The 57,671-nt window shown below is 38.4% G+C and carries 47 protein-coding genes (2 of these 47 running past the window's edge); 31 read left to right on the top strand and 16 right to left on the bottom strand.

Annotation, left to right across the window (positions count from 1 at the left end):
- Positions 1 to 6, bottom strand: the 5' end (the start) of a protein-coding gene (locus tag RMA95_RS04255; protein WP_311069676.1) for an RDD family protein. The gene continues 750 nt to the left of window position 1, outside the view; only the first 6 of its 756 coding nucleotides appear in the window; the start codon lies at positions 4 to 6; its stop codon lies beyond the left edge, outside the window.
- Positions 7 to 70: 64 nt separating this feature from the next.
- Complete coding sequence (gene ppsA / locus RMA95_RS04260; RefSeq protein WP_263614048.1) at positions 71 to 2,458, bottom strand: phosphoenolpyruvate synthase; 2,388 nt, start codon at positions 2,456 to 2,458, stop codon at positions 71 to 73.
- Positions 2,459 to 2,605: 147 nt separating this feature from the next.
- Here ppsA and RMA95_RS04265 point away from each other — a divergent pair, with 147 nt between their 5' ends.
- From RMA95_RS04265 to pgaD, 5 genes are all read left to right on the top strand, one after another.
- Entirely contained in the window at positions 2,606 to 3,442 is an 837-nt protein-coding gene (locus RMA95_RS04265; RefSeq protein ID WP_263614047.1) for a pyruvate, water dikinase regulatory protein, read from the top strand.
- A 387-nt stretch (positions 3,443 to 3,829) separates the two neighbouring features.
- Positions 3,830 to 6,268 carry a poly-beta-1,6 N-acetyl-D-glucosamine export porin PgaA gene (pgaA, locus tag RMA95_RS04270; protein WP_311069677.1) on the top strand — a complete coding sequence of 813 codons (2,439 nt, stop codon included), beginning with the start codon at positions 3,830 to 3,832 and terminating at the stop codon, positions 6,266 to 6,268.
- Positions 6,268 to 8,097 carry a poly-beta-1,6-N-acetyl-D-glucosamine N-deacetylase PgaB gene (gene pgaB, locus RMA95_RS04275; RefSeq protein ID WP_311069678.1) on the top strand — a complete coding sequence of 610 codons (1,830 nt, stop codon included), beginning with the start codon at positions 6,268 to 6,270 and terminating at the stop codon, positions 8,095 to 8,097. Before pgaA ends, pgaB begins: the two co-directional genes overlap by 1 nt.
- The gene (pgaC, locus tag RMA95_RS04280) at positions 8,097 to 9,344 is read left to right on the top strand and encodes a poly-beta-1,6-N-acetyl-D-glucosamine synthase (RefSeq protein ID WP_311069679.1); all 1,248 of its coding nucleotides are present in this window, start codon (positions 8,097 to 8,099) and stop codon (positions 9,342 to 9,344) included. Before pgaB ends, pgaC begins: the two co-directional genes overlap by 1 nt.
- Positions 9,341 to 9,805 (top strand): poly-beta-1,6-N-acetyl-D-glucosamine biosynthesis protein PgaD, encoded by a 465-nt coding sequence (gene pgaD, locus RMA95_RS04285; protein ID WP_311069680.1) that lies wholly within the window; start codon positions 9,341 to 9,343, stop codon positions 9,803 to 9,805. Before pgaC ends, pgaD begins: the two co-directional genes overlap by 4 nt.
- Positions 9,806 to 9,843: 38 nt before the next feature.
- Here the strand turns inward: pgaD and RMA95_RS04290 are convergent, their stop codons facing one another.
- From RMA95_RS04290 to RMA95_RS04305, 4 genes are all read right to left on the bottom strand, one after another.
- The gene (locus RMA95_RS04290; protein WP_311069681.1) at positions 9,844 to 10,407 is read right to left on the bottom strand and encodes a flavoprotein; all 564 of its coding nucleotides are present in this window, start codon (positions 10,405 to 10,407) and stop codon (positions 9,844 to 9,846) included.
- A 147-nt stretch (positions 10,408 to 10,554) separates the two neighbouring features.
- A complete protein-coding gene (locus RMA95_RS04295) occupies positions 10,555 to 11,559 on the bottom strand; it encodes an LLM class flavin-dependent oxidoreductase (protein WP_311069682.1) in 1,005 nt (334 codons plus the stop codon).
- 135 nt (positions 11,560 to 11,694) lie between these two features.
- A complete protein-coding gene (locus RMA95_RS04300; protein ID WP_209046132.1) occupies positions 11,695 to 12,213 on the bottom strand; it encodes a hypothetical protein in 519 nt (172 codons plus the stop codon).
- Positions 12,214 to 12,448: 235 nt separating this feature from the next.
- Positions 12,449 to 12,868: a glycine zipper domain-containing protein gene (locus RMA95_RS04305; RefSeq protein WP_002049123.1), complete on the bottom strand. Its 420-nt coding sequence runs from the start codon at positions 12,866 to 12,868 to the stop codon at positions 12,449 to 12,451.
- A 398-nt stretch (positions 12,869 to 13,266) separates the two neighbouring features.
- Between RMA95_RS04305 and prfA the strand changes: the two genes are divergently transcribed.
- Positions 13,267 to 14,355 (top strand): peptide chain release factor 1, encoded by a 1,089-nt coding sequence (gene prfA, locus RMA95_RS04310; protein WP_002049300.1) that lies wholly within the window; start codon positions 13,267 to 13,269, stop codon positions 14,353 to 14,355.
- On the top strand, positions 14,355 to 15,170 hold the full coding sequence (prmC, locus tag RMA95_RS04315; RefSeq protein WP_311069683.1) for a peptide chain release factor N(5)-glutamine methyltransferase: 816 nt from the start codon (positions 14,355 to 14,357) through the stop codon (positions 15,168 to 15,170). The genes prfA and prmC overlap by 1 nt, the downstream gene beginning before the upstream one ends.
- Positions 15,171 to 15,172: 2 nt before the next feature.
- Here prmC and RMA95_RS04320 read toward each other — a convergent pair whose 3' ends face one another.
- From RMA95_RS04320 to RMA95_RS04330, 3 genes are all read right to left on the bottom strand, one after another.
- Positions 15,173 to 16,012 carry an ABC transporter permease gene (locus RMA95_RS04320; RefSeq protein ID WP_311069684.1) on the bottom strand — a complete coding sequence of 280 codons (840 nt, stop codon included), beginning with the start codon at positions 16,010 to 16,012 and terminating at the stop codon, positions 15,173 to 15,175.
- 3 nt (positions 16,013 to 16,015) lie between these two features.
- A complete protein-coding gene (locus RMA95_RS04325) occupies positions 16,016 to 16,990 on the bottom strand; it encodes an aliphatic sulfonate ABC transporter substrate-binding protein (protein ID WP_311069685.1) in 975 nt (324 codons plus the stop codon).
- Between the two features lie 233 nt (positions 16,991 to 17,223).
- A complete protein-coding gene (locus RMA95_RS04330) occupies positions 17,224 to 18,252 on the bottom strand; it encodes an AraC family transcriptional regulator (protein WP_311069686.1) in 1,029 nt (342 codons plus the stop codon).
- A 165-nt stretch (positions 18,253 to 18,417) separates the two neighbouring features.
- Between RMA95_RS04330 and RMA95_RS04335 the strand changes: the two genes are divergently transcribed.
- The 3 genes from RMA95_RS04335 to RMA95_RS04345 all read left to right on the top strand — a co-directional run bounded on the left by RMA95_RS04335 (position 18,418) and on the right by RMA95_RS04345 (position 22,207).
- Positions 18,418 to 19,188 (top strand): 3-hydroxyacyl-CoA dehydrogenase, encoded by a 771-nt coding sequence (locus tag RMA95_RS04335; protein WP_311069687.1) that lies wholly within the window; start codon positions 18,418 to 18,420, stop codon positions 19,186 to 19,188.
- A gap of 18 nt (positions 19,189 to 19,206) precedes the next feature.
- Positions 19,207 to 20,343: an acyl-CoA dehydrogenase family protein gene (locus RMA95_RS04340; RefSeq protein WP_311069688.1), complete on the top strand. Its 1,137-nt coding sequence runs from the start codon at positions 19,207 to 19,209 to the stop codon at positions 20,341 to 20,343.
- 220 nt (positions 20,344 to 20,563) lie between these two features.
- Positions 20,564 to 22,207: an AMP-binding protein gene (locus tag RMA95_RS04345; protein WP_311069690.1), complete on the top strand. Its 1,644-nt coding sequence runs from the start codon at positions 20,564 to 20,566 to the stop codon at positions 22,205 to 22,207.
- Positions 22,208 to 22,254: 47 nt separating this feature from the next.
- Here the strand turns inward: RMA95_RS04345 and RMA95_RS04350 are convergent, their stop codons facing one another.
- On the bottom strand, positions 22,255 to 22,833 hold the full coding sequence (locus tag RMA95_RS04350; protein ID WP_311069691.1) for a flavin reductase family protein: 579 nt from the start codon (positions 22,831 to 22,833) through the stop codon (positions 22,255 to 22,257).
- Between the two features lie 172 nt (positions 22,834 to 23,005).
- Between RMA95_RS04350 and RMA95_RS04355 the strand changes: the two genes are divergently transcribed.
- The 9 genes from RMA95_RS04355 to RMA95_RS04395 all read left to right on the top strand — a co-directional run bounded on the left by RMA95_RS04355 (position 23,006) and on the right by RMA95_RS04395 (position 33,985).
- Positions 23,006 to 23,782 (top strand): HesA/MoeB/ThiF family protein, encoded by a 777-nt coding sequence (locus RMA95_RS04355; protein ID WP_311069692.1) that lies wholly within the window; start codon positions 23,006 to 23,008, stop codon positions 23,780 to 23,782.
- Positions 23,783 to 23,840: 58 nt separating this feature from the next.
- Positions 23,841 to 25,139 carry an AarF/UbiB family protein gene (locus RMA95_RS04360; protein WP_311069693.1) on the top strand — a complete coding sequence of 433 codons (1,299 nt, stop codon included), beginning with the start codon at positions 23,841 to 23,843 and terminating at the stop codon, positions 25,137 to 25,139.
- Positions 25,140 to 25,154: 15 nt separating this feature from the next.
- Positions 25,155 to 25,535 carry a dihydroneopterin aldolase gene (gene folB, locus RMA95_RS04365; RefSeq protein WP_004700874.1) on the top strand — a complete coding sequence of 127 codons (381 nt, stop codon included), beginning with the start codon at positions 25,155 to 25,157 and terminating at the stop codon, positions 25,533 to 25,535.
- A complete protein-coding gene (locus RMA95_RS04370; RefSeq protein WP_311069694.1) occupies positions 25,492 to 25,938 on the top strand; it encodes a 2-amino-4-hydroxy-6-hydroxymethyldihydropteridine diphosphokinase in 447 nt (148 codons plus the stop codon). The genes folB and RMA95_RS04370 overlap by 44 nt, the downstream gene beginning before the upstream one ends.
- Before the next feature lie 249 nt (positions 25,939 to 26,187).
- Positions 26,188 to 27,897 carry a potassium-transporting ATPase subunit KdpA gene (gene kdpA / locus RMA95_RS04375; protein ID WP_311069695.1) on the top strand — a complete coding sequence of 570 codons (1,710 nt, stop codon included), beginning with the start codon at positions 26,188 to 26,190 and terminating at the stop codon, positions 27,895 to 27,897.
- An 8-nt stretch (positions 27,898 to 27,905) separates the two neighbouring features.
- Positions 27,906 to 29,945, top strand: coding sequence for a potassium-transporting ATPase subunit KdpB (kdpB, locus tag RMA95_RS04380; RefSeq protein WP_311069696.1), 2,040 nt, complete (start codon positions 27,906 to 27,908; stop codon positions 29,943 to 29,945).
- A gap of 13 nt (positions 29,946 to 29,958) precedes the next feature.
- Positions 29,959 to 30,564, top strand: coding sequence for a potassium-transporting ATPase subunit KdpC (kdpC, locus tag RMA95_RS04385; protein WP_311069697.1), 606 nt, complete (start codon positions 29,959 to 29,961; stop codon positions 30,562 to 30,564).
- A gap of 38 nt (positions 30,565 to 30,602) precedes the next feature.
- The gene (locus RMA95_RS04390; protein ID WP_311069698.1) at positions 30,603 to 33,257 is read left to right on the top strand and encodes a sensor histidine kinase KdpD; all 2,655 of its coding nucleotides are present in this window, start codon (positions 30,603 to 30,605) and stop codon (positions 33,255 to 33,257) included.
- 11 nt (positions 33,258 to 33,268) lie between these two features.
- Positions 33,269 to 33,985, top strand: coding sequence for a response regulator (locus RMA95_RS04395; protein ID WP_100290153.1), 717 nt, complete (start codon positions 33,269 to 33,271; stop codon positions 33,983 to 33,985).
- A 76-nt stretch (positions 33,986 to 34,061) separates the two neighbouring features.
- Here the strand turns inward: RMA95_RS04395 and RMA95_RS04400 are convergent, their stop codons facing one another.
- The gene (locus tag RMA95_RS04400; RefSeq protein ID WP_311069699.1) at positions 34,062 to 35,486 is read right to left on the bottom strand and encodes a glutamine synthetase family protein; all 1,425 of its coding nucleotides are present in this window, start codon (positions 35,484 to 35,486) and stop codon (positions 34,062 to 34,064) included.
- 397 nt (positions 35,487 to 35,883) lie between these two features.
- Between RMA95_RS04400 and RMA95_RS04405 the strand changes: the two genes are divergently transcribed.
- Positions 35,884 to 36,432 (top strand): DUF2799 domain-containing protein, encoded by a 549-nt coding sequence (locus RMA95_RS04405; RefSeq protein WP_005073618.1) that lies wholly within the window; start codon positions 35,884 to 35,886, stop codon positions 36,430 to 36,432.
- A gap of 45 nt (positions 36,433 to 36,477) precedes the next feature.
- On the opposite strand, the gene coq7 is transcribed toward RMA95_RS04405, so the two are convergent.
- Both coq7 and RMA95_RS04415 read right to left on the bottom strand, forming a co-directional pair.
- Positions 36,478 to 37,113, bottom strand: coding sequence for a 2-polyprenyl-3-methyl-6-methoxy-1,4-benzoquinone monooxygenase (gene coq7, locus RMA95_RS04410; RefSeq protein WP_311069701.1), 636 nt, complete (start codon positions 37,111 to 37,113; stop codon positions 36,478 to 36,480).
- Between the two features lie 3 nt (positions 37,114 to 37,116).
- The gene (locus RMA95_RS04415) at positions 37,117 to 38,439 is read right to left on the bottom strand and encodes an MFS transporter (RefSeq protein ID WP_087486620.1); all 1,323 of its coding nucleotides are present in this window, start codon (positions 38,437 to 38,439) and stop codon (positions 37,117 to 37,119) included.
- Positions 38,440 to 38,604: 165 nt separating this feature from the next.
- Here RMA95_RS04415 and RMA95_RS04420 point away from each other — a divergent pair, with 165 nt between their 5' ends.
- The 7 genes from RMA95_RS04420 (at position 38,605) to RMA95_RS04450 (ending at position 52,532) form a co-directional block, all read left to right on the top strand.
- The gene (locus RMA95_RS04420; RefSeq protein ID WP_311069702.1) at positions 38,605 to 41,331 is read left to right on the top strand and encodes an autotransporter assembly complex family protein; all 2,727 of its coding nucleotides are present in this window, start codon (positions 38,605 to 38,607) and stop codon (positions 41,329 to 41,331) included.
- A gap of 25 nt (positions 41,332 to 41,356) precedes the next feature.
- Positions 41,357 to 45,862, top strand: a complete 4,506-nt coding sequence (locus RMA95_RS04425; RefSeq protein WP_263614022.1) for a translocation/assembly module TamB domain-containing protein — start codon at positions 41,357 to 41,359, stop codon at positions 45,860 to 45,862.
- Positions 45,863 to 46,119: 257 nt separating this feature from the next.
- The gene (locus RMA95_RS04430; RefSeq protein WP_311069703.1) at positions 46,120 to 47,355 is read left to right on the top strand and encodes a lactonase family protein; all 1,236 of its coding nucleotides are present in this window, start codon (positions 46,120 to 46,122) and stop codon (positions 47,353 to 47,355) included.
- Between the two features lie 132 nt (positions 47,356 to 47,487).
- The gene (locus RMA95_RS04435; protein WP_263614020.1) at positions 47,488 to 47,850 is read left to right on the top strand and encodes a hypothetical protein; all 363 of its coding nucleotides are present in this window, start codon (positions 47,488 to 47,490) and stop codon (positions 47,848 to 47,850) included.
- A 257-nt stretch (positions 47,851 to 48,107) separates the two neighbouring features.
- Entirely contained in the window at positions 48,108 to 50,747 is a 2,640-nt protein-coding gene (locus RMA95_RS04440) for a bifunctional aconitate hydratase 2/2-methylisocitrate dehydratase (protein ID WP_311069704.1), read from the top strand.
- 228 nt (positions 50,748 to 50,975) lie between these two features.
- Entirely contained in the window at positions 50,976 to 51,410 is a 435-nt protein-coding gene (locus RMA95_RS04445) for a hypothetical protein (protein ID WP_000920876.1), read from the top strand.
- Positions 51,411 to 51,548: 138 nt separating this feature from the next.
- On the top strand, positions 51,549 to 52,532 hold the full coding sequence (locus tag RMA95_RS04450; protein ID WP_311069724.1) for an ion transporter: 984 nt from the start codon (positions 51,549 to 51,551) through the stop codon (positions 52,530 to 52,532).
- A 27-nt stretch (positions 52,533 to 52,559) separates the two neighbouring features.
- On the opposite strand, the gene RMA95_RS04455 is transcribed toward RMA95_RS04450, so the two are convergent.
- On the bottom strand, positions 52,560 to 53,759 hold the full coding sequence (locus RMA95_RS04455; RefSeq protein WP_311069705.1) for an MFS transporter: 1,200 nt from the start codon (positions 53,757 to 53,759) through the stop codon (positions 52,560 to 52,562).
- A gap of 226 nt (positions 53,760 to 53,985) precedes the next feature.
- On the opposite strand from RMA95_RS04455, the gene RMA95_RS04460 reads away from it, so the two are divergent.
- Positions 53,986 to 54,414 carry a hypothetical protein gene (locus RMA95_RS04460; RefSeq protein ID WP_263614016.1) on the top strand — a complete coding sequence of 143 codons (429 nt, stop codon included), beginning with the start codon at positions 53,986 to 53,988 and terminating at the stop codon, positions 54,412 to 54,414.
- Between the two features lie 271 nt (positions 54,415 to 54,685).
- Positions 54,686 to 55,606, top strand: coding sequence for a LysR family transcriptional regulator (locus tag RMA95_RS04465; protein ID WP_311069706.1), 921 nt, complete (start codon positions 54,686 to 54,688; stop codon positions 55,604 to 55,606).
- Positions 55,607 to 55,669: 63 nt separating this feature from the next.
- Here RMA95_RS04465 and RMA95_RS04470 read toward each other — a convergent pair whose 3' ends face one another.
- Positions 55,670 to 56,122: a DUF441 domain-containing protein gene (locus RMA95_RS04470; RefSeq protein WP_002049035.1), complete on the bottom strand. Its 453-nt coding sequence runs from the start codon at positions 56,120 to 56,122 to the stop codon at positions 55,670 to 55,672.
- Between the two features lie 254 nt (positions 56,123 to 56,376).
- Here RMA95_RS04470 and RMA95_RS04475 point away from each other — a divergent pair, with 254 nt between their 5' ends.
- Positions 56,377 to 56,595: a hypothetical protein gene (locus RMA95_RS04475; RefSeq protein ID WP_311069707.1), complete on the top strand. Its 219-nt coding sequence runs from the start codon at positions 56,377 to 56,379 to the stop codon at positions 56,593 to 56,595.
- Between the two features lie 101 nt (positions 56,596 to 56,696).
- Complete coding sequence (locus RMA95_RS04480) at positions 56,697 to 57,401, top strand: pseudouridine synthase (protein WP_311069708.1); 705 nt, start codon at positions 56,697 to 56,699, stop codon at positions 57,399 to 57,401.
- Here the strand turns inward: RMA95_RS04480 and RMA95_RS04485 are convergent.
- Positions 57,394 to 57,671: the 3' portion of a GNAT family N-acetyltransferase gene (locus RMA95_RS04485; RefSeq protein ID WP_002049009.1), read on the bottom strand. The gene runs 166 nt beyond the window's last position; the window shows 278 of its 444 coding nt (coding positions 167–444); its start codon lies beyond the right edge, outside the window — the gene reads right to left on this strand; the stop codon is at positions 57,394 to 57,396. The genes RMA95_RS04480 and RMA95_RS04485 overlap by 8 nt on opposite strands.

A 57,671-nucleotide genomic window follows, 5' to 3' on the forward strand; every position in this document is an offset into this window, starting at 1 on the left:
TTGCATAAGTAAAAATTCTCTATTCTAAAGATGAAAAAAGACCCACGGATGGGTCTTTTTCTATAACAAATTAGATTTGCTTGATTTTTTCTTCAGCAAGGAAGAACCATGTATCTAAAACTGAGTCAGGATTTAGAGACACTGATTCAATACCTTGTTCCATTAACCATTTCGCAAGGTCAGGGTGGTCAGATGGTCCTTGACCACAGATACCCACATATTTACCAGCTTTACGACAAGCATGAATTGCCATAGAAAGAAGAGCTTTTACGGCTGCATCACGTTCGTCAAACAAGTGAGAAACAATACCTGAGTCACGGTCAAGACCAAGTGTTAATTGAGTTAAGTCGTTAGAACCGATAGAGAAACCATCGAAATGTTCAAGGAATTGTTCAGCTAACAATGCGTTAGTTGGTAATTCACACATCATGATAACTTTTAAGCCATTCTCACCACGTTTCAAGCCATTCTGAGCAAGTAACTCAATTACGCGTTTTGCTTCAGATACGGTGCGTACGAAAGGAATCATGATTTGGATGTTAGTGAGACCCATTTCATCACGAACTTTCTTAAGTGCACGGCATTCAAGTTCGAAGCAGTCACGGAAGTTGTCCGAAACATAACGGCTTGCACCACGGAAACCAAGCATTGGGTTTTCTTCTTCTGGCTCGTATAACTTACCGCCAATAAGGTTTGCATATTCGTTTGACTTAAAGTCAGACATACGAACAATGACTGGTTTGTCAGCAAAAGCAGCTGCAAGTGTTGCAATACCTTCAACTAGCTTTTCAACATAGAATTCTACAGGTGATGCATAGCCAGCTGTACGTGTCATTACAGCAGCACGAGTTTCACGAGGTAAGCTTTCAATGTTAAGAAGGGCTTTAGGGTGAACACCGATCATGCGGTTAATAATGAACTCTAAACGAGCAAGACCAATACCTTCGTTTGGAATTTGAGCAAAGTCAAAAGCTCGGTCAGGGTTACCTACGTTCATCATAATTTTGAATGAAAGTTTCGGCATAGACTCAACAGAGTTACGTTGAACTTCAAAGTCTAACGCACCTTCGTAGATGAAACCGGTATCACCTTCAGCACAAGAAACAGTAACTTCTTGACCATCAGTCAATACTTCTGTTGCGTTACCACAACCTACAATTGCCGGTACACCAAGTTCACGTGCAATAATTGCAGCGTGACAAGTACGGCCACCACGGTTAGTAATAATAGCAGCAGCGCGTTTCATTACTGGTTCCCAATCTGGGTCAGTCATGTCTGATACAAGTACATCACCATCTTGTACTTTGTCCATTTCTTTAATTGAGTTAACAATACGGACTTTACCAGAACCGATACGTTGACCAATTGAACGACCTTCACAAAGTACTGTACCTTTTTGTTTGAGAAGGTAACGTTCCATTGTGCCAACATTTTGACGGCTTTTTACAGTTTCTGGACGAGCTTGAACAATATAGATTTGACCATCGTCACCATCTTTTGCCCACTCGATATCCATTGGAGCGCCATAGTGCTGCTCAATAATAAGCGCTTGTTTAGCTAACTCTTGTAATTCGTGGTCATTTAATGCGAACTGTTGACGTTCTTGTTTTTCAACGTCGACAACAACAACAGATTTACCTGCTGAACCTTCTTCACCATAAATCATTTTCTGGTGCTTAGAGCCTAGGTTACGGCGTAATACCGCATGTTTGCCCGCATTTAATAATGGTTTAGATAGGTAGAATTCGTCAGGGTTAACTGCACCTTGTACAACCATTTCACCTAAACCGTAAGATGCAGTAATAAATACGACATCACGGAAACCAGACTCGGTATCAAGGGTAAACATTACACCCGCAGCGCCAGTTTCAGAGCGCACCATACGCTGAACACCTGCAGACAATGCGACAACATCATGATCGAAGCCTTGGTGTACACGATAAGAAATAGCACGGTCATTATATAAAGACGCAAATACTTCTTTAATGGCGATAAGTACGTTATCAATACCGCGAATATTCAAGAAAGTTTCTTGTTGACCCGCGAAAGATGCATCTGGTAAATCTTCAGCAGTTGCAGATGAACGAACGGCAACCGCGATATCAGGGTTGCCGTTAGAAAGTTCTGTAAAAGCGGCGCGAATTTCTTGTTCTAAGGTTGCAGTGAGTGGAGTCTCTACAATCCATTGACGAATTTTAGCGCCTGTTTCTGCAAGTGCATTTACGTCATCAACGTTAAGCTGTGCAAGTTCTGCTTGAATTCGAGCGTTAAGACCGCTTTGGTCTAAGAACTCACGATAGGCCTGAGCAGTAGTTGCAAAACCACCAGGTACCGATACACCAGCATTTGATAAATGGCTGATCATTTCACCCAAAGATGAGTTTTTCCCACCTACGAGTTCGACATCGTGTTTCCCTAATTTTTCTAGACCGATTACGCGCGCTTCCAAAGTTTTCACTCCACTTTTGCAGTATTAATGTCTATCTTGGCATGAAATTATAAAAATAAAGTGCTTAGTTGAGAATTATACTAAGCGACAGTCATGTAAGATCAGTTTACTATAAAGATTATATAGCACTAAGACAAATGTTTAAGGAGAATTTTAATGTCAGAAAGTAAACAGTTTAGACGGAGCGTTTTTTTTATTTCTGATGGAACTGCAATTACTGCCGAGACTCTTGGACATTCGTTATTAGCCCAATTTCCTAATGTGGATTTTGATATTCACATCATGCCTTATATCACAACTGAAGAAGCAGCGATGGCGGTTGTGGTTGAGATTAATAAATGCCAAACCCGAGATGGATGCCTACCATTAGTATTTGATACTTTAGTTGATCCGCATGTGCGAGAAATTATTAATACGGCTAAAGCGGTTAATTTGGATGTGTTTGAAGGATTAATTAGTAAGCTAGAGCAGGAACTTGGCACACCACCAACAACACTGGTTGGGCAAACACATGCGGTAACCGATTCAGAATATTATAAGGCTCGTATTGATGCGGTTCATTTCGCGCTTGATAACGATGATGGTGCACGCACCCGCCACTATGACAAAGCCGATTTAATTTTAATTGGCGTGTCTCGTTCTGGAAAAACACCAACTTCTATTTATCTGTCTTTACAGTTCGGTATTCGTGTTGCTAACTATCCTTTAACCGAAGAAGATTTAGATGATAACCGCCTACCAGCGGTATTAAGAGAACACCGTAGCAAGCTTTTTGGTTTAATGATTGATGCGGAACGTTTAGTTGCTATTCGAAGCGAGCGCAAAGCAAATAGTCGATATGCAAGTTTTAGTCAGTGTCAAATGGAATTAAGAGCGATTGAAGGTATTTATATTTCAGAAGGTATTAAATATTTAAATGTCACTGAAATGTCAATTGAAGAAATCTCTACTCGTATTTTACAAATGACTGGTTTAAAACGACGTATCGGTTAATTAAATCAACTGTTTATTTTGGCCATTCAATTTAAATAATTTAAAGTTAATTAGATTGAATGGTTTTAAATTTATATACATATTAAAAATAAAAGTTTTAAATATAAAACGCCAAGTTAATGAATCGTTTCTGATTAGTTATCAGCGAGTAAACTCTTACACTACAGTTTGTGAGTTAAAATAAGCTTTTTGAAAAGAAATGTATATAAACTAATAATCTATGTTTTTATAAATATTTGTTTTTAGTTATTTTTTAAAAATACAAATACTTTTTTTATTCATATTTTACATTTGTTGTAAATATCATGCGCATTTTGATTATTGTGATGAAGTTCACATTTTTAACTATAATTTCCCATCTCGATATGGGACTATCCGATTATCAAAATGCTAAAAAAATGTGTTTTTTCATTGGTATATCTCTTGCCAATTCAATTGTACGCCGCTCAAGTGGATGTCTTGCGTGAGCAGGCTATTCAAGATTATAGAGCAGGGCAAACTCAACACGCTGTTTATCAGCTAGATCAATTGTTAAAACAGTACCCACATGATCAAAAATTGTTGGCTGATTATTTAATTGTTATGTCTAATGAAAAAAAGGATCTAACTAAATTTACAGATTTATTGGTAAATATTAATTATGTGAATTTTCCGGAATATGCAAAGCTACCTTTAATTCAAAATTTTCGAGATTTTAAATATTTTAAAATAGCGCTTGAATGGGCAAATAAGCTTAATATTCAAAAAACGATTGATGGGCGCATTTTATTATCTGTTTTATATGCTGAATCGCAAGACACAGTGAATGCTAAGACTCTGTTATCTAAAATCAATATTAAAAATTTAAATGCTGATCAATTGGTACGTATTGCATATGCTTACCGTCTAATTAATTTGCCTGTAGATGCTTTAGCTACAATTGAGCATGCTTATCAGCAACAACCTAAGTCTTCATCCGTTTTACAAGAGTATGTCTATGACTTGATTGCTATTGGTGCATATAAAAAAGCTCAGCAATTACTCCAAACAAGCGAAAAAAATCAGCAAACTGCGCAATTACAGCAAACTTTACAAGTCAGTGAATTTTCTCAGCAGGTCAATAATTCAATTACCCGTTATAAATATTTAAATCGCCAAGGCTTATCAGATACAGAAAGTTTTGCTGAATTAGATAGCGTGTTAGAAAAGGGGCAAAAGTTACAACAGCAAATAAAGCCAGAAGATCCTAACTATTTAAGGTTTCACTACGATTATTTATATGCATTAGATTTTAGAGGGCGAGCAAAAGCGGTTTTAGATAATTTTACTCAATTAAATATTCCGCTTGAGAAATTACCTGCATATGTACGTCATGCAATTGCTGATAGTTATTTAGCTGAGCAAAAGCCGAAGCAAGCTGAACTTGTTTATAAGACACTTTTAACCGAAAAAAATTATCCGGATATGATCGTCTATAGTGGGTTGTATTATTCTTATATTGAACAAGAAAAATATAAGGAAGCTGAACAGCTTTTGGCAAAAGTTGATCACCTTATTCCGACTTATAAATATAGTCAGGCAAAAGGTGTAGATAAAACGAGCCATCCTGACCGAGACGATTATATTGCTTTAAAAGGGATGCATTTAGCTTATGCAAATCATTTAGATCAAGCTGAAAAACACTTTGAAAAAACAGTAGAGCAGGCACCTGCAAATGAGAGTTTGATTAATAACCTTGCCCGCGTAGAGCGCTGGAGAGAAAAGCCTTTAGAAGCAAAAAAAACAATTTCTCGTTTAAATGGTATAGATCCGATTGCTAAAGATACTCGCATTAATGAAATGCAAAATGCTCAGGCTTTAGGTGATATCCAGACATGGCGTAAAACAACGCAAAACTTAGTGCAGTTTTATCCCGAAGATAGTGGCGTTATTAAAAGTCGCAAAGAGTTGGATGATCGTAATAGAGCTACGATTTCACATTCAACGACTTGGGGCCAAAGTAAAGCTAATAATAGCGATTCTGTAAGTGGACAAAACGGTTTAAAAGACCGTGAGATGGAAACTCGCCTTAATAGTCCGTGGATAAAAGATAATTATCGTTTATTCGCTTGGCATCAAGATCGTTATGGCGAATACAATTTTGGCGACGTGCATAACCAGCACTATGGTGTTGGGGCCGAATGGCAAGCCAATCGTAAGGCGTTATCTGCGATCTTGTCGCAAAGTACAGATGGCGGACAAGCTGGTGTTCGTCTTGATTGGTCACAGTGGTTAAATGATCACTGGCAGTATCAATTGCAATATAACAGTCAGGCTGACATTCCTCTACAAGCGATTGATGCAGGAGAAGATGGTCAATCTTACCGAGCTGCGTTGACGTGGCAAAAGGATGAATCTCGTCAAATTGGCGCAAGTTACGGTCTGACTGATATTAGTGATGGCAATAAACAACAAGAATTTTCAACTTTTTGGCGCGAAAGACTATTTGCAGCGCCGCATCACATTACTTATGGCACTGTCCGTGGTTTTTTCGGCAGTAATAGCCAAGATCAAACTGCTTATTTTAGCCCAAGTTCGCATTACAGCGCAGAGTTGAACTTAAGTCATGACTGGGTGACTTGGCGTGAATATGAGCGTTCATTTAAACAGCATTTCGAGGCTGGGGTGGGCTTTTATAAACAAGCCGATTATTCCACTAAACCAACCTATTCTTTGCAGTATCAACATCAATGGCAGCTATCACGGACATGGCAACTCAATTATGGAATTGGCTGGCAATACCATCCTTACGATGGACATGGTGAACAGCATACCTATGGTATTTTCGGATTTGAAGGGCGTTTTTAATGAATAATTTATTTTCGAAAATGTTGGGCTGTGCTTTAGCCTCGACATTGTTACCTCTGCAATTTGCATATGCCCAGATAGAAAAAGATTTACCAAAAAATCATGTGGTTTCTTTAACTTTTCATGACGTCAGAGATGATGTTTTAAAAGAGGGCGATCGGGATATTTATGCAATTCAAACTAAAAATTTAGCGCAGTTCTTTGACTGGCTCAGTCAATCTGAGTGGAAGCCAATACGCTTAAAAGATATTGAAGAGGCTCGTAAGCAAGGCATAGAGTTACCTCATAATGCCATTTTGTTAACCTTTGATGATGGTGCTTTAAGTAGCTACAGTCGTATATTTCCGCTGCTTAAGCAATATCAGATTCCGGCAGTTTTTGCACTCCCAACCAGTTGGCTAAATGGTAATACAAAAGCTGGCTATGAAGCCTATGGACAAGGGAACTTGGTCAATTGGAAGCAAGCACGAGAAATGCAGGCTTCTGGCTTAGCTGAGTTTGCAAGCCATAGTGATGATTTGCATCATGGTGTGCTTGCTAACCCTCAAGGGAATGAACAACCCGCGGCAACTTCTTATATGTATTTAAAATCACAGGCACGTTACGAAACCGACGCGGAATATCAACAACGTATTTTGAACGATTTAAAAAAATCTCATGATGTCTTAAAAAAAGAATTGGGTGTAGAGCCGAAAGCGATTGTATGGCCGTATGGTGCGGTCAATCAGCAGTTAGAAAAAATAGCTCAACAAGCAGGGTTTACTTTTTCCTTTAGTTTAGGGCGTGATGGGGTGAACCAAATTAATGACGTTACCTTCAAACGCAGTCTTATGGTTGATAACTCTACAGCTGAGCAGCTATCGGAGACGTTGCTTAATATTTTGAACTCTGCAGAGAAGGATTTATATAAGCAGCCAAAACATTTTGTGAGTATGGATTTAAAGCAATTAGCTGCTTTAAGCAATACTCAGTCAGATGAAAAATTAGGGTTATTGTTATCCAAACTTTATAGCTTAAAAAACAATACGCTGATATTGAAACCTTTAGATGACCAAGATGGGGATGGGCAATATGACGTTGCTTATTTCCCAACAACTCAAATGCCAGTTAAGCAAGATATTTTGAACCGTAGTTTATGGCAGGCACAAACTCGTGCAGGTCAGGCGGTTATTTTAGAACTACCTATTTATCCTCAAAAAAATAAACCGTTTTTGGTGGCAGATTTAGCTAAAGATATTGCGCGTTTTAATAGCAATTTAAGTGGTATTCAACTTAATGCTGGAACTGCTTTAAATTGTGCAATGCAAAATACAACGCTGAACGAAAGTAACTGTGTTCAACAAGTGAAGCAATTGTCACAACTGAATCAACTGACTCAAAAAGCTGCAAAGCCTTATTTGAATATGAGTAATCAGGCCCAGTTTAGTTTGTTGCTGACACCAGACTTAGAGCATATTGAGCAGTTACCAGCGCTTTTAAAATCACTCTTAACCCAGAATGATTTAGTGAATCTAAAATTTAATATGGTGGGTAAGCAAAAACAATTTAAACAAGCCTTAGAGCTTTTAAACACGCTTGATGCGAAATACAAGCAAAGAATTATGCTGACATTAACATTGCCAGAAAATGACCAGAAAAATGCTTGGCAAGAAGTGAAACAAGGTCTTTTTGATATTCAACGTATAGGTATTCAGAAATTTGGTGTTGATGGCTATAGCCCTAAAAATTCAAAAAGTGTTCACGAATATTTATATAACCCAATGAGCTTAAATTCCAGTTCTGTGATGTATCAGCCCTTTGCAGGTCTAGCGAATGAGGGGAAAAAGTAATGAGAGTATTACTCGATATTCTATTTGCTTTTGCCTTTTTATATCCGCTACTTATGGCGTGGACATGGATGGTAGGTGGTCTCTGGTTTTTCTTTAAACGGGAATATCATGAACAGCAATTACCTGAGCCTTCAAATGAAGGGTGCAGCATTATTATTCCTTGTTTTAATGAAGAAGCTCAAGTGAGGCAAACCATTCGTTATGCCTTGCAAACAAAATATCCAAATTTTGAAGTGATTGCTGTAAATGATGGTAGTAGTGACAGAACAGCAGAGATTCTTGATGAGTTAGCAACACAAGATGCTCGTCTGAGAGTTGTACACTTAGCAGAAAACCAAGGTAAGGCAGTCGCTTTAAGATCGGGAGTCTTGGTCAGTAAGTACGAATATTTAGTTTGTATTGATGGGGATGCTTTATTACATCCTCATGCTGTACTTTGGCTTATGCAGCCATTTTTAAAATTTCCACGTATTGGGGCTGTCACTGGTAACCCTAGAATTTTAAATCGCTCAAGTATTTTAGGGAAATTACAGGTTGGGGAGTTTTCTTCAATTATTGGTTTAATTAAGCGCGCGCAGCGAACATATGGTCGTATTTTTACAGTATCGGGGGTAATTGTAGCGTTTAGAAAAACTGCTTTGGTTCGTGTCGATTTTTGGTCTGATGACAAAATTACCGAAGATATTGATATCTCTTGGAAACTTCAAATGGATCACTGGGATATTCAATATATTCCTCAAGCTCTTTGTTATATCTACATGCCTGAAACTTTTAAAGGACTTTGGAAACAGCGGTTACGCTGGGCACAAGGCGGGGTAGAAGTCTTATTAGAATATATTCCTAAAATGTTCAAAGTTCGCTTGCGCCGTATGTGGCCAGTCATGCTTGAAGCTTTAGTCAGTATTGTTTGGTCATATGTGATGATATTTATTTTCTTACTTTTCCTGATTGGGCTGTTTATTGACTTGCCTCAGCAATGGCAAATCAACTCTCTAATGCCACAGTGGTATGGTGTGATATTAGGGGGAACATGCCTCATCCAATTTTTAGTCAGTTTATGGATTGATCATCATTATGACCGTGGGCGTCTTTTTAGAAATTACTTTTGGGTCATTTGGTATCCATTGTTTTTCTGGCTACTAACGTTATTTACCAGCGTGGTTGCTGTACCTAAAACTATATTTAACACGAAAAAACGTGCCCGCTGGGTTAGTCCCGATCGAGGCTTCCGTGGAGATAATTCATGAAAAATGAAGAAAAGGCTGACGTAGAAATTTTAGATATACCTGAATATATTGATCAGCCTGAATATGTAAAAAATAAGACCGCGAACTATACCTTGCAAACAATAGGTTGGTTTTGTTTAATGTGGCTGCTTTTTCCGCTAGTGTCATTATTTCTGTGGTTTTTTGAAGCACATCTTATTTATGACTATGTGTGGGTAGATCATATTTCGGAAGTCAAAACTTTACTGCATTTACTTCTTTTAATTTGCTTAAGTGCTTTGGTTTTAATTTTATGGGCAAGTTATAACTGGCTTAGATTTCATGGTGATGATCGACGTAGTAAGGGTCCCAATAGTTCTGTTGAATTATTGGCTTCACAATTTATGGTAAATACAGAGTCTTTATCAGAATTACAAAATGCACAACGTGTGGTCTTACATTACGATGATCAGGGTCATTTAAAACAGTATGATTTGAAATGAGTAAAAAGCATGGTCGATCAACCATGCTTTTTTTATTTTTAAGATGTTGTTCTAATAATGACATCAAAAGGATGTTGAGTGCCATCCATACTATAAATAGCGGTTTGGGTAACTTTGATAATTGGCCAAGTCTGCAATTTACAATTTGATCTTTGCAAAGCTGAATAGTAGCTATCAGATTTAAAAAAGGTTTTATTGGCTTGTGCTGTATTAGGCATTAAAAGTCGTCTCAGCCATGTTTCATTTACTTGAGTTTCAAGAAAACGTAGAGCTAGGATGCTTTTAACCCGATTGTTAAATAACCTCCGGTTTTTGGCAATAAGCGGGTGGGTAATGAGGCGATGTATGCCGATTTGACTATGGGGCAAAATAAAATGTGGTGTAATTTGAAATACAGTTACAAATTTTGCTTGTTGGCAAATTTTTTCTAAGTGCGTGACAGTTTCCTGATCTGTTCCAATAATCGCTACATTTAAATTAGAAAAATTATATGCTTTGATTGTATTTGATAAAAGAATTTGACCAGTAAAGGCGTCAAAATCCTGAACTGCATTTTGAAAAGTAGCTGATTTAGCAACATTATTTTTAAGTTCAATACTCATTTTCCAAAAGTCCTTTTGGTTTTCATTTATGATGATTTTTTATCGTTTTAATATAAATAACCAAGCAAGTAGTTTGGGTAAAGTATTTTCAGATAGGTGGTTATCTCATGCTTGAAACCTATTCAAGCATGAGACTTTGTGTATATATTAATTACTTGATTTTAATTGCATTAATTGAGTAAAGCTGTCTAAACGTTTATTTGTATCATAGACATCACAAGTAAAAATAAACTCATCGACTTCATATGTAGCCAAAAGCTTTTCTAAACCTGAACTTACTGTTTCAGCTGAACCGATTTGTGCCATCGTATAGAAATTTTCAACTGAAAGTTGTTCTGCTGTGTTCCATAGTCCTTGCATTGAATTAACCGGTGGCTTCAGTTTCAAACTTTCACCACGAATTAATCCTAAAACACGTTGGTATGCGCTTGTTGCTAGGAACTGAGCTTCTTCATCTGTATTGGCAACCACAACAGGTACACCCATTGAAACATAAGGCTTGTCCAAATATTCAGAAGGTTCGAAATTTTCACGATAAAGTTCGATCGCTTGACCAAGCATGCGTGGTGCAAAATGCGATGCAAATGAATAGGGTAATCCTAGTTTCGCAGCCAATTGCGCGCTAAATAAGCTTGAACCCAATAACCAGACAGGCACATGAGTATTTTGTCCTGGAGTGGCAATAATTCTTTGGCCGGGTTGAGGCGCTTTAAAATATTGCAAAATCTCAACAACATCTCTTGGGAACTGATCTTCCGTTTCCTGATGCCCGCGACGTAAGGCACGCATAGTGACCTGATCTGTACCCGGAGCACGACCTAAACCTAGCTCAATACGATTTGGATATAAGGTTGCTAATGTACCGAATTGTTCTGCAACTACTAACGGTGCATGGTTTGGTAGCATGATACCACCTGAACCTAAACGAATGCGCTGGGTATGAGCCGCGATAAAGCCAAGTAAAACAGCGGTTGCTGAACTCGCAATTCCATCCATATTATGATGTTCTGCAAGCCAAAAACGGTCATAACCTAATTTTTCTGCATGTTGGGCGAGCTCTAATGCATGACGTAATGAAAATTCGATTGTCTTATCATCACGTATAGGAGCAAGCTCCAAAATTGAAAATTTGGTGTCTTGAAGTGATCGCATGCGATATTCTCAAAAAACGTTATATCGAAATAATACGATATAAATGGAGTGATGTATATCGGTTTTTTTCGATATAAATTTCACTCCCAAATAAAAAAAGCACCGCTAGGGTGCTTTTTAATATCTATGTACCAATTAGTGGTGTTTATACCAACCACGGTGTAAGCCATTATCATGACGATAATAAGCGCGATCATTGTAATAACGACGGTCATCACGATCATAGCGACGATCGTAACGGCGGTCATCACGATCATAACGACGGTCATAACGGTCATCATAGTTACGGTCTTGACCAACTTTACGACCTAAAGCAGAACCACCAGCTGCACCCACTGCTGCACCGATGTATCCACCGTTTGTACCACCCATGTTTTTACCAACGGTATAACCAGCACCACCGCCTAAAGCACCACCAATAGCAGCTTCTGTACGGTTACGACGGTCACTTGCTGCAGCTGCACCACCAGCACCACCTAAAGCAGCACCAATTGTTGCGCCAGATGTACCACCGATACTTTTACCAATTGCTGTACCTACTACACTACCTAGAGCAGAAGTTGCCGCTACACGGGTACCATTATCTGCATGTGCAACTGACACCATAGAGGTTGTTGCGATTAATGCACTTGCTAACCAAATATTCATTTTCATTTTTGAACTCCATGCTCATTTTGCTGAAGAGCAATCTTTATAACTTGAGCTAAATGTAATTAAAAATTTCGTGAAAATTATGGAGAAGGGCCATGCTGATACGATAGTTTTGTGTCTGCTTTGTATGGTTTATATTAAGATGTGAATAAATCATGAACGATATATCGGGGGATGGAAAAATTTTGACTATAAAAAAACACCCGAAGGTGTTTTTAGGTCTATGTCTTCACTGTGATTAGTGGTGATGACGGTGTTTTTTCTTCCAGTGCTTAGAAGATCGATCATAATCGCGGTCTTTAGAAATTTTATTACCTAAAGCACCACCACCTGCCGCACCTAAAGCAGCACCGATGTATCCACCGTTTGTACCACCCATGCTTTTACCAACAGTATAGCCAGCACCACCACCTAAACCACCGCCAATTGCAGATTCTGTACGGTGACGACGATCACTTGCAACTGCTGCACCACCAGCACCACCTAAAGCAGCACCAATTGTTGCGCCAGATGTACCACCCATGCTTTTACCAATTGCAGTACCTGCAACACTACCTAAAGCCGAAGCAGCTGCTACGTGAGTTGTATTGTCTGCATGTGCTACAGTCATCATAGAAGTAGCTAAAACAGCACTACATAACAAAGTATTTAATTTCATCATTTACTCCATGTCCCAAGTTGCAGGACCTTATATCTTTCGTTACGGCAAATGTAACAAAACACTTCTCTTCAAATGTGGAGAACCATCACTCGATTATTAGAGTTTAGTGTCTTCTTTGTATGCTTTCTATTAAAACAGAATGGAAAACCATCAATCTTATCTAAAAACTGAACAATAAAAATTAGTGAACGTAAGTCATAAGTGCTTGAGAGGGTCAATATATAATTTAATAGGTTTACAGATGATGGATAGACCTTTCTAAAGTTCAGGAATTAAAGGATTACATATGTCATTTAATCAGCATAATCTGTAAACTATGCGCTATTTTTATGATTTGGCTTATCTTCTTATATTTATCTAGATAAGTTTTTTGGACTTTTGAGATATTTCCTCTTATGAAAGCGTCACTCCGTTTACGACTTGATCAACTCTGTGATCGTCATGAAGAACTTACCGCATTGCTTGCAGATGCAGAAGTGATTTCCGATAACAAACGTTTCCGTAAACTGTCTCGTGAACATAGTGATTTAACTGAAATTACAGAAGTTTGGGGCAAATACCGTCAAGCAGAAGAAGACATTGAAACTGCTGAAATGATGAAGTCGGACCCTGACTTTAAAGATATGGCAGAAGAAGAAATTCAAGCGAATAAAGCATTGCTTGAAGAACTAGAAAGCCAGCTCAATATCTTGATGATTCCAAAAGATCCAAATGACTCTAATGCTGCGTATTTAGAAATTCGCGCCGGAACGGGCGGTGATGAAGCTGCAATTTTCTCAGGCGATTTGTTCCGTATGTACAGCAAATATGCCGAGACACAAGGCTGGCGTATTGAAGTCCTTTCTGAAAATGAAGGCGAACATGGTGGCTTTAAAGAAGTTATTTGCCGTGTAGATGGTGATGGCGTTTATGGCCGTTTAAAGTTTGAAAGTGGTGCTCACCGTGTGCAACGCGTCCCTGCCACTGAATCACAAGGTCGTGTGCATACGTCAGCATGTACAGTTGCGATCTTGCCTGAAATTGATGTTGATACCAACGTTGAAATTAATCCGGCAGATTTACGTATCGATACTTACCGTGCATCAGGTGCGGGTGGTCAGCACATTAACAAAACCGATTCAGCGGTGCGTATTACTCACATTCCAACCGGTACAGTAGTTGAGTGTCAAGAAGAGCGTTCACAGCATAAAAACAAAGCTAAGGCGATGGCATTGTTAGTATCGCGTTTAGAAAATGCTAAACGTGCAGCAGCAGATGCAGCAACTTCTGAAATGCGCCGTGATTTGGTTGGTTCTGGTGACCGTTCTGAACGTATCCGTACGTATAACTATCCGCAAGGTCGTATGACGGACCACCGTATTAACCTAACTTTATATAAGTTAGACGCGATTATGGAAGGTGATTTAACTGAATTGCTCGATAGCTTACATCGTGAATATCAAGCAGATCAGCTTGCAATGCTTGCACAGGAAAATGGCGGCTAATGAATATTGCTCAAGCGCTTGCAATTCGTGGTGAGCCTGACAGTTATGAACGACAAGAAAATGCTTGGCTGCTTGAGCATTTTCTAAAAATCAATTCGCTTGAATTAAAGTTTAGACTTGAGCAAGAGTTAACAGCCCAGCAAGAGCAAGACTATGTAGCTGGTATTGAGCGCATTCAAAATGGTGAACCTTTAGCTTATGTGACAGGTTCACAACCATTTTGGACGCTCGATTTAAAAGTAACATCTGATACTTTAGTACCGCGTCCGGATACTGAGATTTTAGTTGAAACCGTTTTAAATCTAAATTTGCCAAAGAATGCAAATATTGTGGATTTGGGAACGGGGACAGGTGCAATTGCACTTGCATTAGCGAGTGAACGTCCGGATTGGTTCGTCACAGCAACTGATATTTATGCACCTACTTTAGAAGTCGCAAAAGAAAATGCACTAGCTCATAATTTGCAACGTGTAAAATTCGCTTGCGGCGCGTGGTTTGAGGCACTAGAGCCACAAAAATTTGATTTAATTGTTTCTAATCCGCCATATATCGACCCTGAAGATGAACACATGCAAGCTTTGGCAACAGAACCACGCCGTGCATTGGTTGCAGAGCATCAGGGACTGGCTGATATTGAAATTATTATTGCTCAAGGGAAAAACTGGTTAAAACCACAAGGCTGGATTGCACTAGAGCATGGTTATGACCAAGGGCAAGCTGTTCGAAATATATTTGCTGAGCATGGTTTTAGTGAGATTAAAACCATTCAAGACTATGGCCAAAATGATCGAGTCACTTTGGCATGCTGGATTTAAAATTACTTTTGTAGTGTATCCCGCCAACGTAATAACCAGTTTTCGATAAGTTTCATTAAGGTATCGGTTACTTTACCCAAGAGAGCCAATAAAATAATTGCAATGATAACAATATCTGGTCGAGACGTTTCTCGGCCATCACTGAGTAAATAGCCAATTCCTTGTGTGGCTGCAATCAGTTCAGCTGCAATCATAAACATCCAAGATAAGCTTAAGCTGTTGCGTAAACCCGTTAAAATGCCCGGAGAGGCTGCTGGTAAAATAATAGATATAATCCGCTGAAAAGCATTAAGCCGATAAACTTTTCCAACTTCAATGAGCTTTTTATCTACGTTATGAATTGCTGCAACTGTATTGGTATAGGTTGGAAAAAATGCTCCGATTGCAATCAATGTAATTTTAGAACCTTCGTCAATTCCTAACCAAAGTAATAACAATGGAATCCACGCAAGACTTGGGATCGACTTAATTGCTGAAAAGGTCGGTTCTAAATAAGCTTCTGCTTCCTTACTTAATCCCACCCAAATCGCAAAAATTAAACCTAAACCGCTTCCTATAATAAAGCCCAACAGAACACGCCATGTACTAATATAAATGTGGGCAAATAGATCGCTATGAGCTAAATCTAAAAAAGATTGCCATAAACTAGACGGTGCAGGGAGTAGATAAGCATCGATATAGCCATTTCTGACTAAAAATTCACAAGCCCCCAAAAAAATAAGTGGAATGAGTAGCGCTTTAAACCACCGTGTAAATTTGTGGTTTAAATGCTTTTTCTGTGATTTTAAAGCCTGCTGAGCTAAGAAGTGATTTAGCTCAGCTTTGTTAAGTGAATCACTCATATACTATTTCACGACTTTTTGAGAAAAACGTGGATCTAGTAACTGATCAACCACTTGATTGACATTGGTGCCTTTTCTAACCAAGTCTTCTTCAGTCAAAATTTTTCCAGAACGTTTTAGCGCTTGTGCTTGAGTTGCCGTTGGAATGCTTTGATCAAAGTTGGTTCGGCTCAGTTGTAGTTTAGCCACAGGTAGAGGGAGTTTTGATTCTTGAGCTAAAAGTGCTGCTACTTTATCTGGATTGGCTTTTGCCCATTTTCTGGCTTGTTCGTAGGCTTTAATAACTGCTTCAACCGCTTCAGCGCTTTGCTTTGCAAAGTCTTCTTTCACGCTAAGCACGCTATAACTATTAAATGCTACATTACGATAAAGTAATTTCGCGCCCAATTGAATTTGAGCTGAAGCCATTAATGGATCAAGCCCCGCCCAAGCATCTACTTGGCCACGTTCTAATGCGGTTTTGCCATCTGGATGTTGTAAATGGACTAGTTGTACATCGCGTTTGCTTAAGCCTACTGTTTCTAGTGCTTGTAGTGTAAATAAGAAAGGATCTGTTCCTTTTGTCGCTGCAATTTTCTTACCTTTTAAATCTTTTAAGCTTTTAATTGGTGAGTCTTTTGCAACAACAAGGGCGGTCCATTCAGGTTGGCTTTGTACATACACAGTTTTAATTGGGCTACCATTTGCTCGGCTTAATACAGCTGCTAATCCAGCGGTAGAAGCAAAATCGATGCTATTACTATTGAGGTATTCTAATGAACGATTGCTGCCTTGACTAAAAACCCATTTAATTTGAGTATTTGGAAGTGCTTTCTCAAGAAGTTTTTGATCTTTGACGACTAAACTGGTTGGTGCGTAGTAGGCATAATCAAGTTTAAGTGTAGTCGGAATTGCTGCAAAAGTAGATGAAGCAAATACAAACCCCAATGTTGATGCCAACAAAGTCTTTGGTATAGAAAATTTTGATTTTAAAGACATGATAAAAATAAAACCGAAATAAAATAATAAATCATCCTTTCATGTGTTTCGTGGCTTACAAACTTAGTTATTTTGATTTGTAAATCAGTTTGAAAGATAAAAGTTTAGATAAAATTATAAGTTAATGTTTTATAGGCATTATTAAGTTTTAAATAATGCGTTATATGAAATATTCAATTTAAAAGACATAAATATCATAAGCTTAAGTTTTAAAACTTCGTTGGAAGCATATGCTATTGCTTGTGTGTAGTTAAATTATCTCGATACGCACCTGGGCTAACACCTGTCCATTTTTTAAAAGCACGGTGAAAAGCACTTGGGTCGTGGAAATCTAAGTCTTCACTAATGTCTTGTATTGAATCATTACTTTTGCTTAAGCGTTCAATCGCAATATCGCAACGAATTTCATTTTTAATTTGTTGATAACTTACTCCTTCGTGTTTGAGACGACGTTGAACAGTAGCTTCCGAAATATTGAGTTGTTGTGCTACATCTTTAAGTTCGGGCCATTGAGCAGGATGAAGCTTTAATAAATGACGACGAATAAGAACGCTCAAGGCATTTTCATTTTTAAAGCGAACTAACAGATTTTGCGGAGTTTGTTCTAAAAAATCATAAAGCGATTTTTTATCTTTTTTAATTTTAATATCTAAATAGTGGGCATCAAACTCAACCTGATTTATATCGGCATTAAATTTTATATCTTCACAGAAACGGACGAGATAATCTTGAATATCGTTCGGTTTTGGACAACGTACTGCAATACTGTTTAAGCCAATTCGCTGATCTACTAACCAACACATAAGCCCATGTACCAACATTAAAAAGGTTGCGTAGGTAAACATACGTTTGGGTTGGTCATGATCACGAATGACCAAATAAGCTTTTTCTTGTTCTCGAATTAACTCTCCACGCATATCATCTAAAACAAAGTTAAAAAACTTCAAAATATCATAGAGAGCCTTTTCTAAAGTTTCAGCCGTACTGACGAGTTTTGTAAGTAATTTATAGCTACCACGACGCATAGGGTGGCTATCCATACCGAAAAATTCATCATTCATGGCATTGGCAAGTTCAATCCATAATTTTGCATATGTTGCTACCGGAACACGCGCTTTGGGTGTCATGAGTAATTCAGTAGGAATACCAGCTTTATTCAGAATAATTTGAGTATTTAGCCCTTTGGTATAAGCCGCACTTAATGCTTCATGTACCAGTGCAATCGAAATTGTTCCTTTACTTAAAGAAGATTGGACAACCATGTCAAAGACTCATTTTTTACGTATTTCAAGTGAAATATTTCATATTCAAAATTTGGATTGATCAAAAGCTGCAAGCATTTTGAGGTTTTTTGAAATTGTATCGGAAAAAAACAACTTTTACTCTCACTACTAAGGTTAAAGAACATTTCTATAGGATGTTACATAATGAAAATTCAAGGAAAACATTTCGTGATTACAGGTGGCGGCTCTGGTTTAGGAGCTGCAACGGCTGAATATTTAGTGCAACAAGGCGCCTCAGTCACGTTGGTTGACATGAATATAGAAGCAGGTGAGCAGCAGGCGAAACAGTTAGGGCCAAAAGCTGACTTTGTAAAACTTGATGTAACCGATGAACTTGCTGCTGAACAGTTCTTTAAAGATGTGTTGGTTAAACATAGACATTTGCATGGTTTGGTGAACTGTGCAGGTATTGGCCCTTCTGCAAAAGTAGTTGGCCGTGAGGGTGTTCATGACTTGGGATTATTTGCAAAGACTTTAAATATTAATGTCACAGGTACATTTAACATGCTGCGTTTTGCAGCAGATGCAATGAGTAAAAATACAGTTGAAGCAAGTGAAGAGGACCGTGGAGTTATTGTTAACACCGCTTCTGTTGCGGCATTTGACGGTCAAATTGGACAAGCAGCTTATTCTGCATCAAAAGGCGCTATTGTGGCGATGACTTTGCCAATTGCACGTGAGCTTGCGCGACATGCCATTCGTATTATGACCATTGCACCGGGGATTATGGAAACTCCAATGCTTAAGGGTATGCCACAAAATGTACAAGATGCTTTGGGGCAAATGGTTCCGTATCCCTCTCGTTTAGGAAAACCAGAAGAGTTTGCTCGTTTGGTTGCTCATATTGCTGAAAACTCTTACTTAAATGGTGAAGTCATCCGTCTAGATGGTGCAATTCGCATGGCAGCAAAATAATAAAATAAGGATGTTGAAATGATTCTAAATGCTGAACAAAGCATGGTTCAGGAGATGATGCGTAACTATGCGCAAAATCAGTTAAAACCAACAGCTGCACATCGCGATAAGACCCATGAATTTCCGGCTCAGGAGTTAAAAGATTTAGGTGCACTAGGCGCTATGGGAATGACTGTGCCCGATGAATGGGGCGGTGCCGGAATGGACTATGTTTCTTTAGTACTCGCAATTGAGGAAATTGCTGCAGGTGATGGTGCTATTTCGACAATCGTCAGCGTACAAAACTCTTTGATTTGCGGTATTACACTGGCATACGGTTCAGAGCAGCAAAAACAAACCTATTTGCCAAAATTTGCTTCTGGCGAATGGCTAGGATGCTTTTGTTTAACTGAGCCACATGTCGGTTCCGATGCGAGCGCGATTTTATGTAAAGCCGAGCGAGATGGCGACCATTGGGTACTCAATGGCGTAAAGCAATTCATTACCAGTGGTAAAAATGCTCAAGTGGCTTTGGTATTTGCGGTTACAGATAAACAAGCTGGCAAAAAAGGCATTTCATGTTTCCTTGTACCGACCAATACACAAGGTTACTTAGTCACTCGTATTGAAGACAAAATGGGTCAACATGCTTCGGACACCGCAACCATTACGCTTGACGACTGCCGGATTCCTTTAGAAAATTTGGTGGGACAAGAAGGTGAAGGTTATAAAATTGCGTTATCTAATTTAGCGGCTGGTCGTATTGGTATTGCGGCTCAATCTGTTGGTATGGCAAGAGCGGCTTTTGATGCATCCGTGCAATATGCAAACGAACGTAAGGCCTTCGGTGTAGAGCTGGTTCAGCATCAGGCGGTTGGTTTTCGCTTAGCTGATATGGCAACTCAGATTGAAGCTGCACATCAGCTAGTATTGCATGCTGCAACTTTAAAAGATGCGGGACTACCTTGTTTAAAAGAGGCCTCAATGGCGAAACTCTTTGCATCAACTATGGCTGAGCGAGTATGTTCGGATGCAATCCAGATTCATGGCGGTTATGGATACGTCAGTGATTTCCCTGTTGAGAGAATTTATCGTGATGTTCGTGTAAGCCAGATTTATGAAGGTGCTTCAGATATTCAACGTTTAGTGATTGCTCGTGAAGTGGCTCAAGTTTAGTTCATAAGATATTGAGTTTTTATACTTAAAACTGCAAGAAGCCGCACATCATGTGCGGTTTCTTGCAATTGAAATGGAACATTTTTGCTATTAGTTTTGTTTGAAATAGATGGAAAAGTTGAAGAAATATTCTTCGAGCTTTAGCTAAAACAATAACAGTCAGGACGGATTTTGTGGTCTAACACAAAATCAATCATCAAACGGAATGAAGGTGAGCATCATGAAAACTTTGGCAGAAGCTTATCAGCAATTTGATCTTCCACAACTCATCGAAGAGCAACTTGTTGGGCACCCCCAAGCAATAAATGCTTATGTTGAGTGCTGTGAGCGTTATATAGGAAAAAATAAAACAGCGCTCATTTGGGAGGGAAAAAACGGGCAGGCAGAGCACTATACGTTCGAACAACTTGCTGAACTTTCTGGAAAACTTGCTAACTTCTTTAAAGCACAAGGAATTCAAGCTGGAGATTGTATTGCAGGACTTCTACCGAGAACGCCTGAGTTATTAATTACAATTTTGGCAGCGTGGCGTATAGGCGCTATTTATCAGCCTTTATTTACTGCCTTTGAAGCAAAATCGATTGACCACCGTATTACGACTGCTCAAACTAAATTGATTGTGACCAATGATGAACAGCGCCCTAAACTGAATACCTTGAATGTTCCGGTTATTGTCACTGTTCATCAGACTGGTTCTTTGTCTGAGCATGACTTCGATTTTTGGCAATCTTTACAGCGCTATTCTGAGCAATGTGAGCCAGTAAATCGTAGCTTTGACGATGACTTTTTAATGATGTTTACCTCAGGCACAACTGGACTTGCTAAGTCTGTCCCCGTTCCACTAAAAGCAATTTTGGCATTTAAAGGTTATATGACTCATGCTGTCGATTTGCGTGAAGAGGATATGTTTTGGAATTTGGCAGATCCGGGCTGGGCGTATGGTTTGTATTATGGCATTACAGGCCCTTTAAGCTTGGGGCATAGCATTATTATGGATGAGCGTTCGTTTAATGTAGATCAGGCAATTGAGTTAATTAAAAAGTATAAAGTAAGTAATTTAACAGGATCGCCAACAGCATTTCGAATGTTCTTTGGATTTAAGGAAAAATTTGACCCTTCAATTAAACAACATTTACGCGTAGTGAGTAGTGCGGGTGAGCCATTAACACCTGAGGTTGTGAACTGGTTTAAACAGGATTTAGAGGTCAATATTTTTGATCAATATGGACAAACTGAACTCGGCATGGTGATTGCGAACCACCATGCGCTTGAGCACCCATTAAAAGTAGGTTCAGCTGGTTTTGCAATTCCTGGGCATCGTTTTGCGGTGTTAGACCAAAATTATCAAGAATTACCAACAGGTGGTGTGGGTATTTTGGCAATGGATTCTGAGCAATCCCCACTAATGTGGTTTAAAGGCTATGGTGGCAATAATCGCAAATCATTTGTTGGTAAGTATTATTTAACAGGTGACACGGTCACTTTAAACGAACATGGCGGTATTGATTTTGTTGGACGTGCTGACGATGTCATTACAACATCGGGCTATAGAGTTGGACCATTCGATGTTGAAAGTACTTTATTAGAGTGTGAGGCGGTATTAGAGTCAGCAGTAATTGGTAAGCCAGATCCGGAACGAACCGAAATAGTGAAAGCTTTTGTGGTACTTAAGCCTGCTTATCAAGCATGTGAAACATTAAAAGATAAGTTACAGCAATATGTTCGTAACCGTTTATCTCGGCATGCATACCCAAAAGAAATAGAGTTTGTGGACAGCCTACCGAAAACCACGAGCGGAAAAATTCAAAGAGGATTATTGAAGCAGCAAGAAATTGCAAAAATGCAGCAAGCCTACGCAAGCTAAGTTTGAACAAAGGGAAATATTTAAATATTTCCCTTTGTTTTTTTATATTAGAGGTCAGCTTTCACTTCTTCACCAATCAAGTAAAAGGTTCCACCAGCAATATAGTGCAGGCTACGAAGTTCTTTTGGTGCATCCTGAAAATGCCAATGCCCATCTCTAAAAACACGACTATCTGCCCACGCACCTACAACAGAACCAATAAATAAATCATGAACTGACTGATTGTGCGGTTCAGGAATAAGTTTACAAACCAGCCATGCGATACAACCTGATACAAGTGGGCTACTCAGGTCTTCTTGATAGAATAGTTCAACTCCACAGTGTTCAAGTTTTTGTGGGTCATCCAACTTACTAATGGTACCAAGTTGCTTGGTCATATTGAGCTGTGCATAGCAAGGAACTTGTAGTGTGAAATAGCCACTTTGCTCGACAAGCTGTCGGGTTTTCGTACTTTTATCTAAAACTACAGACACTTTGGCAGGTTTAAATTCTAATGCACATGCCCATGCGGCAGCCATTACATTGCAGTCGTCACCATGTTGTGCAGAAACCAGCACAGTTGGACCATGATTTAATAAACGATAAGCTTTTTCTAACTCTACTGGTGCAATATATGATTCGGACATATTTAGCCTAAGTAACAAAGAAACTAATTCGTTCTATTGTTGCAGAAAGTTTGAAAGAAGTAATGTGAACAATAGAGCAGTAACCGAATAAAAAACTGTTTCTATTTTATAGCTTTCATAATAATTGACTTAGTCATAAAATCATTTGGCTTCTAAGTGAAAGGATTAACGTGTGACCGAGCTTCAAGATATCGATTTTGTAGAGTTAAGTGATGAAGAAATGCATCTCTATAGCCGTCAGATTTTACTTGATGGATGGGATATTGAAGCTCAGGAAAAGCTCAAACTTGCTAATGTACTGATTGTGGGTGCTGGTGGCATAGGCTGTAGCAGTGCAGAACTACTCGCACGAGCAGGGGTTGGAAAAATTACACTCATTGATGCAGATACCATTGAGATAAGTAATTTACAGCGCCAAATCGCATTTGGTCATGAAGATATTGGTCGCTATAAAGCTGAAGTTCTAGCAAAACGGTTACAGAAAATTAACCCTTATATCTGTGTTGAATACTTTAATGAACGTTTAGACGAACATAACATTGATAGACTTGTTGAACACCAAGACGTCGTTTTAGATGGTTGTGATAACTTTACAACTCGCTATTTAGTGAATAGTGCTTGTAAGAAACATCAGGTCGCATTAATTAGTGCTTCTGCAATTGGATTTCAGACGCAAATGTTTATGGTTGAAGGTGAATCAGCTTGTTATGAATGTTTATTCCCAAAAGAACAGCATGACAATGAAGGCCTGCGCTGTGCAGAGTCAGGAGTGCTTGCAACGACTCCTGTAATGATAGCGTCATTACAAGCACATCACACTTTACTTTATTTAGGGCTTAATCTCACTCCTCTGAAACAAAAACTGTTACTTTGGGATGGATTAAATATGACACAACGTATTGTTAATTTTGATAAAGATATAAATTGTCCACTTTGTCAGGCAAGCTAATCAGCAAATAAAGCAAAATTTGCTAAACTTGAGACGAATATTCTGGTTCTAAAGAAATATGAAAAAAAATATTTTATTTGATGGATTGCGCTCAGTTGCCCGTATCGGTGAAACCGCAGTGGTTGCGGCTAAAGCTGGTATTAAGTACGCAACTGATAAGCCAAGTAATGCCAAACTCATGCGAGAGACTTTTGAGTCGCTTGGCTCAACATATATTAAGCTTGGTCAGTTTATCGCGAGTACACCATCGCTATTTCCGCGTGAATATGTAGAAGAATTTCAAGGTTGTTTAGATCAGACACCAACTCTGCCATTTAGTTATATTCAAGGCGTGCTTGCCTCTGAATTTGAAGGGCGTGATTTAAACCAGATTTTTAGTTATATCGATGAAAAACCTTTAGCTTCTGCTTCAATTGCTCAGGTTCATGCGGCTAAACTGACGACTGGTGAAGATGTCGTTATTAAAGTACAAAAACCTGGCGTAGAAACTATTTTATACACTGACTTAAATGTGGTGCATTGGGCAGCCAAACTACTTGAACGTGCAGTACCTAAAATCAAGTTTGCTGCTCTTTCTGACATTGTCGATGAAATTAAAACTCGTATGGTGCGTGAAGTCGATTTCATTGAGGAAGCCCAAAACTTAGATGACTTTATAGAATATTTAAATATTTCTCAAAACCACGCTGCGACAGCGCCTAAAGTTTATCATCAGTTTTCTACACGCCGTGTTTTGACCATGCAGCGTTTATACGGTGTGTCTTTGACAGACTTTAGTGTCGTAAAACAATATGCTAAAGATCCGTCACAAGTACTGATTACTGCCATGAATACATGGTTTGGCACTCTTATGCTCTGTAAGAGTTTCCACGCTGACTTACATGCTGGAAATCTAATGTTGCTCGAAGATGGCCGAATTGGTTTTATCGATTTCGGTATTGTGGGGCAGTTAAAGCCAGAAGTCTGGACAGCATGTATCGCGTTTATGGATGCCTTACAAAAAACTGATTATCAGGCTATGGCTGAAAATATGCTGAAAATGGGCATGACCCATAACAAGGTTGATGTTCATGTTTTAGCTCAAGATTTAGAGCGTTTGTTTAATGGCGTCTTAATGGCTGATCCACAGCAGATTTTGTCTACCAATCCAGCCGATTTAAACGACATTATGATGGATATGGTAGGGGTTGGTGAGCGCCACGGTATTAAATTCCCACGAGATTTTGCCTTGTTATTTAAGCAAATGCTTTATTTCGATCGTTTTATGCGCGTACTCGCACCATATACTGATATTTATGCAGACCAACGTTTGAAAATGGTTCAAAATATGGAACCTGCTTCGTTGTTAAAGCACTAAGGTCAGTTTAAATTTATGGATGCCATTATTATTGAAGGCTTGAAGGTTGAGACAGTGATTGGCTGTTTCAATTGGGAAAGACAAATCATTCAACCTTTAATGTTGGATTTAACCATCCATAATGATTTGAGCCGAGCTGCAGCATCTGACAAGCTTGAGGATACACTCAACTATGCGCAGATTTGTGAGTTATCGGCTCAAACCATTCAGCAAGCTAAACCTGAGTTAATCGAGCACGCAGCTCATCTGGTTTTGCAATGTTTATTTGAAACCTTTCCAACAATTGAAAAAATTACCATAACCATCCGTAAGCCAGCCATCATTGCAGAAGCAAACGCTGTAGGAATTCGTCTTGAACGCACCAGAAACAATTTTTGCACTCGCCCTAGCGAGTAATTTAGACGCAGATCAGCACTTTACTTTTGCTTATACGCAATTAGCAACTTTAGGGAGTGTGCAGTTTTCATCTGTTTATCAAATTCCATGCCGAGATGGTATTGGAGATGATTACTGGAATTCAGCATGTCTATTAAGAAGCACTTTAGCCTGTGAGCAAATTGAATCTTTTTTAAAAAAACTTGAGACAGATTCGGGGCGTGTGCGTCCATCGCATCATATTTCTTTAGATGTAGATTTGATTGCATGGGGAGTTGATCTGGAGCATATGCAATTTAATTCAAAAAAATTACCTTTGGCCCTTGATGTAAAAATCCCTTTATATGAGCTTTGGCATTGTGAGACTTTAAAGGCTGATAGAACACTTTATCCAGTCGTCAACTTTAAGGTTTCAGGTCTTTAAAACTAAAATTTACGCAAAATTTACGCGGTCTTTGAGTTCCTCAATAGAGAATTTACGAGCATTTTATCCATACTGAAATCCACTAAATTAGTGTTATTTCAGGACAATAAAGATGCTTATAAATTCTCAAATGCGCATCTTGCATCAGTCTGCCATAGCCTTATGCGGACTCAAAAAAAATGATATTTCTTCATCTCTCCTTATTTCTATTTTGGCAAATCAAGCCATGGGGTATAGAGGAGAATAGCCATGTTAGAACTTATACTTGTTTTATTTATTGCTATTTTTTTAGCATGGTGTCTGAGTAAATATCTATCCAAAGTAATGGCAAATCAGCCGATGTGGGGTGATGGATTATTTCGTTGGATTGAAAATCCTGTATATCGCTTGTTAGGTATATCTCCACAACAACAGATGAACTGGAAACAATATTCTTTAGCATTTGTTGTTAGCTGTGTTTTTCTAGCTGTGGCCGTTTTTGCTATTTTTATGACGCAAGCATGGCTACCATTAAATCCAAATCATGCACCAAATATGAGTTGGGATTTAGCGTTACACACGGTTATTTCATTTTTAACAAACACAAACCAGCAGCATTATTCTGGTCAAGCTCAATTGTCTTATTTGTCGCAAATGACAGGTATTGTAGGTTTGCAAGTCATCACACCAATGATGGGGCTGGCTTTAGTTGTCGCGACTTTAAGAGCTTTCTTTTATCAACGTCCTAGCCATATTGCAGCGGATGTTGCTGAACAGCCAGATCAAATTTTAATTGGTAACTATTGGGCAGATGTAATACGCCCTACAGTCCGTTTCTTGCTTCCTCTGTGTTTTGTTTGGTCATTGTTGCTTAACAGCCAAGGCGTACCAGCAACTTTTCAGGGTGGGCCGGAAGTACAGCTTATTGATAAAGCAAATACAGTACAAACACAAAAAATTCCATTAGGTCCAGTTGCACCCATGGTTGCTGTTAAGCAATTGGGTAGTAACGGTGGTGGCTGGTATGGTCCAAATAGTTCTGTACCTTTAGAAAATCCAACGCCGCTATCTAATTTATTAGAAATGATAGCGATTTTACTCATTCCAATTACAGTCGTTTTTATGGTGGGACATTTTACTCGACGTAAAAAATTTGCCTACTTTGTGTTTGGTAGCATGCTTTTAATGTCGGTTATTTCAGGTGCAGCAGCTGTCTGGTCTGAAAGTATGTCATCGACCGCATCTCAAATTGCTGTAATGGAAGGTAAAGAGCAACGATTTGGACCTGCAGCATCGGCAGTTTGGGCTGCACTGACCACACAAGTGAATAATGGTTCGGTCAATATGATGCACGATTCTTCTGCGCCGCTTACTGGGCTGGTTGAACTCATTAACATGTTGATTAATGCAATTTGGGGCGGTGTGGGCTGTGGTCTGCAACAGTTTATGATTTATCTGTTACTTGCGGTATTTATTGCAGGCTTAATGACAGGTCGTACACCTGAATTGTTTGGACGCAAAATTGAAGCAGCAGAGATCAAGTTACTTGCGATTATTATCTTAATTCAGCCTCTTATTATTCTGGCTTTTACAGCCTTGAGTCTTAGTATTCCGGGATTATCAGGTATCACAAACCCTGGACCACACGGTATTAGCCAAGTGTTCTATGAATATGTTTCTGCGTTTGCTAATAACGGTTCAGGTTTTGAAGGCCTTGGAGACAACACGGTATGGTGGAATGTCACTTGTAGCATTGCACTTCTTTTAGGACGTTTCCCGACATTAATTTTGCCATTAATGATTGCGACACGTTTAGCAGCAAAAAGAAAAGCACCCGAAACAACAGGTAGTCTTCAGGTTGAAACTCCAACCTTTGCCTTAACGCTGATTACGATTGTTGTATTGCTTACCTTATTACAATTTATGCCAGTTCTTGTCCTTGGGCCAATTGCCGATCAACTTTTGTTGATTAAAGGCTAAGGAGGCGAGTGAAAATGAATACACAAACTCATGTAAATAGCCATAAAACGACTGTGGCAGTACCAAGTTTTGAAGTTTGGAAAAATGCTTTTGTAAAATTGCTACCACAGCATGCAATTAAAAACCCAGTCATGGCAATTGTATGGCTTGGAACCGTAATCACTGCTCTAAGTACCTTAATGGGATATGCCACACTGGTGTTTGGTTTGGTTGTCACAGCAATTCTGTTTATTACCATTTTATTTGCTAACTATGCTGAAGCAGTTGCAGAAGCCAGAGGTCGTGGACAGGCATCTTCATTACGTGCAGCAAGAGAAAATTTAACGGCTCGAAGACTCAACTCTTTGACAGACCGTCAAACCACTCAAATTGCAGCTACTGAACTTCATTTAAATGATTTTATTGAAGTACATGCAGGTGAGCTTGTTCCTGCCGACGGTGAGATTGTAGAAGGCTTTGCCACTATTAATGAATCAGCTGTTACAGGTGAGTCAGCACCTGTGCTACGTGAAGCTGGAACAGACCGTTCAGGTGTTATTGGCGGAACCAAAGTTCTTACAGATCGTATTGTTGTGCAAGTGACTGCTGAATCTGGTCAAAGTTTCTTAGACCGTATGATTGCTTTGGTTGAAGGTTCAAATCGCCAAAAAACTCCGAATGAGATTGCGCTTGGCTTTTTGTTAATGGTGATGACAATCACGTTTTTAATTGTCGTGATTAGCTTGCCATTTATTGCCAAGTATTTGCATATTGAACTTGATCCAGTTGTGCTCGTGGCGTTATTGGTCTGCCTGATTCCAACAACGATTGGTGGCTTATTACCTGCGATTGGTATTGCGGGGATGAACCGTGCACTCAAAGCCAATGTTTTGGCAAAATCAGGTAAAGCGGTAGAAGTTGCGGGTGACATTGATGTACTTTTACTCGATAAAACAGGAACCATTACATATGGTGACCGTCAAGCGACTTCTTTTTATCCTTTAACCTCGGTAACCGAGTCTGAGTTGAGAGCTGCTGCTTGGGTAAGTTCACTTGCCGACCCAACACCAGAAGGCAAGTCGATTGTTAAGTTAGCAAAAGAACAGGGTTTAAAACAGCAAGAACCTGAGCAAGCCGAATTTATTTCTTTTAGTGCTTCGACTCGAATTTCTGGTGTGAATTTACCGAATGGGGAGCAAATTCGTAAAGGTGCTTTAGATGCAATCTTGAAATTTGTAGATGAAGATTATTCTCAAGATCTAGAGTTAAAAGCCCGTGTTGAACAAGTTGCTAAAAAAGGTGCAACACCATTGGTTGTCGCAAATCAACATCATGTATTGGGTGTGATTGAACTCTCCGATGTGATTAAACACGGTATTAAAGAACGTTTTGCTCGTTTAAGAGAAATGGGCATCAAAACCGTTATGGTTACAGGTGATAACCCATTAACTGCGGCCGCGATTGCTGCGGAAGCTGGTGTAGATGACTATATTGCCGAAGCAAAACCAGAAGACAAATTGGCTTGTATTCGCACCGAACAACAACAAGGTCGTTTAGTTGCAATGGTTGGTGACGGAACCAACGATGCGCCAGCATTGGCACAAGCCGATATTGGTTTGGCTATGAACTCAGGCACACAAGCTGCGAAAGAAGCCGGCAATATGGTTGATTTAGACTCTGATCCGACCAAACTGCTTGCTGTAGTTGAGATTGGGAAACAGCAGCTAATTACCCGTGGTGCTTTAACAACATTTTCGTTAGCAAACGACGTCTCTAAATACTTTGCCATCTTGCCTGCATTGTTCGCTGCTGCGATTCCACAAATGCAAGTATTGAATGTAATGCACTTAGCAAGTCCAAGCAGCGCGATTTTATCGGCATTAATTTTTAACGCGATTATTATTCCGCTATTGATTCCAATCGCATTACGTGGCGTGAAATTTAAACCTTCAACTGCAACTCAGTTACTCCGTCGAAATATGTTGATTTATGGAGTGGGTGGTGTGGTTCTACCATTTATTGCCATCAAAGCGATTGATGTAGTGATTGTTCAATTATTTGGTTTGTAATCTGGAGTTTGAAATGAAAACTTATGTACAAAATTCAGAAGCAAATTTGGGTCAGACCTTAAGAGCATCTTTGGGATTATTAATTTTTACACTTGTCGGTTGTGGTGCTGTTTATAGTGCGATTGCTACAGGTGCGGGACAGGTGCTATTTAACAATCAAGCGAATGGTAGTTTGATTGAAATAAACCATAAAGTTCTAGGGTCAAAATTAGTCGCTCAGCCATTTGTTGGAGAGGCTTATTTTCATCCACGTCCGTCAGCGGTTGCTTATGACCCAATCTCTATGGGGGCCACAAACTTAGCCCTTACCAATCCAGAGCTTCAAAAACAAATTGATGCTCAGATTCTTGCGGTTAAACAACAAGACCACACAGGTAATGCCCCTATTCCAAGTGATTTAGTGACTAAATCGGGTAGTGGTATCGATCCGCATATTAGCCCTGAATCTGCTCAAATACAGGTTGCTAGAGTGGCTCAAGCGCGTCATTTAGACCCTAAAGTTGTAGAAGAGTTACTCCAAAAGCATATTGAACCAGTTCAGTTTGGTGTACTAGGGCAAGCTCGTGTTAATGTATTAGAGCTAAATATCGCTTTAGATCAATTACAATCTACACATTAACTTGAAAATAAAATTGTTAGTTTACCGGATGATATCAAGTGCAAAGCAATCGCGAAAATCAGGCTGAAGCCTTATTAAATCATGTGAATAGATATCAAGCCGGTCGACTAACGGTCTTTCTCGGTGCGGCACCTGGTGTTGGAAAAACCTATGCCATGCTTGCCCGCGCTAAAGAGTTATTTCAACAGGGCACAGATGTTGTTGTGGGTATTGTTGAAACCCACGGAAGAATAGAAACTCTAAAAATTTTGGAAGGTTTGCCTCAGATTGCTAGAAAGGAAATGCAATATCAGGGGCACATTTTAGAAGAAATGGACTTGGATGCTATTTTACTCAGGCATCCGGAAATTGTTTTGGTTGATGAGTTGGCTCATCGCAATATACCCAATAGTCGCCATGAACGACGGTGGCAAGACGTCAATGAATTGCTAGATGCGGGTATTGATGTATTTACGACCATTAATATACAGCATTTAGAAAGCTTAAACGATGTGGTACATCAGATTACGGGCATTCGAGTAAATGAAACGGTACCAGATCGGGTATTTGATCGTATTCGAGACATTCGTTTAATTGATTTACCTGTTAGTGAACTCATTGAAAGGCTCCATCAAGGAAAAGTCTATGTGCCAGAGCAAGCAAATTTGGCATTACAAGGCTTTTTTAGCATTTCAAATTTAACAGCATTGCGTGAACTGGCAATGCAATGTGTTGCTGAGCATGTCGATTTAGATTTAAAACAGAGTTACACCTCTAAGGGTTTGAAGTCTATTTCGCTGCAAAATGAATTGATGATTGCGATAGATGGACAAGGTTCTTCTGAGTATTTAGTACGAGCAGGTTGTCGATTAGCAGAGCGTAATGGTGCTACGTGGACTGTAGTGAATGTTGCTAAAAGTTTGGACTTTGGGCAGAGTTCAGGAAATTCATATAAAAAAGAATATATTGAAATTGACCGAGCATTTGAGCTGGCTCGCCAACTCGGGGGGCGAACAGAAGTTTTATATGGGCATCGAGTTGCCTCAGTGTTAATGGATGCTGCACTTGATCGAGGTATTTCCAATTTGGTCATTGGCAAAAGTATTTCGCCGTGGTGGTTAAAGTTATTTAAGAAAAATTTAGCTCAGCAATTATTAAATCAAGAAAATTCGATTGCTTTAACGATTTTGCATCCAGAACAGGGTACTAAAAAGACAACTCAACTTGAAAAGCCATCATTTTTATCATTAAAAGAAAGTGTTTTTGTTTTAGCGGTTACATGTGTCAGTATTTTTATAGCTCACTTTGCCGAAGTTCTATTGGGTATTGAAGACTTTTCTGTCATTTTCATTATTTCAGTTTTAATTGTAGCAACGAAAACCCGAATGCTTGCTGCAGTAGTAGCCGCTCTTATTTGTTTCTTAGCCTACAATTTTTTCTTTATAGCACCACGTTTTACATTTCAAATTTCAGCACACCAAGGTGTAGTTACCGTTGTTGCTTTTTTTGCAGCAGCTTTAATCGCTGGGCGGTTGGCTTCTCAGTTACGCCAGCAAGTTTTGTCTTTAAAAGCTGCCAATGCCTACACCACAGTGATGCAAGACTTGGCACGTAAGCTTTCTAGTGCGGTGAACCTTGAAGAAGTCATGCAAACAGGACGTATGACTTTAGAAACCCAGCTTCAAACTAAAGTGTGGATTTCTATTCAAGATAGAGTCATTTCATCTGATATTGAGCTAAACGATAAAGAAAAAGTAGCCGCAGAATGGTGCTTAAAACATCAACAACCTTGCGGGCGTTTTACCGATACTCTTAGTCAATCAAACTGGTGGTTTTTACCACTTTTAGAACAGAAAAATAGCCTAGGTATAGTGGGAATTTACTTTAAGGATGATGTAGTTTCTCTAAATTTTGAGCAAAAGAAACTAACTGAAAGTGTAATTGAATATATTGCACAGGCAGCACTTCGAACCCAATTGGTCAATGAACTCGAACAAGCAAAAGTCACCAGTGAAACAGAGCGCTTACGTTCAGCTTTATTATCTTCGGTATCGCATGATTTACGCTCGCCACTAGCTTCTATTATTGGAGCAGCAGACACGCTTGCCAATTTTAAAGCTGATATGTCCGAACAAGACCAGCAAGATTTACTTGAAACAATTCATTTAGAAGGTGAGCGTTTAGACCGTTATATTCAAAATTTGCTTGATATGACGCGCTTAGGTCACGAAGGCTTAACTTTAAAAAGAGACTGGATTGGAGTAGATGAGTTAATTGGTTCGGCAACCCGCCGTTTAAAGCGTTATAAACCAGATACTCAAGTGATGGTTCAGTTACCTGAGAAACCGATTAGTTTGTATGTTCACCCAGCGCTGGTAGAGCAAGCTATTTTTAATGTTTTAGAAAATGCCGCAAACTTTTCACCTCCAGATGAATCAGTCATGATTCGTGCTCAACTTTCATCAGAAGATGAAGTAAAAATTGAAATTGAAGATAGAGGTGCGGGAATTCCTGAAGACGAAAGACATCGTATTTTTGATATGTTTTATACGATGGAACGAGGAGACCGTGGAAAATTTGGTACTGGTTTAGGGCTTACAATCGTAAAAGCGATTATTGGTGCTCATATGGGTACAATAGAAGCATTTTCAGGGCGCCAAAATAAAGGTACTTTAATTCAAATCAGATTACCCATTCACCCAGTAAAAGAATAAGTTGTAAATTCATGATAAGTTCCGAAACATCACCTGTAGAAACACGCATTGTGATTATTGATGATGAGCCTCAAATTCGTAAATTTTTAGACATTGCTTTAAGAACTCAAAAATATAAAACCACGCTCTGCGAAACGGGTTATAAAGGTCTAGAAGCTTTAGCAACACAAGGGGCTGATTTGGTTATTCTAGATTTGGGCTTACCCGATTTAGATGGGAAAGAAGTGCTTCAAGAGTTACGCAGCTGGTCAAATGTGCCTGTTATTGTGTTATCTGTACGCGCTGATGAATACGAAAAAGTTGCTTTGTTAGATGCTGGCGCAAATGATTACATGACCAAGCCTTTTAGTGTCCAAGAGCTTTTGGCGCGCATACGTGTCATCTTAAGAAATCAACCCATTCAGCAAGAAGCACATGTTTATGACGATGGTTATCTTAAAGTCGATGTCACTCAACGTTTGGTTTGGGTCGAGCAACAACCAATTACTTTAACTCGGAAAGAGTTTCAACTTTTGACACTATTAATGCGCTATCAAGGGCAGCTTTTAACACAGCCACAGCTCTTAAAAGAACTATGGGGACCAACTCATCAGGAAGATACGCATTATTTGCGTATTTTGGTGGGTAAGTTGCGGAGTAAACTGGGAGATAACGCGATTCAACCACGTTATATTGCTACTGAACCTGGTGTGGGATTACGCTTTTTAGCTCAACAGAAAAATCATTAATGAGATGTAAAAAAACCTTAGGGTATTTCTCCCTAAGGGTTTGCAAAGTGGTTTATAGTTTTTTTGCTTTTTTTATTTATATATCCCAATGTTGTTCTGCTTCAGTCATTTGGCTGTAAATATTTTGATATTCAGCTTGTTTCACTGTGTACCAATGTTCTACAAAGTCTGCCCCTAAATACCCTTTTAAAATAAGACTCCCTTTAAATATTTTTAAGGCTTCTGGTTGGTTGTTGGCTAATAAAATATGCTCATCTTGAAACTTCAAAAGATGTGCAGGTTTTGGTAGCGGTAACTTATGAGATAAGCCGTAAGATACACCCGCTAAAATAGTGGCTGTAACCAGATATGGGTTACAGTCAGCTCCTGCAACACGATATTCTAAGCGTTGATTTTGTACATCCGAGCATGGAATGCGAATTGCGACATTACGATTATTGGTATCCCAATTGGCTTCTAATGGCACATGATGACCAATTTTAAAACGTCTATAAGAATTAATATTAGGCGCTAAAATCGCCATAGATGCAGGCATTAACTCAATGAGTCCGCTAATCGCGCTGAGTAATTTGGCTGCCAGCTCATCTTTTTCTTCTTCTGAGCTAAATATATTTTCATGGTATTGATTCAGCATGCTCATATGAAAATGCATGCCACTACCAGCTTTTGCCAAGTTCGGTTTCGCCATGAAACAAGCAGTTAAGTCATGCTTTCTTGCAACTTGCTTTACAATTCTTTTTAAAGCATTAATTTGATCGCATAGCTTCAAAATGTCATGGCTATGTTGAAGATTTAGTTCATATTGTCCAGGAGATGATTCCGCAACAATAGCTGTAATTTCAATAGATTGCAGTAGGGCGGCTTTTTCAACTTCATCTAGGACTTGTTGATAATTATTTGGCGCATCTATATCGAAACATTGGTTTTCTATGCAGGTTTCAGCCTGATACTGAGGTGAGAAAAGATAAAACTCTAGCTCGGCAGCCATGACAGGAAAATAATTATGATCGTGTAACTGATTTAATATTTTTTTTAATATATTGCGTGGTTCATAACGGCAGTCTGTACCATCTTCTTCTTGCATGGATAGGTAAAGCTGGGCATTTAATTCAGGGGATAAGGCACTGGGTTGCAAGCTGCCTAAAATGGGCAGGCAAAGTCTATCTGGTTCACCAATATATTTTCCTAGGCCTGTTTCTTCAATCACTTTTCCATCCAGACTCATGGCGTAAACGGAAAGTGGAAAATAACATCCATGAGAGAGATTTTTGAGGCTTTTAACGTCAATTCGTTTACCACGAATATGGCCGTTTAAGTCATGTAGACAAATATCAATGTGTTGAGTCTGAGGATATAAACTTAAATATTCATCAACTTCTTTTAAAAAAAGTTCTGCGTTGAAAGTGTTATCTTGTGTCGGTGCAATAAAATCATCTGATATTTTAAATACCTTAAAGTGAGAATCTTTTAAGTTTAAATTTGGGTAAATAAGCGTACTCATTATAAAAAACCTTGGTGGTTATTTAGCTAAAATCCTACCTTAGCCCTTGAAGTAAATCGCGTAAAAAAAGAGTAAAATAATTAAAGAGTATTTTATAAGTAATTTTTATTTTTTGTATTCATAATCAGTGGTTTGAGCTTTGTTTTGATAATAAATTATTAAAGTAAAATTAACATATAAGAGCCATCTGATAGTCCATGATTTCGCTTTTAAAAATTAAACATAATTAGAATTTGTGATCCTTAAATTTGGTGAGATGGTCAAACTGCTTTAAACTTAAACGCTTATCCAGTTAAACATTTATGTATAAGTCTCGAATAAAGTAGGACTTACATCGTGTATGTACTGGAATTTTATTTTTGCGTTTTTTTAAATTTTATTTTTGAGTTCTCTTAATATGAAAAATATCGGTTTAGCCATTTTGGCAATCAGCCTCTCGGGTTGTGCTGCAATGAGCGTAGAAGAATGTAAGACTGCAAATTGGTCATTAGTGGGCGAGAAAGATGGTTCAAAAGGTTCTTCACCGCGTTTAGATCAATATTACAAAGCATGTGGAAAAGCCAATATTGTTCCAGATCAAAAGTCATATGAACGTGGATATAAAGAAGGTCTAGGGTATTATTGCCAGCCATCAAACATTTTTTATAACGCTTTGGAAGGGAATGGGAATATTAATGTATGTCCAATCGAGCAGCGTAATCGTTTAAGACCTTATTATCGAGCTGCCTCAGATTACTACAATGCAAAAAATGAATATGACCGTTATGATGAAAAGTTTAAGCAGTATTCGGACAGTGCTTATAACGAAAAATTAAAGCCAGAAGAGCGTGAACGTTATCGCAAGCTTTTAAGAGAACTACAAATTGATCGTGACCGTATTAATCGCAACTATTGGAACTCAATTCGAGATATTGAACGTTTCAAATATGATCATGGTTTAAAATAATATTTGAAAAAGGATTGATCCGAATGAGATCAATCCTTTGTTTTTTTAAAGATAATAACTCGTTTTAGTCATTAACTTTGAAATAGCAGTCATACTGATTTTTACTGCATAAGGTAATTCAACACCACCTGCTTCAAGGGCTGTATGGCGATGATGTAATTCATCTTCATTCATTTGCTCTAAAATTTTACGAGAACGATCATCTTGAGCAGGTAACTGGTTTAAATGGTCTTGCAAATGCATGCTTACCTGACGTTCAGTTTCAGCAACAAAACCTAAGCTATATTTATCACCAGCAATACCAGCAAGAGCGCCCATACCATATGAAAGGCCGTACCAGATTGGGTTCAATAAACTTGTATGGCTATTCAACTCTTTTAAACGGTCTTCGCACCAAGCTAAATGGTCTTGTTCTTCAATTGCTGCTTGTTGCATTTCACGGCGTACATTCGGTAATTTCGCCGTTAATGCTTGTCCATGATAAAGCGCTTGAGCACATACTTCACCACTATGGTTAACACGCATTAGGCCTGCAACATGGCGAGCATCTTCTACACCAAGTTGTGTTTCAGCCGTTTCAGCTGGGTTTTGGCGCTGTGCTGCTGTTGCACCTGGAACAAGACTACGTAATGCCTGATCAAAGGAGTTAATAAGTTGATCAATTCCCGTGTAGTGGCGCATAAATTAGTCCTCCAAAGAAAGATGTGCTGTGGCAAGCATTGGTTTTAGTCGGGCAAGAAGCCAGATACTAAAGATTGCACTAAGTACAGCTGTAATAATAAATAGTATTTTAATATCAATTTTTAAAACACTTAAGATTAAGATTGAGAAAATTGCAGAAGAAACCATGAATACAGCATTTAAAATGTTATTTGCTGCAACCACTCGGGCACGATGGGAGCGAGGCGAATAAGCCTGCATCATGGCATATAAAGGAACAATATAAAAACCACCACTAATACCCAATAAAGTCACAGCAATCATGACGTGGTAGTAAACCCAGCCTTGAGTGAAAATATCTTTTAAAGTCAGTAATGCACCAGTTCTTTCGGGTACAAAAGCTAGACTGGCTGCAAGGTAAAGTGCAAAAACAGTAAGGCCAATTGCACCGATTGGCACCATTTTAATATTAATTTCTGAACCACCAATTTTGCGGCAAAGTAATGAACCGACACCAATTCCGACTGAGAAGAACGTGAGTAATAGACTAACCACATTTTCTGATGCATGGAGATTTTGCTGAGTCAGCTGTGGAATTTGCGTTAAATAAGTCGCCCCATAAAACCAGTACCATGAGTTACCTAATAAAATTGTGAACACTAACGGTAAGCTTTTGGCATATGTAATGGTTTGGAAGCTTGTACGAATAAAGTTCCAGTCAATATCTAAATCTGGTGCAGCAACTTTTTGAGGCAAGATAAAGCGACTAAACACATAGCCTATACAAGCAATAGCAACTACAGTCAGACTAATCCACAGTAAATTACCTTCTGATGATGCAATTACGGCACCACCTAAGATCATTCCGAACAAGATTGCCATCGATGTACCGGATTGAAATAAGGCATTGCCCGACATGAGTTCATTCGGTTTTAAAATTTCAGGCAAAATTGCATATTTAATAGGTCCGAAAAATGTGGAATGTGTTCCCATTAAGAATAAAGCGAGAAGAAGCAACCATAAATGCCCCAATAAGAAACCGGCAGATCCAATAAGCATAATGATGATTTCTAATATTTTTATGCCACGCACAAGCTGTGCACGTTCATATTTGTCTGCAATTTGTCCTGCTGTTGCTGAAAAAAAGAAATATGGCAATATAAACAATAATGCTGCTAAATTATTGAGTGTGCTTACTGGGGCAGATTGTTGTTGAATCCAACCATACGTAATGACTAACAATAAAGCTTGCTTAAAAACATTGTCATTTAATGCGCCAAAAAACTGTGTAAAAAACATCGGTACAAACCGACGTGATGTCATCAGGGATTCATCTTGTTTCATCATGTGCAAGCTTCATTGAGTTTTATTAAAAAATGTGACGGAGTGTTAATTTGCATCGAAAACCATGTATGATATTTTTAACGCTTGATTAAATGAAAAATCAATGGTTTCGAGTGAGTTTTATCCTCATATTGGTGCGTTTATTAAAAAATAAGTTTAGAGTTTTCCATGCCTTCTAAAATTAAGTTTAAACAGTCAACTCTTTCTCACTCTATGCATTTAATCTTGAAAATGCAGAGTATACCTAAACTTATTTGTAGCAGCCTATTGTTAAGTTTATGTGTTAGTCCTTGTTATGCTCAAAGTTCGGCTGATACTGTAACACCAGTCGCAAACCAGACGGTAGCTGATTCATCATTACAGCAAACAAATACAAATAACCCAAATGATGTCCCGATTACTGATATTGCGACTCTTGTAACCCAAGCACAGCAACAACAAGATAGCTTGGCTATATTGCAACAACAAGAACAATTTCCAAATCAGATTGAAGAATTTAAGCCAATCACGCTTGATAACCTTGATGACTTACCTGTTATGCCTGTTGACCAGAACATGGCAAATGAAATTTATCGGGTAGCAGAAGAGGCAAAAACTGAAGCGCAAAACTTCCAAAATGGAACTCAAAAACATCCAGAAATGGTAGTCAATGATGCATCTCAAGCAGAATTACATGAAATTACTCAAGCACCTGTAAATATTGATCAGCTTATGCATGAGATTCAATCGGATAGTAAGATTGTAGTCGAAGCCAATGAAACAGGAAAAACTTTACCCGAGCTTACAGCTGCGACTGAAGAACCACCCGAAGAAAAAGGTTTCTTTAAGCGAATAATAAATAAAATCCGTCCACCGCGTGTGATTCCGATGGAGCAAATACCTCGTATTACTGCTGAGGTCAGTGGAGCTTCAGATGATCTCGCTAAAAATATTAAAGGTAAATTATCTACTTTTACCCAAGAATCATTTGAAGATTTTAATGCTGCATTGCCGCAATTAAGAAGCTTGAGTAATCAGGCTGCCCAAGCTGTGGGTTATTACAATGCTGAGTTTCGTTTTGAAAAATTAAGTGCAAGCCGCGTTCGTGTTAACGTTACTCCAAATGAGCCTGTACGAATTAATGAACAAAACATTGAATTTAGTGGAGCTGGTGCAAAACAGCCACAGTTTCAGGTTATTCGTTTAGTGCCAGATCAAGATGTAGGTGATATTTTTAATCATGGTCTGTATGAAACAACCAAAAGCCGAATTGTCGATGCTGCATCGAATAACGGTTATTTTGATGCATACTGGCGTTTACATGATGTGAAAGTAAGTCAACCTGAAAACAAAGCAGATATTAATCTCAAGTATGAAACAGGTGAGCGCTATAAGCTTGGTAAGGTTGAGTTTCGTATGAGCGATCCATCCAAACCATTGCCAATCAAGTTAAAGATTTTGGAAAGTATGGCACCTTGGCAAGAGGGTGATGACTACACATTCTGGCGTGTAAATGCTTTAGCCAATAACCTGACTAACTCGCGTTATTTTAACTACACTTTGGTCGATTCAATTAAACCTGACCCAATTGAAAAACCACTTGAATTACCGCCAGATTTGCAAGCATTGGTCGATCAGCAAAATGTCACTATTGATGAATCGAAATTGCTTTCCCCTGAGCAACAACAGCTTGCTAAAGCACGACAGTTAGCTTCATCTAGTAAAGAAGTTACTCAAAATGTTGTGGACGAAAAACAATTTGCTGGAACTGAAAATGCACAATTAGCTGCGGCGCCCGCTGCTTTAAAAACTGCTGCAGTACAACACGCAGAACAAGAATCGGAACAAGACCGTTTACAAGCCCAAGCACGTGAAGAAAAACGAATTCCGGTGATTGTGACCTTAAATGCTGACAAACTAAATAGTCTGGAAACAGGTGTTGGTTATGGTACTGACACGGGAGCTCGTTTACGTAGTCAATATCGCCGCTCGATTGTCAATGAATATGGTCATTCATTTGATGCCAACTTTGAACTTTCACAAATTCGGCAGTCTATAGATGGCCGTTATAGTATTCCTTATAAGCACCCATTAAATGATTACTTTAATATTGTGGGTGGTTATGAGCGCGAGACTAGAGATAATATCGGTCCTGATGTGAGTTTATTAACTGAATCTGCCGTATTGGGTGGTGAGCGAGTCATTAAAAAGCCATTAGGAAACTGGCAACATACGATTGGGGTACGTTACCGTCTGGACCGTTTAACTCAAAAAGGGGATGTTGATATTTCTGAGTTACCAGATGCTTTTAAAGCTGCTGCATCAGAACAAGAAGCATTGTTATTCGGTTATGAAACATCTAAAACTTCAAGTAATACACGTTTAAACCCAACTAAAGCATTTAAACAAAGCTATAAGATAGAACTGGGAAGTAGTAGTTTACTTTCCGATGCTAATATGGCGATTGCAACAGCGGGTTGGAGATTTATTTATTCTTTAGGTGAAAACGATAACCATCAGTTTGTGGGGCGATCTGATCTTAGTTATATTTTTACCGATGAATTTGATAAAGTTCCCTATAATTTAAGATTCTTTACTGGTGGTGATCAGACAATTCGTGGTTTTGATTATAAAAGTCTTTCACCAGAAGAAAATGGATATAAGATTGGTGGACAAGCTTTAGCTATTGGCTCTTTGGAATATAACTATCAATTCAAAGAGGGATGGAGAGCAGCTGTTTTTTCTGATTTTGGTAATGCTTACGATAAGAATTTTAGTAATCCGAGTGCTTATAGTGTTGGTGTCGGTATTCGTTGGAAGTCACCAATTGGACCAATTCGTTTAGATGTGGCTTCAGGTATTTCTGATGATAATCATCCGATTCGTTTGCATTTCTTTATTGGTCCACAACTTTAAAAATAAAATTTATTAGGTTTATTTTATGGCGGAAGTAGAACAGCAGCCCACTTCGGCACCTGACTCTCCTAAGAAGCGACGCATTTTGCGTAGCTTCTTGCTGACGATATTAATCATACTTTTATTACTTGTTGCTTCTATCATTATTATGATGTCGACTGACCGTGGAAGCCGTTTCTTATTAGATCGTGTTTTACAGGCGCAGCAAGTCATTAAATATGAATATGAAGGGGGTAATTTACTTAAAGGAATTATCCTCAAAAATATTATTGTTCAGTTGGCAGAAGTCGATGTTACTTTAGATAGAGCTGATGTTCGCTTGGGGTGGCGTTCTTTAATTTTAGAAAAAGAAGTACATTTGAGTAATGCAGATGTACGTAACTTAATCATTATTAATAAAGCTCCGCCATCAGATAAACCATTTGGATTTAAACCCATTAAATTGCCATTTGTGCTGCGGGTAGATCAGGCAGATGTCGATCATTTAGAAATTAAAAATTCAGGTTCTGTTGTAAATTTTCATGATGTTCATCTAAATGATGCGTTGTGGTCAGAAACAAAGCTAAAGTTTGAAAATTCAAGTATGGATATGGGGTATCTTTCTGTTCATAACGCAACAGGAAATATGGACTTTAGCGGTAAATATCCACTTAATGCGACTGCAGATTTAAGAATTCCTTCTTTAAAAAGTTTAAACATCCAAAATATTAAAGTAGCAGCCCGAGGAAGTTTAGACACTTTGCAAGCTGGTGTAGCAACCACCACACCAGACTTATTAACAGGTTGGGTCGTTCTACATCCTGTTCGTCATGAAGTACCTATGCAAGGTGCATTGTTATTCAAAAACTATCACTTGCCTTTACTGGTCGAACAAAAATTATTTGCTAAAAATGGCGTGATCAAGTTTCAGGGGGATGTGAAACAACTGAACTTAGCACTTGATACAGATTTAAAAGGTGAGAATTTACCTGAAGGCCAATACAATGCCTTAATGAATACCGATCTGGTTCACCAGTTGAATATTACTGACTTTAATGGTCAGGTTATGAAAGGTGCAATTAACCTTAAAGGGTTAGTGAACTGGAAAGATCATGTCACTTGGGATGTAAAAGGTCGTTTAGATCATGTTAATCCTAAAGATAAAGCGATTCCTCAAGTCGTTCAGGATTTCTTGCCACCAAGTTTAGATGCAGCCGTTTCTTCAACGGGTTCTTTGGAAAAAGGTACTGAAGTATTAGCTAATGTAGACTTTGACCGCTACGAGTCTTGGAAACTTAAATTAAACCAAGCTCCTGAAAAGAATAAAAAACCTCAGCCAATGTTTATGAATGTGGCTTGGTCAAAAATAGACCGTGCTATGCCATATATAGGTTGGTTAAGCAGTGATAGTGGTCAAGTTGATCTGACTCTGCGAGATGGTCAGCAAGATATTAAAGTCTCGACAAAAGTATATCAGCATGAACAGACTTTATTGCCAGCAGGGCAATATCTGGCAACGTTGAATGTTAAAGATAATATTCTTAATGTTCCTAGTTTTAATTTTGTGGCTCAAAAAGGTAGTCTCTCAGGTCAGGCCAAAGTTTTATTGCCTACTGAAAAACGTCAGCTGGCATGGAATGCCTTATTAAATGCAAAAGACTTTAATCCACAAAGTATTCATGCAGCTGCACCGGTTAACCTACTTAATGGCTCAGTTAAGGCAAGTGGTTTTGCAAAGCCAAATCAACAAATTATTCAACTGGAAAAAATTGATTTAAAAGGCCAATTGGCTCAAGCAAACCAAGAAACTGTTGCGCTATCTGGAAAAAGTACAGCAGCTTTATTATTTAATGATGTTAAAGCTGGTGGCGGTTTTAAAGGTTTTGCCGTTAATTATGATGGATCTTTAAAAGCACTTAATCAGGCTAATGGATTGTTAAAGTTCTCTATTGCAGGTACTCCAGAATTTATTCGAATTAACCAGTTACAACATGATGGTGTTGCTGGAAAAATCTATGCGACTGGATCATTAAATTTAAAAGATCGTATTGCTTGGGATATCAATAGTTCGCTTGTGCGCTTTAAACCTCAATATTTTGTTTCTAGTGTAAAAGGCGAAATTTCAGGAAATGTAAAAACGCAAGGTGTTTGGTCCGATAAGTTAAAGCGTATTGATATTCAACAATTGAATCTTGCAGGATTTTTGAATAACAAACCAGTGAGAGGTAAAGGTAACTTATCTGTACTTATGGATTCGAACCAAAAGGGCTTTTTACCTCAACAATTTGAAGCGAATAATCTATTTTTAGTGTATGCACAGAACCAGTTGCAAGCGACTGGTAATGCGCAGAATTTAAAAATTAAGCTCAATGCACCTGCACTTTATGAGTTGTATCCTGGTTTAAGTGGCCGTGCGTATGGAGATTTGAGTGTCCAATCTCAACCACGTTTGAAAGCTACAGCTAATATTGCAGTTGATAACTTTGCCTATACTAATTTAGTGAGTATTAAAAAACTGCGTGTACAGGGTGAACTTCCAACTTCTGAAACAACACCAACTCAACTCACAGCAAAGCTAGACAATTTGCGTAGTGGTAGCCGTCTAATCCAGTCTGCTGAGGTGAATTTGGCCGGAACACGAAAAGCGCACTTATTAAAAGTGCAGGCGAATAATAATGTTTCTAAGTTCTATGTGCAGTTAGCAGGCGGTTTTAACCAGAATAATGATTGGTTGGGGCAAATTCAAAAAGGTAGTTTTGATTCGCGTCGAATTCGTTTAGCACAAAATCAAAATGCACCTGTTGTTTTCTCATCAGCACGTTCTGAGTTATATGTGGGACAACATTGTTGGCAAAGTAGAAATAGTCAGTTATGTCTTGATCAACCTGTACGTGTCAGTAAAGCACAGGGCAATATTTCATTTGTTACCCAAAATCTGGATTTAGGCGATTTTGCTGCGTTTATGCCAGAAGGTTTGGCAATGACGGGTCAACTCAATGGCTATGCAAAAGCTTCTTGGGTAAATGGTGGACATCCTAAACTTGATGCACGTTTAGTGACACGAAAAGGTGAGCTAGGTCTAGCTGCGGAAGATCCTCAAGACCCGCCAACGACATTGACTTATGATGAACTGAGCGTAATCGCGAAGAGTATTTCAGATGGTCTATTGTTACGTGTTGATGTAAAAACACCTGATATTGGTACTGGCTATGCAAATGTCATTATTAATCCATACCAACCTTCTATGCCAATGCATGGTGAGGTGGCCTTTAACGATGTACAGTTAAAAGTTTTAAAACCATTCATTCAAGATGTACGTTCAATGAGTGGTACCTTAGCCTTAGCAGGTAAAGTGAATGGTACTTTAACCCAACCGCAGTTTACGGGTGAAATGCGTTTGAAAAACGGGGCAATCAGTATGATTTCCCTGCCAGTGAACTTAACCAACGTACAAGTGTACTCGTCTATTCGTCAGGATATGGCAACAATTGATGGTGCATTTAACAGTGGGCAAGGGGTAGGTTTACTTAAAGGTAGTTTCGACTGGAAAGATTCACCACGTCTACAGTTGAACTTAAAAGGTGATAACCTACTGGTACGCCAAGCACCATTAATTACTGCAATTGCAAATCCGAATTTGACACTCGATATGTATCCTTTCGATAAACGTCTAAGTTTGAAAGGATCGGTAGATGTCCCTCGTGCACGTATTTCAATGCCTGAAACAACGGCACCTGTCATTAATACATCTTCAGATGTTCGTATTGTCCGTCAAGGCCAAGATCCACTTGCAATTTTACGTGCAGCAAAACCTTGGGATATTCGTGCCGATATTTCAGTCAATATTGGTAATCAGGTTATCTTCCAAGGCTTTAACAGTAATATTCCTTTAGTAGGTCGTTTGAACTTAACTCAGCGTGGTTATGAAACTGCAATGCGCGCAATGGGTGCTATTGGTGTGAGCCAAAAAGTGAAAATTGAAGCTTATGGTCAAAGCTTAGATTTAAACCGTGCAATTGCCCGTTTCAATGGTCCGTTGGCAAACCCGACTTTAGATATTGATGCGAATAAGAATGTTCAGGGCAGTATGGTGGGCGTTCGTGTCACAGGCACTGCATCATCACCAAACATTCAAGTTTATAACGATGCAGGCTTATCTGAACAAGAAGCATTAAATGCATTGGTAACAGGTCGTATTAATGAAGGTTCTAGCGGTTTAAGTAATTCAGAAGGTTTTAAATCTGATGTAAACAACACCATTGCTGCTGCGGGTATTAGTATGGGCTTGGGTGGTACACGTGCTTTAACGAATCAAATTGGTCGTACTTTTGGTTTAAGTGGACTTGCACTAGATGCACAAGGTACAGGTGATGATACGCAAGTGAGTTTAACGGGTTATATCACACCAGATCTGTTTATTCGCTATGGTGTTGGGGTGTTTACTCCTGTAAACAAACTCACTTTACGTTATCAAATGAATCGACGTTTATACCTAGAAGCAAGTCAGTCTTTAGAAAGAGCAATCGACTTATTCTACAACTGGCGTTTCTAAATGTATGAATTAAGAGCTCACTTTTAGTGGGCTCTTATTTTATTAAATATTTATAGTGTTTTTAAAAAGTTGGATATTAATCATATAGATCATCAATTTTTGAGCAGGAGTCACGCTTTAAATAGGTTTTTTTATTAAAGAAAATTCACTTGAAAACTGCAGTTTTATAAATTAATTTTCAGAATCATTAAATGAAATTAGATTGATAATGCCTTGTTGATCATTGCAAATAAGGTGAGTTTTCCAAGGAAATGCCAGTGAAAAAAGATACTTGTGTTGAAATTAAAGAGAATAGGGATAACGAGCCAAATGTTAAATATCGTGGGCTAATTCAAAAATTAACAACAACCTTATCAGTGACGTTTTTATCACTTGGTTGGGGTAACGCTGTGAATGCTGCAGATCGACAAATCGCTTTAGTGGGAACCTGGACATCAATTCCTAATGCACCACTTGTGCAAAAACCAAAACAGGCCAGTGAAGGTTTGTACCAGCTTCAAGTGAATACCGATGGGACTTTAACTCCTGTTAAAGTATTAAAAATGAAAAGTCCTTCATGGATTGTGAAATCGAAAGATGGCCGTTTTGCATATACAACAAATGAAGAAAACTCAGGGGAAGTCACTGCTTTATCAGTTCAAAACGGAAAGGTAGAGGTACTGAACACAGTGGATAGCCATGGTGGACATCCAACACATGCCTCAATTAGTTTAGATGGTAAGTTCCTGTTTGTATCGAACTATTCCGCATTCGATAAAGGTCGTGGTGGCGTAGCCGTTTTGCCAATTTTGCCAAATGGACATTTAGGTGAAATGGTACAAAATATTGTGTTCGCAGAAGGTTCTGGTCATGTCAAAGGTCGTCAGGAAAGTGGTCATGCACATTCGACAACTTTCAGCCCAGATGGTAAGTATTTATATGCGAGCGATCTTGGAAATGACAAAATCTATACCTTTCGTTATAACCCAAGTAAAACGCAACCACTTGAAGCGGATAGTAGCCGAGATGTGACGTTTATTCATGGGTCTGGTCCACGTCATATGGTCTTTTCACCAAATGGCAAGCATGCATACATTACCGCAGAAATGCGAAGTGAAATTGTGGCGTTTAATGTACAAGATGGACATTTGAAAAAAATTGCTGAGCTAAAGCTGGTACATGAAGATAAAACCCCCGAATTTAAAAGTGCGAGTGGAATTATCCTTAGTCCAGATGGCAAATATGTAATTGCTGCCAATCGTGGTGCAGACAACAAACTTTTGGTATTTAAAATTCAACAAAATGGCTTGCTAGATCAACCAGTCGTTTATAACGCTAATGGTATTGAACCACGAGCTTTCTCCTTTGATGCAACAGGTAAATATTTATATGTGACGAATGTATATAGTAATAACATCAGTTTGTTCCGCTTTGATGCAAAAAGCGGTAGTTTAAAACCTGCTGGCGATGCTGCAAAAATATCTACGCCTACTGATATTAAATTTTTTAATTAATCTGAATTGATAAATCAGTATTTCTAACACTTCCTATAAAAGACCGAGAATTTCTATCTCGGTTTTTTATGGCAGTTTTTGCAAAGTTTGTCAGATTCAGTATGATGTGGGCAGCTTAGTCTGTGTAGAGTAATGATGAAAAAAGTTTTATTTGTTTTGATGGGTATGTTGTTAGTCGGCTGTACAGAGAAAAAACCTTTAACACCTGAAGAACAATGGCATGGCTTTTGTACAAGTGTTGGAAATGCAGCTAGAAGTATTGTGTTTGATCGTCAGCAAGCAATTGAAAAGACTCAAGCGGTTGAACATGCAAATAAAATTGAAGATGAGATCACCAAAAAATTCATCTTGAATATTATTGAAAAAGTTTATGCTATTCCACAAGATGAACTAAAAACTAACCCAGAAGCCCTACAAGAAAAAATTAGAAAACAAATGGCAGATGAGTGCTTAGTTACACCACACGACAAAATGCCAAACTACAAAAAGTTCTAAGTGTACAAGACATCGTCAACACTCCACTAAGGTGGAGTGTTCTTTCAAATCAAAATATCGCATGATAAGTCAGTCATTAAGATCATTATTTACACAGGGGTATTTAGTTACAAAATAATGGGCATCACGGAGAAACACCCCGCGCGCATTAACTTTTAGCTTGAACTCTAGTAAAATTTTGTAGTCCATATTACTTGTGAAGCTTTGTGAAAGCTGGAATTTACAAGTAATTTTTTAAAAAAAGAGGAATGAACACCGTGCTAGAAGCTTACCGCCAACACGTTGCTGAACGTGCCGCACTCGGAGTCCCACCGAAGCCACTTGATGATGCTCAAACTGCTCAACTTGTTGAGTTATTAAAAAACCCACCGGCAGGTGAAGAAGCATTCTTGGTTGATTTGCTTGAAAACCGTGTTCCTGCAGGTGTTGACCAAGCAGCTTACGTAAAAGCAGCTTTCTTGGCAGCGATTGCAAAAGGCGAAGCGACATCTCCGCTAGTTTCTAAAGAACGTGCAGTTTATTTACTAGGTACTATGCTTGGTGGCTATAACGTAGCACCTTTAGTTGAGCTTCTAGATGATGCTGAATTAGCGAGCTTAGCTGCTGAAGCATTGAAAAAAACTTTACTTGTATTTGATGCGTTCCATGACGTAGCTGATAAAGCTAAAGCTGGCAATGTTAATGCAAAAGCTGTTTTACAGTCTTGGGCTGATGCTGAATGGTTCACTAGCCGTAAAGACGTACCAGAAGAAATCAAAATCACTGTGTTCAAAGTAACAGGTGAAACAAACACTGATGACTTGTCTCCAGCTCAAGATGCGTGGAGCCGTCCAGACATCCCATTACACGCAAACGCAATGTTGAAAAACGAGCGTGACGGTATCAACCCTGAAAAACCAGGTGAAGTTGGTCCATTAAACCAAATTAAAGAACTTATTGCTAAAGGCAACCAAGTTGCTTATGTAGGTGACGTTGTTGGTACAGGTTCATCTCGTAAATCTGCAACAAACTCTGTGCTTTGGTTCTTTGGTGATGAAATTACTCACATTCCAAACAAAAAAGACGGTGGTGTGTGCTTAGGCGGTAAAATTGCTCCGATCTTCTTTAACACAATGGAAGATGCTGGTGCATTACCAGTAGAGATCGATGTTTCTAACATGAACATGGGTGACGAAGTTACTCTTAAAATCGATCATGCTGCTGCAAAAGTTACTGCGTTCAAAAATGGCGAACAAATCGCTGAGTCTGAACTTAAAACTCCAGTACTTTTAGACGAAGTACGTGCTGGTGGTCGTATTAACTTGATCATTGGTCGTGGCTTAACTGCTAAAGCACGTGAAGCTTTAGGTTTAGCTCCATCTACATTATTCCGTACTCCAGTACAACCTGCTGACACTGGCAAAGGTTTTACTTTAGCTCAGAAGATGGTTGGTCGTGCATGTGGTCTTGCAGAAGGTCAAGGTATCCGTCCAGGTACTTACTGTGAACCTAAGATGACTACAGTTGGTTCTCAAGATACAACTGGTCCTATGACTCGTGACGAGTTAAAAGACTTAGCTTGCTTGGGCTTCTCTGCTGATTTAGTAATGCAATCTTTCTGTCACACTGCTGCTTATCCAAAGCCAGTTGACGTACAAATGCAACATACACTTCCAGACTTCATCATGAACCGTGGTGGTGTATCTTTACGTCCAGGTGACGGTATTATCCACTCTTGGTTAAACCGTATGCTTCTTCCAGATACAGTAGGTACTGGTGGTGACTCGCATACTCGTTTCCCAATTGGTATTTCGTTCCCAGCAGGTTCTGGCCTTGTAGCTTTCGCTGCTGCAACTGGTGTAATGCCACTTGATATGCCTGAATCAGTTCTTGTTAAGTTCAAAGGTAAAATGCAGCCTGGTATCACTTTACGTGACCTTGTACATGCGATTCCTTACTATGCAATCAAAGAAGGCGATCTTACTGTTGAGAAAAAAGGTAAGAAAAATATCTTCTCTGGTCGTATCTTAGAAATCGACTTAACAGAAATGGAAACTGACTTAACAGTTGAGCAAGCATTCGAACTTTCTGATGCTTCTGCTGAACGTTCAGCTGCTGGTTGTGCAATCACACTTTCTGAAGAGAAAGTTGCTGAGTACTTACGTTCTAACATCACAATGCTTAAGTGGATGATTTCACAAGGCTATGGTGATGCTCGTACTATGGCTCGCCGTGTTGAAAACATGGAAAAATGGTTAGCAAACCCAAGCTTACTTAAAGCTGATGCTGATGCTGAATACACTAAAGTTTATGAAATTGATTTGTCAGACATCAAAGAACCTATCCTTTGCTGCCCGAACGATCCAGATGATGCAAAACTTCTTTCTGACGTTCAAGGCGACAAAATTGATGAAGTATTCATCGGTTCTTGTATGACTAACATTGGTCACTTCCGTGCTGCTGGTCAGTTACTTGAAAAAGTACCAAGCGGTTCATTAACAACTCGTTTATGGTTGGCTCCACCAACACGTATGGACGAACATCAGTTAATGGAAGAAGGCTTCTATAACACTTATGGCCGTGCTGGTGCACGTACAGAAATGCCTGGTTGTTCATTATGTATGGGTAACCAAGCACGTGTTGCGCCGAACACAACTGTTGTATCGACTTCTACACGTAACTTCCCTAACCGTTTAGGTCAAGGTTCTAACGTTTACTTAGCATCTGCTGAGCTTGCATCTGTTGCTGCTGTACTTGGTAAATTACCAACTCCAGAAGAATACCAACAATATGCAGCTCAAATTGACAGTATGTCTGCTGACATCTACAAATATTTGAATTTCGACCAAATGGGCGAATATACAAATGCTGCTGATAAAGTAGATACTAAGAAAATTGCTGCTGCTCAATTGACTTAATTTGTCGATTTAGTACAAAAAAGGAGCTGATTATTCAGCTCCTTTTTTATTTAAAAGAGAATTAATACCTAGTTCTCAAATAAAATATTAAATAGATCATGTTTTGTTTATTTAAAATGTAAAAATAAATATAAGGCTAGATATTAAAGAAGATTTTGCTTTAAAATAATTGAACGAACTTAAAAATAATTAAAAAGAACATGGGTATTTTATATATGGAACTTAAAAATGCTAAAGACAATTGTTGAATTTAAATTTGATGATTACCATCTATATGATCAAAATTTATCAGCAGAAGACGGAAATACGTTAGTACAGAAAACTGAAGATATTGCACAGTATATTTATAGTATATTGAAAAATAGATATCACTTAAGTATTGAATTAACTGCTGAACGTTGGGGCTGGGAAATAGAAGTACCATTACCTGAGATCACCATGTATATCGGTATTAGTGTGTATGAAGAATACAGTAATGGCTTTGCAATATTCATTTCACCAAATACACCAATTTTGAGAAGATTTCTTTTTAGAAAGTTAGATATTACTCATCATATTATGCTGCTTCAAAATTATATTAATGTCATTTTGAAGTCACATGCAGGTATTTATGATGTGCAATGGTGGGAAGAAAATGAGTTTAGATATGTCGCTGCTCATTAAAATATAATTAGAAAATATGAAATATTATTTATGATTGTTTAGTTAATACAATTAATAAAATATTTTATTGGTCACTGTAGTGGTGAATTTACGTATGTGAGCTTAATATATGTTCAATATAATGTGGCTCAGAACCGTATGCGAATTTTAGCTTGGAAGACATTACGTAAGTTCTTCTATAACAACCTTCATGACCATGATTACGAAACAACAGTGAGTAGGTGTATTAACTACTTCTTGGTTTTCTTAATTATTGGGAATGTCATTGCGGTATTGCTAGAAACAGTAAACGATCTGTATTACAGCTATCGTATATGGTTTGACTACTTTGAAAATATTTCAATCACGATTTTTAGTGTTGAATACCTCTTACGCCTCTGGAGTGTAGTAGAGCGTGATCCTACACAAGCTGCATGGAAGCAGCGTTTAGCGTGGATGAAAAGCGGAGAGGCGCTGATTGACCTCATGGCAATTTTGCCGGCGTATTTAAATTTCTTCGTACGAATAGACCTTCGTATGCTCAGAATTTTACGATTACTTCGACTATTAAAATTAACTCGCTATTTTATCTCTTTGCAAATATTGCTATGTGTCATTAAAAGAGAAAAAGGTTCGTTTCAGGCAGTGATTTTTATTTTAATCATTATGATTATTATGACTGCTTCTGGTATTTATGTGGTTGAGAATAAAGCGCAACCAGAAGCTTTTAGCTCTATTCCTAAAGCAATGTGGTGGGCTGTCGTTACCTTAACCACAGTCGGATATGGTGATGTCACACCTGTGACCAGCTTAGGAAAACTACTAGGGGCTTTAATTACAATTTTAGGGGTAGGGATTGCTGCTTTGCCAGCTGGTATTCTAGCTTCTGGTTTAGCCAATGAACTTAACCAGCGTAATCAGCGCCTTGAACAAGAGTTCCGTGAGTTACTTCAAGTGCGTGGTATTGATATCTTGCATGATGAAGTTGAAATAGAACGTATTCGGCAAAAAGTAGGGCTACCAAAAGAACAAGCGCATAATTTGATTATCCAAATTATGCGAGAAAAGGTATTAGAAGAAAAAGAATCTGCGAGAGAGAAGAAATGCTATTGTCCGCACTGTGGCGAAAAATTAACAGACTAGTATTTCAGCAAAAAAGCCTGACGAGAATCAGGCTTTTTGAGTTGCTTTTTCTACAGCAAATGCAATGAGTAAGATAATAAGACCACCAAGGCTCAGTACGAAACCTACCCAAATCGGTGCAATCCAACCCATTTGATGACTCAGTACCCAACCACCTAAAAATGCTCCTAATGCATTTGCCATATTAAAGGCAGAGTGATTAAGTGAAGCTGCTAGCGTTTGCGCGTCGCCTGCAACGTCCATCAGGCGTGTCTGTAAAGCCCCACCTAAACCCATTACAGTTAGTCCGATTAAGAATAAAGAAGCAATCGCAGTATAGATATTACTCATTAGGAAACTTGCAACAACAAAGGCAATTGCTGAGCTAATGAGTACGCCGACAATGGTTTTATTGAGATTTTTATCTGCTAGCCAACCCGCGGCTAAACCTCCAATCACCATTCCGATTCCCCATAACGCTAGCGCAATAGGAACAATTTGGATATTAACTTTTGTGTATTCTGTGAGAATGGGTGAGACATAGCTATATACCGAGAACATACCTCCAAAGCCAATTGCACCAACTGCAAGAGTTAACCACATATTTATATTTTTAAGCCCAGCTAATTCTGTTTTTATGCTAGCAGTAGCTTGAACTGGGATATTGGGTACAAAGCAAGCTACGGCAATTAAAGTAAAAAATGCAATCGTTGCTGAAAATTCAAAACCTGCTCTCCAACCAAAATGTTGACCTAACCATGTGGCTAAAGGTACGCCAATAACAGTAGCAACGGTTAAGCCCATCATCATTTGTGCAACCGCTGAAGCTCTGCGTGATGGGCCTGCAAGTTCGGCAGCTACGAGGGCACCGACCCCAAAATATGCGCCATGAGGTAAACCTGCAATAAAACGAGAAACTAAAACGGTCTCTGGTGTGTGCGCTAAAGCGGTACAAGCATTAGCAATACCATAAAACAGCATTAAACCGAGTAATAACGTTTTTCTAGGAACTTTGGCACCTAAAATAGCAATAATAGGGGCACCAATAACCACACCTAATGCATAAGCACTAATAAAATGCCCAGCTTCAGGTACTGTAATGTTTAAGTTATGAGCAATTTCTTGAATAAGTCCCATTGCGACAAATTCTGTACTTCCGATACAAAAACCGCCTACTGCGAGTGAAAAAATTGCTAAAAAGAGTGAATAATGCCGATGTGTGGATGAAGAAGATTGGGGTGACGCCATAATAAATTAAAAAAGAGACTCAAAAATGAAAGTATAAGGGAAAAGAGATCAAAATAATAAAAAACTAAAATATTGAGAGTATGTTTGCACATCTTAAGCAAAAGCATTTTATCTTCATTTTGAATAATTTATCGAAATTTTTTAATAAATTATATATGATGATTGAGTAATACTTTAAGTATTACAACAAGTTGTATAAATATTTAAAAAATAGAGAATCTAAATCGTGAGAAAATTAAGTATTGCCTGCCTTATGGGGTTGGTCATTTTATCTATGTCTGGTTGCTCAGTCTTTATGGCGGGTAATCAACCAAGTAAAAAAAATTTAAATGTTTTAAATCCGGGTAGTTCTCGCAATTATGTTATTGCTGAGTTTGGAGCACCTGTACTTTCTGAATATCGTGATGGTACAAGAGTCGAAATTTATACTTTCCAGCAAGGTTATCCAAAATGGGCGAAAGTCAGCCGTGCATTTGGCCATGGCATAGCAGATGTTGCCTCATTTGGGCTATGGGAAGTATTTGGAACACCAACTGAAACATATTTTAGTGGGAAAGAAACTTCTTACGAAGTAACGTATGGGCAAGATGACTTGGTGAAAAGCTTTAAGCTCATCGATTTTGAGCAGGCATTTCCCAAAGCAAAAGCACAATGATGAAATGAATAGGGCCATTAGGCCTTTTTCTTTATCTATGTTAAAGGTTTACTAGTTTCTATTTAGAGAAAATACTTAACTTTAAAATTATGAAAATTCACTTCTTATAAAAATAATTAAGTAAAGTTCATGTTGAGGTAAATTAATTAATATTGTGATAACATGAATACTGTTCATTAATAGTGATTTATCTAAATTGACTCTATTTGCTACCAAACAACAGATGAGTTTAAAAATTAATAGATAAATCAATTTGTTCAGGCTTTTGCCCATGTTAGAAATTCGTCATCTTAAAACTTTAGTTGCTTTACGTGAACATGGTTCACTTGTTGCGGCTGCTAATGATCTGTGTTTAACACCGTCTGCTATTTCTCACCAATTAAAAGAATTAGATCATTGGTATGGTGTGGAAGTGGTGAATCGTCGAAGTAGACCTGTTAGCTTTTCGAATGTTGGGCAGCGTTTACTGAAATTGGCTGACGATGTATTACCGCAAATTCAGATCACACAGAGTGACATTACGCGAATTGTTCATGGACAAACAGGCAGAATTATTTTTTCTTCAGAATGTCATAGCTGTTTTGACTGGTTAATGCCTTTATTAAATCAATATCGACAACAGTATCCAGACGTAGATTTAGATTTTGCTTCAGGCTTTGAAGCAAATCCACATGAGCTTTTACAAAACGGTGAGTTTGATTTACTTATTACAGCCGATCCGATTGCATTAAAAGGAATCGAGTATTTTCCAATTTTTGAATACGAGTCACGTTTGGTTTTATCAAATACTCATCGATTGGTTCGTGCTGAAAATATTACAGTTCAGGATCTTGCAGAAGAGGTTCTCATTACTTATCCAGTTGATAAGCATCGTTTAGATATTATGTCGAAACTTTTTATACCTGCAAATATTCAACCAAAACAAATTCGAACAACAGATTTAACTCAAATGCTGATTCAACTTGTAGCAAGTGGCCGAGGTATTGCTGCTTTACCAGATTGGGTCGTGAATGAATATGAACAAAAAGGTTGGGTGACTAGCCGCCGTTTAGACTGCGTTTCTTCAGCTGGTTTAAGACGTACATTATATGCAGGCTACCGAACTGAAGAAAAAGAGAAGAGCTATTTTGAAGGATTTTTAAAGCAGCTAGAAAAGTTCTCGTTAAAACGAAATGCCTATTATTCTGGATAAAACAAATAATTTAGCCTAAGTGTTGAAAAGGTGCAATTAAGCACCTTTTTTAATATCTATTATTTATTTACCAATGAATAAAGACAGCAGGCCGGCAGCAATCAGAGGACCAACAGGTACACCACGGAGTAAGGCAACGCCTGCAACTGTCCCAATAAGTAAGCCTGCAACTACATCAGGTTGGCTTGACATGAGTTTCACACCACGGCCACCTAGCCAAGCGACAAGTAGACCAATAGCAATAGCCAGCAAAGATTTAAAACTTATAAAAGATTTTAAAATACTTTCTCCGCTAAGCTTACCACTGGCAATGGGAGTCAGTACGCCAATGGTTAAAATGAGAATTCCTAGGTTGAGACCATGAGCTTGAATATAAGGAAAAAATTGATTTAAAGGTGTAATTTTAATGACGATTAAGATGCCTGCGGCGATAGTTACAGCTGCATTTTGACTTAGTAAACCGCAGATAAGTAGAACTAATAAAACCACTAAATTAACATCGAATTGGGCAAGCATGAGAGGCGGCAAGAAAAGCAAATAATTTGAATTGTATAATAATTGAGAGCCAAAATGTGAGAGCTTTTCAAAAGCGATAAAGTATAAAGATGGCCTTTTTAATAAGAATTTTAATGTATATGCCTCAATGATAAGAAGTTTTATTTTTAGTTACGCTTGGACACAATGTTATATAAATTAACAACTTAAAAACCCTTCTTTTGAGAGAGTATGATATAAAAATAATCACTACTCATGATTGCGGAGTTAGTCGTATGGATATTATAGATATCAAGATTAAAGATCAGTTCGACAAAATTCATGATGCAAAGGCTCAATTAAAGAAAAATTTAGTTGAACATGAAAATGAGCCGTTAAAGCTAAGTCAGCGTATTGAACATATTATTGTGGATAATGAAGTGATCTTACCTACCACTGAATTATTATTTGAAAGTGAACAAAACGAAAATATTTATCGCGTCATTGAAGAATAACTCAAAATTAATGGACATTAAGTACAAAGATGAACAAGCAAAAAGTAATAAAGCTCTGAAACTGCGTTAAAATAATGGTTTCGTTTTAAAGAGAAAGCTTTATGCTGCTGGAAAAAATTTTGCAATCACAAGGGTTTGGTTCACGTAAATATTGCCAGCAGTTAATAAAAAATGGTTCTGTAAGTATTAATGGGGAGGTAGTGAGCGATCTTAAAAAACAGTTTTCCCCTGAAAATTTAGAGTTTTCTCTGTTTGGGGAAACCTATCAATATCGAGAAAAAGTTTATATTGCTTTAAATAAGCCGCAAGGTTTTGAATGTTCACACAATCCTCAGCATCATCAAAGTGTTTTTAGTCTACTCCCTGAAATCATGATTCAACGTGGCGTGCAAGCCATTGGTCGTTTAGATCAAGATACAACGGGCTTACTCTTACTCACAGATGACGGTAAATATCTTCAAGCTTTAACTCATCCTCGTAAACATGTTCCAAAGGTTTATCATGTTACGACGATAGATCCAGTGACACCTGAGCAAATTGAAATGCTTACTCAAGGTGTTAATTTACACCAAGAAAAGGGTACATTTGCTGCGACAGATGTGGCGCTATTAGGAACTCATCAGTTAACAATGACCATTCATCAAGGTGTATATCATCAAGTCAAAAGAATGATTGCAGCTGTTGGCAATAGAGTCGAAAAATTACATCGATATCAAATAGGTCAATTGGTTTTACCTGAAATTGAGGAAGGGGATTGGATGTATTTGTCTGAGCAGGAGAAACAACTCGCTCAAAATATTATTTAAGAAAACAGTGGAAAGTCTGAAATTCACTGTCTCGAATAAATCCCATTTTTTCATAGAGACGGTGAGATTCATGATTATTCGTTTGAGTCTCTAGGCTAATACGTAAAGCATTTTCTTGTTTTGCAAATAAAATCGCTGTATCTATGAGCTGTTTTGCTGAACCCTGACGACGGAACATAGGGGTAACATAGACATCATCTAAGATATAGTAAGTTGAGCAAGCAACTGAAGAAAAGCCTAAATAAAGTAAAACGAAACCTGTGATTTTTT

The sequence above is a fragment of the Acinetobacter sp. V110_1 genome, assembly GCF_031798975.1.
Taxonomy (GTDB): domain Bacteria; phylum Pseudomonadota; class Gammaproteobacteria; order Pseudomonadales; family Moraxellaceae; genus Acinetobacter; species Acinetobacter nosocomialis_A.

Excerpts from the sequence above, each read along its gene's own strand:
- RMA95_RS04395 (WP_100290153.1), top strand. The coding sequence starts at position 33,269 with ATGATAAGTTCCGAAACATCACCTGTAGAAACACGCATTGTGATTATT.
- RMA95_RS04320 (WP_311069684.1), bottom strand. The coding sequence starts at position 16,012 with ATGAGTGATTCACTTAACAAAGCTGAGCTAAATCACTTCTTAGCTCAG.
- RMA95_RS04325 (WP_311069685.1), bottom strand. The coding sequence starts at position 16,990 with ATGTCTTTAAAATCAAAATTTTCTATACCAAAGACTTTGTTGGCATCA.
- kdpC (WP_311069697.1), top strand. The coding sequence starts at position 29,959 with ATGAAAACTTATGTACAAAATTCAGAAGCAAATTTGGGTCAGACCTTA.
- RMA95_RS04455 (WP_311069705.1), bottom strand. The coding sequence starts at position 53,759 with ATGGCGTCACCCCAATCTTCTTCATCCACACATCGGCATTATTCACTC.
- RMA95_RS04305 (WP_002049123.1), bottom strand. The coding sequence starts at position 12,868 with ATGAAATTAAATACTTTGTTATGTAGTGCTGTTTTAGCTACTTCTATG.
- RMA95_RS04295 (WP_311069682.1), bottom strand. The coding sequence starts at position 11,559 with ATGCGATCACTTCAAGACACCAAATTTTCAATTTTGGAGCTTGCTCCT.
- prmC (WP_311069683.1), top strand. The coding sequence starts at position 14,355 with ATGAATATTGCTCAAGCGCTTGCAATTCGTGGTGAGCCTGACAGTTAT.
- RMA95_RS04415 (WP_087486620.1), bottom strand. The coding sequence starts at position 38,439 with ATGATGAAACAAGATGAATCCCTGATGACATCACGTCGGTTTGTACCG.
- RMA95_RS04350 (WP_311069691.1), bottom strand. The coding sequence starts at position 22,833 with ATGTCCGAATCATATATTGCACCAGTAGAGTTAGAAAAAGCTTATCGT.
- RMA95_RS04290 (WP_311069681.1), bottom strand. The coding sequence starts at position 10,407 with ATGAGTATTGAACTTAAAAATAATGTTGCTAAATCAGCTACTTTTCAA.
- RMA95_RS04435 (WP_263614020.1), top strand. The coding sequence starts at position 47,488 with ATGATGAAAAAAGTTTTATTTGTTTTGATGGGTATGTTGTTAGTCGGC.
- RMA95_RS04335 (WP_311069687.1), top strand. The coding sequence starts at position 18,418 with ATGAAAATTCAAGGAAAACATTTCGTGATTACAGGTGGCGGCTCTGGT.
- RMA95_RS04340 (WP_311069688.1), top strand. The coding sequence starts at position 19,207 with ATGATTCTAAATGCTGAACAAAGCATGGTTCAGGAGATGATGCGTAAC.
- prfA (WP_002049300.1), top strand. The coding sequence starts at position 13,267 with ATGAAAGCGTCACTCCGTTTACGACTTGATCAACTCTGTGATCGTCAT.
- RMA95_RS04445 (WP_000920876.1), top strand. The coding sequence starts at position 50,976 with ATGCTAAAGACAATTGTTGAATTTAAATTTGATGATTACCATCTATAT.
- RMA95_RS04470 (WP_002049035.1), bottom strand. The coding sequence starts at position 56,122 with ATGCTTGCCCAATTCGATGTTAATTTAGTGGTTTTATTAGTTCTACTT.
- RMA95_RS04450 (WP_311069724.1), top strand. The coding sequence starts at position 51,549 with ATGCGAATTTTAGCTTGGAAGACATTACGTAAGTTCTTCTATAACAAC.
- RMA95_RS04405 (WP_005073618.1), top strand. The coding sequence starts at position 35,884 with ATGAAAAATATCGGTTTAGCCATTTTGGCAATCAGCCTCTCGGGTTGT.
- pgaA (WP_311069677.1), top strand. The coding sequence starts at position 3,830 with ATGCTAAAAAAATGTGTTTTTTCATTGGTATATCTCTTGCCAATTCAA.
- RMA95_RS04345 (WP_311069690.1), top strand. The coding sequence starts at position 20,564 with ATGAAAACTTTGGCAGAAGCTTATCAGCAATTTGATCTTCCACAACTC.
- RMA95_RS04300 (WP_209046132.1), bottom strand. The coding sequence starts at position 12,213 with ATGAAAATGAATATTTGGTTAGCAAGTGCATTAATCGCAACAACCTCT.
- RMA95_RS04480 (WP_311069708.1), top strand. The coding sequence starts at position 56,697 with ATGCTGCTGGAAAAAATTTTGCAATCACAAGGGTTTGGTTCACGTAAA.
- pgaC (WP_311069679.1), top strand. The coding sequence starts at position 8,097 with ATGAGAGTATTACTCGATATTCTATTTGCTTTTGCCTTTTTATATCCG.
- pgaB (WP_311069678.1), top strand. The coding sequence starts at position 6,268 with ATGAATAATTTATTTTCGAAAATGTTGGGCTGTGCTTTAGCCTCGACA.
- RMA95_RS04425 (WP_263614022.1), top strand. The coding sequence starts at position 41,357 with ATGGCGGAAGTAGAACAGCAGCCCACTTCGGCACCTGACTCTCCTAAG.
- RMA95_RS04420 (WP_311069702.1), top strand. The coding sequence starts at position 38,605 with ATGCCTTCTAAAATTAAGTTTAAACAGTCAACTCTTTCTCACTCTATG.
- RMA95_RS04330 (WP_311069686.1), bottom strand. The coding sequence starts at position 18,252 with ATGGTTGTCCAATCTTCTTTAAGTAAAGGAACAATTTCGATTGCACTG.
- pgaD (WP_311069680.1), top strand. The coding sequence starts at position 9,341 with ATGAAAAATGAAGAAAAGGCTGACGTAGAAATTTTAGATATACCTGAA.
- RMA95_RS04400 (WP_311069699.1), bottom strand. The coding sequence starts at position 35,486 with ATGAGTACGCTTATTTACCCAAATTTAAACTTAAAAGATTCTCACTTT.
- RMA95_RS04360 (WP_311069693.1), top strand. The coding sequence starts at position 23,841 with ATGAAAAAAAATATTTTATTTGATGGATTGCGCTCAGTTGCCCGTATC.
- folB (WP_004700874.1), top strand. The coding sequence starts at position 25,155 with ATGGATGCCATTATTATTGAAGGCTTGAAGGTTGAGACAGTGATTGGC.
- kdpA (WP_311069695.1), top strand. The coding sequence starts at position 26,188 with ATGTTAGAACTTATACTTGTTTTATTTATTGCTATTTTTTTAGCATGG.
- RMA95_RS04465 (WP_311069706.1), top strand. The coding sequence starts at position 54,686 with ATGTTAGAAATTCGTCATCTTAAAACTTTAGTTGCTTTACGTGAACAT.
- coq7 (WP_311069701.1), bottom strand. The coding sequence starts at position 37,113 with ATGCGCCACTACACGGGAATTGATCAACTTATTAACTCCTTTGATCAG.
- RMA95_RS04265 (WP_263614047.1), top strand. The coding sequence starts at position 2,606 with ATGTCAGAAAGTAAACAGTTTAGACGGAGCGTTTTTTTTATTTCTGAT.
- RMA95_RS04475 (WP_311069707.1), top strand. The coding sequence starts at position 56,377 with ATGGATATTATAGATATCAAGATTAAAGATCAGTTCGACAAAATTCAT.